The following is a 44,606-nucleotide window of genomic DNA, read 5'->3' on the forward strand; positions in this document are numbered from 1 at the left end:
TTACTCGAAAGGATCACGCGATGGCCGTCGTCTTTTCACGACGCCGCGCTTGTGACCAGGTCAAACTCGTACACCACTTCCGTGGACGCAACCCACGGAAGATCGACCGTCGCCTGCCCGGACACTCCCCAGGGTCGGCATGACGAGCGCGAGGCGAAAGGCACGCGTGAGGGCGAACGTGCGCGCCAGAACGGGCGGGGACCGGGGCCAGGACGCGGGCGCGTGCCCGAAGTGGGCATGTGGCCGGAGAGTGCCAGTGGTCGGAGAGGGGGCCGTGGCCGGAGAGGGGGGATCAGGGGCAGCACCCTTGGCAGACGGGGAGTGCCAACCGGGTGCAGTTAGCGACCGGGATACGGCACGGGCGGGGACACAGCACGGGCCCGGTACGGATAACAGGGCTCGCACGCAGCCTCGGGCACAGACGCTGGGCGGCAGCGGCGCGAGAGAGCATCAGGCGGAGCGCGGCACAGGCCGGGCGCAGGCCCCGGGCCGGAGCGCACGCGCACGCGCACGCCCCAAGCGCAGCACCACACGAGCGGCACGCCCCAGGTGCGGCATGGGCGAGGCGCGACACGACCAGGCGCGGCGCACAGCGGGGCGCGGACACCAGGGGGCCACAAGCCAAGGCCGGGACCCGCGCCAAGCCGGGCGTTTCGGAGGCGGGCACGACACAGGCCGGAGGCACGCACACAGGCGGGGTGCGGCACGCGAACACGCCCAGGGCACCGAGGCCCCAGGCGGGCGCACGCATACGTCCCTGGCCGCAAAGCACGATCCGGGCACGGCCTGCACGGTGCGATTCGGCACGATCCAGGCTCGGGGCTCGGCACGACGTGGTCTGGTCACCAGCCGGCACGGCACGACCCGGGCTTGGCATGCCGGCGCTGGTTGGGAGTCACGCACGGCTCCCTCACGTTGCGCCGACTCCAAGGTCCGCGACCTTCGCGGCGCGCATCGTCGCCGACATCACCGGCACCGGGCAGGTCGCGATTGCCCCCCGGATCGTCTCTGGGCCGGGCGGGCAGTGGCCGGGAGGCAGGGCCCGGGGGTCAGGTCTGGGGGCCGGTGGGCGGGGGTTCGTCCTTGGGTTCCGGGGCGTCCTTGGGTTCTGGGGCGTCCTGGGGTTCGGGGGTGTGGGTGGAGGCGCCGTTGGCGGTTGCCGTGGCCGGGGGGGCGGGGTCGCCGAGGACGCGGGCTATCCAGCGGTCGGGGGAGGCGATCTCGGCGGCGGTGGGCAGGGTCTCGGGGGAGGTCCAGACCTTGTTGAAGCCGTCCATGCCGACCTTGCCGACCACGGTGGTGACGAAGGAGGAGCCCTCGGCGTACTGCTTCATCTTCAGGTCGAGGCCGAGGAGGCGGCGCATGGTGCGGTCCACGCGGGAGCCGCCCTGGCGGCGCTGCTGGAACTTGGCGCGGATGTCGGCCACCGAGGGGACCACGGACGGGCCCACGGCGTCCATGACGTAGTCGCCGTGGCCCTCGACCAGGGTCATCACGGAGGTCAGGCGCTCCAGGATCTGCTTCTGCTCGGGGGTCTGGATGGCGTCGATCAGGCTGCCCTCGCCGCCGCGCACCGCGTCGGCCACGGCGTCGGCGGCCTGGCGGAGGCGGTCGAGGAGGGTGGGCAGGTCGAGGTCGGCGGCGAGCAGGAACTCGGTCATCTGCGAGCGGACGTACTCGCGCAGCCACGGCACCCCGGTGAACTGCACGCGGTGGGTCTCCTCGTGGAGGCAGACCCACAGCCGGAAGTCGCGCGGGTGGACCCCCAGCTCGCGCTCGGCGTTGACGATGTTGGGGGCCACCAGGGTGAGCCTGCCGGTCGGGGCCTGGCCGGTGGGGTCGGGCGGCAGGAACAGCTCGTACTGCCCCAGCACGCGGGTGGCGAGGAAGGCGAGCACCGCGCCCACCTCGACCCCGGTGATGCGCGAGCCCACCGCCGCGACGATGGCGGGGGCCTGGCCGCGGCCCGCGGTCATGCGCTCGGTCAGCGGCTCCAGCACGACGCGGAAGCCCTCGACGTTGGCCCTGATCCACCCCGGCCGGTCGACGATCGTCGCCGGCTGCGGCGAGGCGTCGGCGGCGATCCTGGTGAACTCGCGCACGTGGCCTTCGGCCTCGCGGGAGAGCCGGCGGAGGTCGTTGACGGCCTGGCGTGCCTCTTCGCGGCTCACCTGGGGCCCGGGGCGCACCAGGCGCGTTCCTGTGGAGACTGCGAGATCCCAGTCGATCACCTGCATACCGTCCACCGTACGTGGTCGTCGCCGCGCCCGCGCGACCCGGTCGGAATTACTCTGCGCGACCTGTCAGCAACCGCACCCGGAGACGATCGTGGCCAGGCGGTCCAGCGCCGCCTCCGCCTTGCCCCACGCGGGCGGCACCTTGTCGGCCATGAACGCGAACGTCACGAGCCTCCCGTCGGAGGTGGTCACGACCCCGGCCAGGGTGTTCACGCCGTTGAGCGTGCCGGTCTTGGCCCGTACCAGCCCGACGCCGGGCTCGGCGGCCTTGCTCTCGAACCGGTGACCGAGCGTGCCGGAGAACCCGGCGACCGGCATGCCGCTGATCACGGGGTGCAACTGCGGGTTGTCCGGCGACACCGCGACCGCGAGCAGCTTGGCCAGCCCGGACGCGGTGATCCGGTTGCGCGTGGACAGCCCGCTGCCGTCGTACGTACGGATGCCGTCGGCCGCCTTGAGCCGTTGCAGCACCCGCCGCACGCCGGCCGAGCCGCCCTCGAAGCTGCCGGGCAGGCCCTCCTTCAGCGCGACGTGCCTGGCCAGGGCCTCGGCGAGGTCGTTGTCGCTGAGGGTCAGAGTGCGCTCCACCAGGGCGTAGACCGGCGCGGACTCCACCCTGGCCAGCTCCTTGGCCCCGGCGGCGGCCCTGGCCGGCTTGATCGTCTTGTTGACGACGCGTACGCCGGCCTTGGAGAGCTGGGCGGCGAAGGCGGCGGCGGCCGTACGGGCGGGGTCGGCCACGCGCTGCCGCGAGTCGGGGCTCACCCGGCCCTCGTCGATCATCAGCGCGGACACCGGCGCGACGCTGCCCTCGGGGACGTACCCCGGCTTCCAGCCCGGCCCGAGGGGGGAGCCGGTGAACAGCGACGTGTCGTAGGAGAGGGTGACCTTGGTGACGCCCGCGGCCTTCAGCGCCTTGGCGGTGCGGGAGGCGAGCGTGGCGATCGTGGCCGGCCTCGGGTACGGGGCCTCCTTCGGCGCCCGCGGCCCCTGCAGGGTCGGGTCGCCGCCGCCGACCAGCACGATCGAGGTCTTCGAGCCGCCCTGCACCACGGTGGTGGCCAGCCGCGCGTCGGCGCCCAGCGACGCCAGCGCGGCCACGCTGGTCACGACCTTCGTGGTGGAGGCGGGCGTGATGCCGACGGTCTGGCCGGAGCCGAAGAGCGCGGCCCCGGTGCGGGCGTCGAGGACCGCCGCGCCCACCCGGTCGCCGAGCGCGGGGTCACCCAGCGCCTTACCGAGCCTGGCGGCCAAAGTACCCTTACTCGGAAGAGGACCGTTCCCGCCCGCGGCCAGCACTGGTCCCGCGGTCACCACGGGTACGGACGGCGGCTCCGCCGACGCGGTCGGACGTGGTGCGCGCCCGGTCATCGCGTCCAGGCTGACGTCGTTGGCGATCACGTAGACACCCGTGACGACCACGAACACGTGCAGCAGGGCGAGGGTGACCAGGGCCACCCACCGCTCGCGCCGTTCCATGTCGTCTGACCTCTTCCGATACGGGTAGCACAACCTACGAGACATTAACGCCCGGCCGGGGTGCCCGGAGGGCTTGAGCGGAGGAACCTCGGTGCAGTTCGACGTTGTCGTTGAGATTCCCAAGGGACAACGCAACAAGTATGAGGTGGACCACAAGACCGGCCGCATCCGCCTGGACCGGCTGCTGTTCACCTCCACGCAGTACCCCGCCGACTACGGGTTCATCGAGAACACCCTCGGCGAGGACGGCGACCCCCTCGACGCTCTCGTGCTGCTGCAGGAGCCGACGTTCCCGGGCTGCCTCATCAGTTGCCGCGCCGTCGGCATGTTCCGCATGACCGACGAGAAGGGCGGCGACGACAAGGTCCTGTGCGTGCCGGCCACCGACCCGCGCATGGAGCACATCCGCGACATCCACCACGTGCCCGAGTTCGACCGGCTGGAGATCCAGCACTTCTTCGAGGTGTACAAGGACCTGGAGCCCGGCAAGTCGGTCGAGGGCGCCAACTGGGTCGGCCGGGTCGAGGCCGAGGCCGAGATCCAGGCGTCGGTCAAGCGCGCCCAGGAGGCCGGCGCCCAGCACTGACGACGTTCCCCCGTCTCCCCCCGGCCGGCCGGACGGCGTGCCGGCGCGTGTGCCACAGGTGCCACTGCCGGCGCCCACGCGTGTGCCGTCGCGCGTGCCGTCATGTCACGTCCCCGGCCGGGTGGCGCCGACGAGGTCGGCGCGCTGGATCGGGGCGATGCGCACCACGTCGCCCGTCTGCGGCGCGTGCACCATCATCCCCCTGCCGATGTACATCCCGACGTGGTGGATGTCCCCGGGATCGTCGGTGATCCTGCCGAAGAACACCAGGTCGCCGCGGCGGAGCTGGTTCAGCGGCACGTGCGGGCCCGAGGTCCACTGGGTGCCGGTCCAGTGGTCGAGCCGGATGCCGGCGCGCTCCCAGGCCCGCATGGTGAGCCCGGAGCAGTCGTAGCTGTCGGGCCCGTCGGCGGCCCACACGTACGGCTTGCCGAGCTGCGACAGCGCCCAGTCGGCGGCGATGTCGCCCAGGTGGGCCGGCGCCCCCGCCTTGGCCCAGGCGGGCGCGCGCCCGGTGCCGTGGCTCGCGGCCTCCAGCGCCTCGGCCCGCCGGTCGGCCAGCCGTTCGGCCCGCGACTTGGCCTGGGCCAGCCGGGCCTCCAGCTCGTGCTTGCGCCGCACCAGGGCCCCGGTCTCGCGCCGCTGCCGCTCCACCGCCTCGGCCGCGGCCCGCTTGGCCTGCTCGGCGCGTACGGCGGCGGCCTGGCGGGCGTCGTACGCCTCCTGCGCCTGGGTGTGCAGGATGGCCGAGACGGTCTGCGCGTCGCGCATCTGCCGCAGCAGCTCGGTCCTGGCGCCGCTGAGGTGCTCCAGCACGCTGGCCTGGTGCATGTAGCCCGGCAGCCCGCCCCCGCCCATGGACATCATGGTGACCATCGGCCGGCTCAGGTCCACGCCCCCGTAGCTCTGCGCCGCCAGCGCGGCCACCGCGGCCCGCGCCTCGGCCAGCCGCGCCTCGGCCGCGCCCAGGCGGGCCACCGCCTCCTGGTGGGCCCGCTCGGCGGCGGCGAGGCGGACCATCTCGCCGTTGTACGCCTCCACCGCCCGGCCCGCGGACGCGTTCAGCTCATCCAGCCTGGCCCGTGCCTGGGCCAGCCGGGCGGCCACGGCGCCGAACTCGGCGCTGCGCTCGCGCACCGCCCGCCGGGCCCGCGCCACCTTCTCGGCCGAGGGCCCCGGCTCGTACGCCACCGGCCGCGCGGCGTTGCCGAAGGCGCCCGCCTGGCTTCCGGGGCAGGCGATGGACGCGAGCGCGACCACCGCGCACGCCACCCCCACCCGCATCGTGATCTCGGCGCGCACGTTCCCCCCGTTCCGGCTCGCCATCCCCCGCCGATGCGGCGGCTCCCCCGAGCACCGCATCGCCGTCGGGCCGGATCACACCGGCCCCATCATTCCCGTATGTAACTCCACGAACACATTTCTGTCACGGAGGGTGAGCCCGGTGTGGCGTTCAGGCGGTCGCGGAGGGCGGCGGCGTGGAGGGGGACGGCGGGGCCGAGGTGGGCGTGGGGCGCGGGGAGGAGGTGGGCGAGGACGGCGTGGTGGTCGGGGACGCGGAGGGGCTGGGCTTCGGGTTGGGGTGGCCGTGGTGGTGGTCGGGACGCGGACGGGGCCGGTCGCGGTCGTGCCCCCAGCCGTGATCCCGGCCCCGGCCCCGGTCACGCCCCCGATCCCGCTCCCGATCCCGATCCCGGTCACGGTCGGGGACGGGGGCGAGGGTGCTCGGCGGCGGGCTGGGCCGGGCGGACGGAGCCGTCGCGGGCGTATCGGAGGGGCCGGACGGCCTGGACGACGGCGACGGCGGGGACGGCGGTGGGGACGGGTAGGGGGTGCGGGTGCCGGCCGAGAGGGCGGGCTCGGGAACCGGGACGGTGGCCCGGAGACCGGGATCGACCGGGCTCCGGGCGGCGGAGGAGTGCATGTCGGCCGGGACCTCGCGCGGGCCGGGCGCCCAGGGCGGCGGCTTGGCGGCAGGCCCCCCGGTGGGCGGGAGCGCCCGGGACGCGACGCCGAGCACGCCCTCGGGCGGCGGGCCGCCCGAGCCCCAGTGGGCCGCCGTCACGGTCGCGGTCGCCGCGATCAGCGTCGCGACCGCAGCCACCAGCGCCAGGGCGACGACACGATGGCGGCGGCGATCCCCTTTGATCCCCGCGGCGGGAAACCCGGCGGCGTCGAGCAGGCCCACGCGGCGGGCGACGTAGCGGCGGTAGGCGACCAGCTCGGGATCGGTGAAGCAGCTCATCACGCGTACCCGCAGCGACTCCGGCAGCGGGACCGCGGGCAGCAGGTCGAAGACCTTGGCGGCGGAGACCTGGCGGGCGCGGTGGGGGGCGCAGGTGTCGCACCGGGCGAGATGGCGCACGACCTGCTCGCGCATGGCCGGGGTGAGCTCGCCGGCGAAGCCGGTGAGGATGTCGGCGCGGCGGGGGCAGTCGTAGGGGCCCTTGCGGGCCAGCACCTCGGCCGTGACCGCGTCGCGCAGGCGGTCGCGGGCGACGCCGAGCCCGGCCTCGATCTCGCGCGCGGACGAGGCGGTCACGACGGCGATCTCGGCGGGGGTCAGGTGGTGCCGGACGGTGAGGTAGAGGATCTCGCGGTCGGCGGCGGTCAGGCTCCAGGCGGCGTTCCAGGCCATGAAGCGCAGGTCGGCGGAGGCGGCGCCCTCCAGGTCGGGCACCGCGGGCGCCTGCGCGGCGATCGGGGGCGTGCCGGAGAGGGCCGCGGGCATGCGGCGCCGGCCGCATTCGGCGCGGGCCAGGGTGAACAGCCACACGCGCAGCCGCGCCGGATCGGCCAGGGCCGCGATGTGCGCCTCGGCCGCGATCAGGGTGTCGCGCAGCGCGACCTGAGCGCCGTCGAGGTTGCCCAGCGACAGCAGGCAGAATTCGTGGATGCTCTCGGCGTAGGTGTCGTAAAGCGCGGCGAGGGCACCTGGATCTCGCCTGCGCAGGGCCTCGACCAGGACGCGATCAGTCATGTGACGGATGGTAAACGGTTGGTAACTACTAGTTCCACCGATTCCGCGACGATGACATGGGTTGTCCGTGAGAAGTCAATGAACCGGCAAGGGCATTACGTCCAGCTTTTTGGGAATATCAGGTAAATACGGTGATTCCTATTCTGGGCGGGTATCGACGCCGGGAATCAGGGTGCGCCCGCGGTCCTTCGCGAACGGCGGCGTCTTCGGCTTCACGGTGTGCACCGGGACGGTCCCGCCCATGGCCAACTCCTCGTACGGCCTGCTGGTCGAGCCCCACGTACGCGCGATGACGTCCGCCTTGGCGACGCCCTTCGGCACCGAGTCCAGCGCCACGATGAAGCGCTGCTTGGCGTCCGAGCGCACGTCGTCCACGAACGTGCTCGCCCCGCCCAGCAGCTTGCCCGCCGCGTCGCGCAGCAGCGCGGTGACCGCCAGGGTGCCCGCCACCCGCTCGTACGGGGTGCCGACCCGGCCGCTGATCAGATAGCCGCCGTTCTTCTGCCGCTTGGTCACGACGTCGGTGACCGGGAAGGGCTGGAACGCCGACGGGATGCGCCCGGCCTGGTTCCACTTGGCCTGGGAGTAGGTGATGGACACCGTCTCCGGCTTGACCTTGGCCACCGCCTTGCCGCTGAAGGCGAGGGTGCCGTGCGGCGGCACGGCGTCCAGCGGCTGGTCCATGCGGACGACCTCGGCGCCCTTGGCGTCCTTGGCCACGATCGTGGCGACCACGTGCTCGCCGAAGTGCCACGGGTTGGCGTTGCCGAGCACGCCCGCCCAGTTCACGACGTACCCGCCCTCGCCCTTGAGCACCGACGACGCCTGCTCCTTGACCTGGAGCGGGCGCAGCGGCGAGACCTTCTCCCGCTCCTCCTCGGAGCATCCGGCCAGGGCGACGGCCATCAGGCCGGCGACCAGGACGAACACGGGCATGCTTACAGTTCGACTACGCTGCGTCACATTGCCGTCATAACCCGGCATCGCCCCCGGCGCCGCCGCGCCACGCGGCACCCGGCGAAGCCTTTATGCTCTCACCTGGGGCGCGCGACGCGGCCCTCGTCCCAGACCGGCTCCGGCGACTCGTACACCCGGCCGTCCTCGCCGAACACGAGATACCTGTCGAAGTCGGCCGCGAACCAGCGGTCGTGCGTGACCGCGATCACGGTGCCCTCGAAGGCGTCCAGGCCCTCCTGCAGCGCCTCGGCGCTGGCCAGGTCGAGGTTGTCGGTGGGCTCGTCGAGCAGCAGCAGCGTGGCCCCGGACAGCTCCAGCAGCAGGATCTGCAGCCGGGCCTGCTGGCCGCCCGACAGCGTCTCGAACCGCTGCTCGGCGACCCCGCCGGCCAGCTCGTAACGCGCGAGCGCCTTCATCGCCTCGCTCTTCAGCCTGGCGTGCTCGGTCATCACGATCTCGCACGGCGTGCGCCCGAGCAGCTCGGGGTGGGCGTGGGTCTGCGCGAAATGCCCGGGTACGACCCGCGCGCCGAGCTTGGCGACCCCGGTGTGCGGGATCGCCTCCCCGGCGAGCAGGCGCAGGAAGTGCGACTTGCCGGAGCCGTTGGAGCCGAGCACGGCCACGCGCTCGCCGTACCAGATCTCGACGTCGAACGGCCGCATCAGGCCGGTCAGCTCCAGGTTCTCGCACACCACCGCGCGTTTGCCGGTACGCCCGCCGCGCAGCCGCATGCTGATCATCTGGTCGCGCGGCGGCACCTCGGGCGGGCCCGCCTCCTCGAACCGGCGCAACCGGGTCTGGGCGGCGTGGTAGGCCGGGGCCATGCCGTCGTTGTAGCCGGCCTTCTGCTTGAGCATGTTGACCAGGCGCTTGAGCTTGGCGTGCTCCTCGTCCCAGCGGCGGCGCAGCTCGTCCAGGCGCTCGTTGCGCTCCTTGCGGGCCTCGGCGTACGTGGCGAACCCGCCCCCATGAATCCAGACATTTCCGGCTTCGACGGTGACGATCCGATCCGCGACGTTGGCCAGGAGCTGCCGGTCGTGGCTCACCAGCAGCACCGTCTTCGGCGTCTCGCGCAGCACCTGCTCCAGCCAGACCTTGCCCGGCACGTCCAGGTAGTTGTCGGGCTCGTCCAGCAGCAGGGTCTGGTCGGGCCCGCGCAGCAGCGCCTCCAGTACCAGCCGCTTCTGCTCGCCGCCCGACAGCGTGTTGACCTCGCGGTACTTCACCGCGTCGTACGGCATGCCGAGCGCGGCGACCGTACAGGTGTCCCACAGGACCTCGATGTCGTAGCCGCCCGCGTCGCCGTAGTCGGCGATGGCCTGCGCGTAGCGCATCTGCGTCTTCTCGTCGTCGCGCTCCATCATCGCCAGCTCGACCGCCGCCAGCCGCTCCGCCGCCTCCCGCACCCGTGCGGGCGCCACGCTGAGCAGCAGGTCATGCACGGTACGCCCGTCACGGATGCCGCCGATGAACTGCCGCATCACCCCGAGTCCGCCCGAGCTGGCGACACTGCCGTCCACCGGCTCCAGATCGCCCGCGATGAGCCGCATCAGCGTGGTCTTCCCGGCCCCGTTGGGCCCGACCAGCGCCGCCTTGACCCCGTCGCCCACGCGGAAGGACACGTCCTCCAGCAACGCCCGCCCATCGGGCAGGACATACGTCAGATGCCCGACCTCAACGTGTCCCACAGCCGATCCCTCTCCACCAAACCCCCGGCGCAGGCTACCCAGCCGCCCCGGCGCCCCGCACCTGGTTTTCCACCCGGCCCACTGCGGGGCGATGTCCTGATTTGCGGCGGTTTGGGGATGTTTTCATGACTTTGGCGTGACACAACCGGGGGGACCTGCGTGGGAGAGGAAAACCAGCAGCGAGGAGATCGCGATGCCTCCAGACAACTCATCGGCCGGAAGGCCCGGCAGGTCGTCGGCGAGCAGCACCCGGGCGCACGCGTCGGCCAGAGGGCGTACGGACGGCAGCCAGCCGTGGCTGCACACCGACGCGCAGGAGATCCAGACGTTCGGGTCGGTGCGGATGTTCCCGCTCGGCCTGTCGTACGAGACCCGGATGTACTCCTGCCAGCGGCTGAACCAGATCCTGGCCGACACCCAGATCCTGTACAGCTGGTACAAGAAGTACCACTGGCTGATGCGCGGGCCGACGTTCTACCAGCTCCACCTGCTGCTGGACAAGCACGCGGGCGAGCAACTCGAACTGGTGGACAACCTGGCCGAGCGGGTGCAGACACTGGGCGGGGTCGCGGTCGGCGACCCGCGGCACGTCGCGGAGATCACGGTGATCCCGCGTCCGCCCGACGGCGTCGAGGAGGTGCCGTCGATGTTGTCCCGCCTGGTCGAGGCGCACGAGACGATCCTGGTCGCCGCGCACGACGCCGCCGCGCGGGCGGCGGAGATGGGGGACGACGGCACCAACGACCTGCTCGCCTCGGAGGTCATCCGGACCAACGAGATGCAGACGTGGTTCCTGATCGAGCACCTGGTGGACACGCCGCTGGTGGCGAGCCCGAGAGCGGACTGACACGGGGCCGCCCACGCGTGTGATGATGGCCGTACGGCCGTCCCCTCCGGCCGGCACGCGTGAAAGGCCGCCCCCCGCATGTTCACCACCCGTCCCGAGCTCACCGGCGACTTCGGCATGGTGGCCGGCACCCACTGGCTCGCCGCCGCCACCGGCATGAGCGTGCTCGAACGCGGCGGCAACGCCTTCGACGCCGCCGTGGCCGCCGGGTTCGTGCTCCAGGTCGCCGAGCCGCACCTCAACGGCCCCGGCGGCGAGGTGCCGATCCTGCTGTGGAGCGAGGCCGAGCGAAAGGTCTCGGTCGTGTGCGGCCAGGGCGTGGCCCCGGCCGCGGCCACGATCGACCGCTTCACCTCCGGCCTGGGCCTGGACCTCGTCCCCGGCACGGGCCTGCTGGCCGCCACCGTGCCCGGCGCGTTCGGCGGGTGGCTGCTGCTCCTGGAGCGCTGGGGCACCTGGCCGCTCGCCGACGTGCTCGAACCCGCCATCTCGTACGCCGAGCGCGGCGTGCCCGTCGTCACCGGCATGGCCGCCACGATCGGCACGGTGGAGCGGCTGTTCGCCGAGCACTGGCCCACCTCGGCCGCCACCTGGCTGCCCGGCGGCGCCGTGCCCGCGCCCGGCTCCCGCCTGGCCAACCCGGTGCTCGCCGCGACGTACCGGCGGGTGGTGGCCGAGGCGCGGGCGGCGTCGCCCACCCGCGAAGGCCAGATCGCGGCGGCCCGCGCGGCCTGGTACTCCGGCTTCGTCGCCGAGTCGATCGCGAAGTTCTGCGCCGAGACCGCCTGGCGCGACACCTCCGGCGAGGTCCATGGCGGCCTGCTGACCGGCGACGACATGGCCGCGTGGCGGGCCGGCGTGGAGGAGCCGGTCACCTTCGGCTACCACGGCCACACGGTGTGCAAGACCGGGCCGTGGGGCCAGGGACCGGTGTTCCTGCAACAGCTCGCCCTGCTCGCCGGGCACGACCTGACCGCCATGGGCCACCTCTCGCCCGACTACATCCACACCGTCACCGAGGCCGCCAAGCTCGCCTTCGCCGACCGCGAGGCGTGGTACGGCGACTCGGCCGAGGTCCCCGTCTCCGACCTGCTCGCCGAGGCGTACGCGGGCGAGCGCCGCGCCCTGATCGGCGCGACGGCCTCCCTGCTCCAGCGCCCCGGCTCACCGGGCGGCCGGTCGCCCCGCCTCCCGGCGGCGCGCGGCGTCGGCGCCGGCCCCCAGGCGGGCGCGGGCGAGCCCACCGTACGCGCCGACGGGGCGGTGAGCGGCGACACCTGCCACATCGACGTCGTGGACCGCCACGGCAACATGGTCTCGGCGACGCCCAGCGGCGGCTGGCTGCAGAGTTCGCCCACGATCCCCGACCTGGGGTTCTGCCTGGGCACGCGGGCGCAGATGTTCTGGCTGGAGGAGGGACTGCCCAACTCGCTGCGGCCGGGGGCGCGCCCCCGTACGACGCTGTCGCCGTCGTTCGCGCTGCGCGACGGCAGGCCGTGGCTCGCCTTCGGCACGCCGGGGGGCGACCAGCAGGACCAGTGGAGCCTGAACTTCTTCCTGTCGGTGGTGCACTTCGGGCTGAACCTACAGGAGGCGATCGACGCGCCGATGTTCCACTCCGAGCACTTCCCCAGCTCGTTCTACCCGCGCGAGTCGCGGCCGGGCGTGCTGGCGGTGGAGGACCGGGTGCCCGGGGCCGTGCTCGCCGAGCTGCGCCGCCGGGGCCACATCGTCGAGCCCCGCGACCCGTGGTCGCTGGGCCGCCTGAGCGCGGTCGCCCGCGAGGACTTCCTGAAGGCCGCCGCCAATCCCAGGGGCGCCCAGGGTTACGCGGTCGGCCGCTGACCGGCGATCCCCTCCCGCGACGGGGACCGTCCGAGTACGGTGAAGGCGTCGGCGATCTGCCCCGCCGCCTCCTCGATCGTCATGCGGCTGGTGGTGAGACGCAGGTGGAACAGCCCGTCGCACTCGTGCTCGGCGATGTCGGCGGCGGCCTCCTCCCACGCCTTGAGCGTCTCGGCGACGTCCGGATCACCCCGCCGCCGCGCCCGCTGCTCGCACACCTCCCGCGGCACCCACAGCAGCACGGATAACCAGTCGGCCCAGGAGGTGAGCGACCGCAGGTCGGCACAGTTGGCGACGTGCACGACGGGGATGAGCTCGGCGGTGGTCATGTGGTCGATGGGATGGGCGTCGATGGCGTAGCCGCGGTCACCGTTCCGCGTCTCCAGGATGATCCTCCCGGCCGCCCGCAGGACCTGAAGCTGGTCCTCAGTGATCACGTGGTACTCCTCGCCCCGCTCCACGCCCACGCGGAGCACCCGCAACAGGACGAACCGGGGATCGAGGTCATGCAGCGCCTGAGTGATGGTGCTCTTGCCTCCAGCGGGCGGCCCGAGGAGCAGCACCCCCCGAAGGCCCCCGCGTTTCACCATTCTTTGGACATAGCCGGGCGAAATCCAAGAATCCCATTCGGACAATTGTTCGCGCTGGTGATCTTCATCGCATACCTTCGCGGGTCAGAGAGGTGGCCGGCAGCAAAAACGCGAGGTCTCCACCGCACCGCAGAGCCGATGGCAGTGAAGAATCCTAGCCCCACGACCCGCCCCGGGAAACCCAATCCCCAGGATCGCCCCCACCTACCAATCACCCACCCGAAAACACCCCCCACAAAACCCACCAGGCACTCAGCAAATTCAATAATCCCCCATATCCCGTGATCCACAACCAAATCCGATATCAAGCCCCATAGGGCTCCAGGGGCCAGGGGGAGCACCCAGACAACGGTGGATCTCCCACAAGGCGGGATGGGACGGGGTACCGGAACCCACACGCCCTCCCGCCGCCTCCTCCCGAATTCGGACGCATCCGGCCAGAGGCGACAAGCCAGCGCCCGCAGCGGGCCATGAGCCGGGGCAGGACCTATGGCCGGACACGGCGCGGCAGGGGCCGGCGCGGCAGGGCACGGCACGGCAGGGCACGGCACGGCAGGGCACGGCACGGCAGGGCACGGCACGGCAGGGCACGGCACGGCAGGGCACGGCGCGGCAGGGCACGGCGCGGCAGGGCACGGCGCGGTGCCGGCATGGTCGAGCGCGGGCCTGACCGGCGCGGCATGGTGGCGCGACACAGCGCCGCGCGGCCGGATGGCCGGAGCGGTGCCTGTGGGCCTGAGCGAGGGCTGTGTGGGGCGACGTGCCAGGCCCCGGCAGCCCGCAGGGCTGGAGCGGACGCCGGGTCGGGCGGAGTCCACGAGGGCCAGGGCGGGTGTATGGACGAGTGGCAATGCCCCCTGGGCGACCCAGGCCCCGGGGCGGTCGGCGGTCGGCGGTCGGCGGTCGGCGGTCGGCGAAGCCTACGGGCCGGGCACGGGTTGCGGGTCGGAGCGGGCCGCGCACGGGTTGCGGGTCGGAGCGGGCCGGCCTCGGGCCGCCAGGGGGCCGGGACTGGGCCCATGGACCCGGGTGGGGCTGAGGCCATGTGCCCAGCCCAGGGCAGCCCGGCCTAAGGCGGCCCGACCCAGGGCAGCCCGACCCAAGACGGCCCAACCCAAGACGGCCCAACCCAAGACGGCCCAACCCAAGACGGCCCAACCCAAGGCAGCCCGACCCAAAGCGGCCCGACCCAAAGCGGCCCGACCCAAGGCAGCCCGACCCAAGGCGGTCGGCCGGTTGGGCGGAGCCGGCGCGGTCGGCGGTGTGTCCGTCGTTCTGCGTCGGGCCATCGTCAGGGCCATCGTTGGGGCCGTGCGGCGCTGGGCGCATGGAGAGGAGGCCAGGCCCGAGGGGTCGCTTACATGGATGTGCCTTTTGTAGAGGGCTCTCGGGTGCTCCATCATCGGGATACCAACAAAAGGTAACCGTCCACGTCAGCGCGGTATTGGAGGGGCTTGGGATGATCGTTGTCACCGGGGCCACGGGGCATCTCGGCACGCTGGTGGTGCGAGGGCTGGCGGCGCGGGTGCCGGCCGGGGAGGTTGTCGCCGCGGTGCGGGACCCCAAGAAGGCCGAGGGGCTGGCGGCGCTGGGGGTGCAGGTGCGGGAGGCCGACTACGACCGGCCCGAGACGCTGGGGCCGGCGTTGGAGGGGGCGGAGAAGGTGCTGCTGATCTCGGGCTCGGAGCCCGGACGGCGGGTGCCGCAGCATCGGGCGGTGGTCGAGGCGGCGAAGGCGGCGGGGGTGCGGCATCTGGCGTACACCGGGATCCTGGGCGGGCCGGAGACCGACTTCCCCCTCGCCGACGACCACAAGGGCACCGAGGAGGTCATCCTCGCCTCCGGGCTGGCCTACACGTTCCTGCGGAACGGCTGGTACACCGAGAACTACACCGGCGACCTGAGCCAGGTGTTCGCGCAGGGGGCCGTCACCGCGAGCGCGGGCGACGGGCGGGTGGCCTCGGCGGCGCGGCAGGACTACGCGGACGCGGCCGTGGCCGTGCTCACCGGCGAGGGGCACGAGAACACCGCGTACGAGCTGAGCGGCGACGAAGCGTGGAGCTTCGCCGAGTTCGCGGCCGAGCTGTCGCGGCAGACCGGCAGGGAGATCCGCTACAACGCGCTGTCGGCCGAGGCGCACCGGGAGCTGCTGGCCGAGGCGGGGCTGCCGGCCCACGTCATCGAGATCATCGTGACCATCGACGACGGGATCCGGCGCGGCCTGCTGGCCAGGCGGACCGGCGACCTGAGCCGGCTCATCGGGCGGCCGACGACGCCGCTGGCCGACTCCATCGCCGCCGCGCTCAAGCAGGGGTGAGCGGGCGGGCTGATCTCCGCTCGGTCGCGGGCGCCTGATCCGATGATCTTTGGTCGGTCGCGGGCGCCTGCTGCGGCTGGTCTCCTGTCAGTCGGGTGCGCCTGTTGGGGCCGGCCTTTGATCAGCCCGCGGCCCGTACGGCGGTGACGGCGAAGCGCTCGACCTCCGCCACGTGGCCGCCGGTGGAGACGACCAGGGTCATGAGGGTGCCGGGGGCGGCGCGGAAGGACAGGCGCACCCGCCACGACGCGTTCTCGCCGCCCGCGGGCTCGCAGCAGGTCGAGCCCGCCGGGCGGTCGGCCCCGCGTACCAGGGCGCGTACCCGCAGGCTCTCGTCCACGCCGGTGATGCGGCCCGAGACCGTGAGCGGTGAGCGCACCGACGCGCCGTACGCGGGCCTGGTGATGGTCAGGGTGTCGTCGTCGGTGCCGACGACGGCCCACGGCGCGCCCGGACCGGTCCCCAGGCGGACCAGGCGGATCGTCGCGGCCACGCCGGGCTTGTCGCTTTCGGCGTGCCGGTAACCCACCTTGACCAGGGCGGTGCGGCCCTTCACGCTCCGCCCCACCTCCACATCGACCCCGGTGAACCCGAGGTGCCTGCGGGTGAAGGCGAGCGCGGTGCGTCCGGGGTCGAGGTGCCAGGAGCCGTCCCCGGTCACCTCGCGGAGCCGTTGCCACGCGCGTGCCTGCTCCAGGCTGGTGAACGGCCACAGCGGCCGGTCCCCCGACACCCACTCCGCCTGCGCCGTGACGCCGGCCGCCTGCGCGGGGCCGCCGCCCGCCAGGCCGGTTCCGAGCACGAGTAGGGCCGCCGCCATCGCCCGCCCGAAGCCGTTCATGATCACTCCTTGAGCCGTTAGGGGATCATCTCCTCCACGATCCCCGAAGATCGGCGTCCCGCACAGAGGGTGTGCGGAAGCGGTCTCGTCAGGCCAGGTGGTCCGGCTGGAGGGGGTGGGCGGCGGCGAGCCAGGCGCGGGGGTCGGCGGTGTGCACCGGATAGACGAAGAAGAGGTCGGCGTGGCCGGAGGTGATGGAGTCCTCGGCCCAGTGCCGGCCGCAGCGGACGCAGCGGTGGACGCCCAGCCAGCGGGACGGGTCCAGGGCGACGGGCGTGAGCAGGTGCTCGATCGCCGTGCGGTGCCCGGCCAGGGCGAGGGCGTCCCGCATCGTGCGCGGCACCTCGTGCTCGGCGTGCCCGCACGGGCAGGGCTCGGCCGGCCCCGGAGCGGGGGGACCTTCCGCGGAGTTCGGCATGTCACCACGATCGCGGGGATGCGGACCCGCGGTCCAGGGTGACCCGGCAGGCCAGGTGGAGGGCGAGCCGGTCATCGGGGTTGGCCAGATCGACCGTGAGCAGTTCCTCGATGCGGCGCAGGCGGGCCGCGACCGTGTTGCGGTGGACGCCCAGCACGACGGCGGTCTCGGCGGCGGAGCCCCCGGCGTCGAGGTACGCCGCGAGCGTGGCGACGAGGTCGCCGGGCTGCGACTCCAGGGGTTCCAGCAGCCGGGTCGCGGCGGGCGCGAAGGTCTCGCTGCCGGCCCAGGCGGCCAGGAGCTGGGCCAGGCCGAGGCGGTCGATGTGGACCAGGCGGCCGGTCTGGGGGCGGCCGCGGGCGAGCCGGGCGGCGTCCCACGCCTCGGTGAGGCTGCGGGTCAGGCCGGAGGCGTCGCGGTGGGCGCGGCCGACGCCGACCGCGCAGTCGAAGCGGCCCGCGAGGCGGCGGCGTACCTGGCGCAGGGCGGCGAGGAGGTCGCGGTTGGCGTCCTCGCCGGGCTCGGCGCGGCCGGTCGTCCAGCCGGACCAGCCGTCGCCGCGCTCCACCAGCGTGGCGTCGATGTGCTCGGCGGCGAGTGCGGCGGCCACGGCGTCGGTGTGCCGCAACAGGTCCACCTGGCCGAGCACGGCGAGGTGGAAGGCGACGTGCCAGCCGTCCAGCCGCCAGCCGATCTCCGAGGCGCGCTGCTGGAACCGGTGGCCCGCGCCCAGCCTGCCTTCGAGCAGGTCGCCGAACAGGCTGGCGCGCAGCCGGGCGTCGCGTTCCAGCTCGACCCGGCGCGTGGCCTGCCAGCGCTGCACGGCCAGGGTCCCGGCCTGGAGGACGTCGCGTACGCCGCGGGCCCACGCGGTGGCGGCGTGCCCGAGCGCGGCGGCCAGCCACAGATCGACGGTACGGCCCGAGGCGTCCAGCACCGGCACGGCGACGGTGGTCCTGCCGTGCTCGGTGAGGATCTGCGCCACCGCCGCGTACGGGTCGAAGTCGGGGGGCGGCTGGACGGCCCCGCCCATCGGGTCGCCGCCGGGCCCGAGGACCCCGACCGGGCGGTCCAGGATGCGGGCCAGGGCGCGGGCGACGTCTTGCGGGCCGAGCAGGCCGCGGGTGAGCGCGCGGTGCGCGCGGCGCAGGTGCTCGGCCGCGTCCACGGCGGGGGCGTGCAGGAACGCGGCGGCGGTGCCCGCCCAGCGCAGCGGCGGCGCGGTGATGCCCAGGATCGGCAGCCGCAGGTGCCGGGCGAGGCGGCGGCTGCCGTCGAGCAGCGTCTCGCCGCCGGTCACGGGCAGGGCCAGCGCGGCGGCGCCCTGGTCGCGCAGGCGGCGCATCGCGGCGTCCAGGCGCCAGTCGGCGAGGTAGCCGGGCGGGATGGCCGCGCACAGCGCGATCTCGCCGGGCTCGACGGAGCCGGCCTGGGACGGGTCGATCAGGGCGATGCCGGTGACCGGCCGGTCGAGGTCGGCGTCGCCGGTCAGGGACGTGGCGGCGGCGAGCGGGGGATGACCCAGCAGCTCGCGCAGGGTGGGGGCGGCCTCGGGGGTCATGGCCGCGCCACCGGGTCCAGGTCCAGGCCGAAGGCGCGGGGGGCGACCGCGGCCACGACCTCGGGCCGCCACCAGAACGGGGGGCCGGGCAGGTGCAGGGCGACCACCTCCGCGCCGGCGCGTACGGTGTCGCAGAAGATCGGCTCGCCGGTGACCCGGTCGAGCACGCACAGGATGTCCGGGGTGGACGCGACGGGCTCGCCGTCGCTGAGGGCGAGCAGGTACTCGTTCTCCATCTCCAGCCGGAGCAGGGTGCCGCCGCGGTCGGCCCGGATGATCACCGAGCCGCGGCCGAAGCCCGCGGTGGCGTGGTCGCGCACGACCTCCAGCACCCGGCCGGTGGCCAGCACCCGGCCGCCGAGCGAGCCGGCCATCTCGTACGGCGCGGCGCCGCGGGCGCAGGCCGCGTGCCGGGCCCCGAGGCGCAGGGCGTAGGTGAGGGAGCCGGGGATGGCCACCCGGTCCAGCGCCGTCACCGGCACCGGGCGCAGCGCGATGGCCGCCCATCCGCCGAACTCGCTGAGCGCGGCGCGGACGATCCGCTCGGCGGCGGAGGGCGGCAGGCCGTCGAGCACGAGCAGCCGGCCGTCGGCGGTGCCGATGGCCAGCGGGGTGAGGGGCTCGCCGAGCGCGGCCATGGAGGTCTGGTCCAGCCGGGGCAGCCCCCGGCCGGTCAGGTCGGCGTCGAGCACCGGCAGGCCCAGCTCGGCGGCGGCGACGAACACGATGATGCCGTTGCCGCCGCCGGCCTCGACCGAGATCAGCCCGTCGCAGCGGACCCGGGTGCGCTCCACGATGGCGGTGAGCACGCGCGTCCACTCCCCTCCCGACGGCAACCTCTCGGTGAACACCGACACCGCCCCGACGAGCCCGATGGGGACGACGTGTCCCCCAGGCAGGTCCTCGCGGTCGAGCAGCGCGACCCGGCGCCCGGCCAGGCCGCGCCGCAGCAGCAGCGCCGGCAGGCCGGTCTGCCCGCCGCCGCCGGAGCCGAGCAGGGCCGTGCCGCGTTCCAGGTGGTCGACGTCCTGCTCGCCCAGGTAGCGGATAGGCATGCACTCAGGGTGACACGGGTTCCTCCGCGGGCGAGGCCGGCCCGTGCCCGTTCGTGTCGCTCACGCCATCGCCCCCGCGGCGACGCGCACCGGGTCGTGGTCGTAGCCGAAGTACCGGGGCCCGACCAGGTCGATCCCCTCCGGCCGGTGCCAGCGCGGGTCGCACGGGGCCGCGATGACCCGCACCCGCTGGCCGTACCGCAGGGTCTCGGTGGTGATCGCGGTGCCGGCCTCGACGTCCAGCACGCAGATCAGGTCGGGGACGCTGGCCACGACGGCGCCGTCGCGCACGGCGACCAGGTGCTCGTTCTGGAAGCGCAGCAGGAACCGCTCCCCCGTGTGGCCGTCGAACCCGTCCAGCGTGGCCTCGCCGCGGGCGAACCCGCCCTCGGTGCGCCGGCCGACGTCCACGACCTTGCCGCGGAACAGCTCGGCGCCGCCCAGCCGGTCCACCACCGCCGCGACCGGGTCGCGGTGCGCGGCGCGCGCCTGGCGTACCAGGCGGCCCAGCTCGGCGCACAGGGAGAGCGTGCCCGGCACCAGCGACTCGCGCGCCTGCGCCCCGCTCATCGAGAACAGGCTGATCATCGCGGAGCAGCCCATGTCGATGGTGGCCGAGCGGGCCAGGCGTTCGGCCCACTTGTTGTCCGTGGTGTCGAAGATGCCGCGGTTGCCCTTCTCGTCGGCGATCGACATCGGAGTGGCGGTGATGCCGTACATGGTGGGCAGGACCATCTGCAGCTCGGGGAAGGCGCGGCCCATCGCGTCGGCGTCCACGAGCGGCAGCCCCAGCTCGGCGGCGGCGACCACCGGGACCAGCGCGTTCACCCCGCCGGCCTCGGCGCACACCAGGTGCGTGACGGTCTTGCCCAGGTAGGAGGCCAGCGCCCGTACGGCGTGCGCCGCCTGCTCGGCGGAGGGCAGCTTCTCCAGCATCACGGTCGGCGCGCCCATCATGGCGACCATCGCCGTCACCGCGTCGTCGGGCAGGGTGTCCAGGCCGACCATCCGTACCGGGCCGTGGGCGCGTACGGCGGCGTGCGCGAGCAACCGCCCGATGTGCGGGTCGCCGCCCCCGCCGGTGCCCAGGATCGCCGCGCCGACGGCGACATCGTCCAGATCGCGCTCCTCGATGAACCCCTCAGTCACGCCCTGCCTCCATCTGCAGATCCCCGACCGCCTTGACCCTGATGCGGGTGGCGTTGCCCGGCAGGTACGCCAGCGGCACCTCGTCCACCTCGACCACCTGTACGCTGCCCGGCTTGGCCCCCGCGGCGACGGCCTTGTCCACGGCCTCCTGCTTGGCCTCGTCCAGCACGGCCCGCCGCTGCCCCGGCTCCACCGGGAAGATCCGGTCCACCACGCCGCCGATCTGCGCGATGGCCGCACCGATGGCGTTGGCCACCGCGAAGTGCCGCGGCCGGTGCACCGCGCCCGAGTCGCCGAGCTCGTCCGGCAGCAGCACCGACCCGCCGCCCACCGCCACCACGGGCAGCGGGTCCGGAGAGGTGCGGACGCGCTCGATGGCCTCGGCGATGTCGCCCGCGATCCGGCGCAGCGCCGCCTCCACCAGTGACCGGTCCAGCCCGCGCACCAGCCCGGGGTCGCCGATCTCGGCCCGGCCCGCGGCCACCGCCACGTCGGTGGCGGTCAGCGTGGACCCGCCGAACACCAGCGCCTCCTCGGCCAGCCGGTACCCGACCGAGTCGGGCCCGACCGTGACCTCGGCGCCCTCGCGTACCCTGCTGCCGCCGCCGATGCCCAGGCTGAGCACGTCCGGCATCCGGAAGTTGGTGCGGATGCCCGCCACGCTCACCTCCGTCGTGGCCTCGCGCGGGAAGCCGTTCCGCAGGACGCCGATGTCGCTGGTCGTGCCGCCGACGTCCACCACCGCGCAGGTCTCCAGCCCCGACAGGAAGGCCGCGCCGCGCATCGAGTTGGTCGGCCCGGAGGCGAAGGTGGCGACCGGGTAGCGCCGGGCGAAGTCCACGTCCATCAGCGTGCCGTCGTTCTGGCTCAGGTAGAGCGGCGCGCGGATGCCCGCGCCCTCCAGCGAGCCGGCCAGGCCGTCCACGATCCGGCCGGCCAGCTCGCGCAGCGAGGCGTTGACGATGGTCGCGTTCTCCCGCTCCAGCAGCCCCATCCGGCCCACCTCGGCCGACAGCGACACGGCCAGGCCGGGAAGCCGGGCGGTGAGGATCTCGGCCGCGCGCTGCTCGAACTCCGCGTTGACCGGGGAGAACACGCTGGAGATCGCGACGCTGCGGATGCCGTGCCGGTCCAGGTCCTCGGCCACCCGCAGGATCTCGTCCTCGCGCAGCTCGGCGATGTGCCGCCCGTCGAACTCGTGGCCCCCGTGGCACAGGTACGCCCGCCCGGAGATGGCCCGGACCAGCCGCTCCGGCCAGTCCACCATCGGCGGCAGGGACGCGGTGGCGGGCAGGCCGAGGCGCACCGCGGCGGTCGGCGCCAGCCGGTCGGCCTCCACCAGGGCGTTGATGAAGTGGGTGGTGCCGATCATCACCGCCTGCACCGCCACCGGGTCGAACGCCCGCTGCCGCTTCAGCTCGGCGAGCGCGGTGGTGATCCCGCTGGTCACATCGCGCGTGGTCGCGGTCTTGACCGCGGCCAGCACGCTGCGCCCCTCCATGAGCACCGCGTCGGTGTTGGTGCCGCCGACGTCGATTCCGATCCGCATAGATGAACAGGTCCTTCCAGGAACTTCAGGAGGTCGTCGCGGACGCGGCTGCCGCCCGCTCGCCGTCGGCGCTCTCGGCGACGCCATACCCCCGGATCAGGCCGGCCTTGCCCGCCACGACGTACAGGAGGAAGGCGAGGACCAGGGAGTTGATGCTGGGCAGGCCCCAGGTCACGTACTGGCCGACGACGCTGGCGACCAGCCAGATCACCAGGGTCGCCGGGACCCAGCGCGGCGCCCGCGCCGGCACCGAGCCGTCCGCCCTGCTCGCGTCCAGGTCGCGGCGCCAGGTGCGGACCACGAAGTACTCCGCGATCATGATGCCGGCGATCGGTGGGAAGGTGACCCCGAGCAGGGTGAGGAAGCCGGTGAAGCTGTTCAGGATGCCCGCCGCGGCCAGCACGCTGCCCGCCACGCCGATGAGCAGGGTGACCAGGCCGCGGTTGACCTGCCGCCCGAAGACGGTGCCGACGAAGTTCACCAGGCCCAGCCCGGAGGAGTACAGGTTCCAGTCGTTGATCTTCAGGGTGCCCACGATGATGACCAGCACCCCCACCCAGCCGACGGTGGAGGTGACGATCGTGATGATGTCGGCCGACTGCACCGCGTGCGCGAGGAGCACGCCGACCAGGCCGATCACGTACTCGCCGAGCGTGATGCCCAGCACGGTCTGCTTGACCACGTCGGCCACCGACCGGTTGTACCTGGTCATGTCCGGAGTGATCACGGCGCCCACGATGAACCCGCCGGCGACCAGGGTCGTCCCCTCCAGCAGCGAGAGCTGCGGCCCGGCCGGGGCGGAGGCGACGAGTTCGCCCAGCGAGTGGTTCGCCAGCTCGCTCCCCACCGACCAGGCGACGAGCAGCACGAAGGCCGGGACGGTGAGGTACGCCGTCCACGCCATCGAGTGGAAGCCCCCGACGACGATCGCGGTCACCGCGAGGCCGAACAGCAGCGCCCACGCCCACACCGGCAGCGCCGGGAGCAGTGCGTGCAGGCCCTCGGCCGACACCGCCGACTGGATGCCGAACCAGCCGACCAGGCTGATCCCGATCGCCAGCCCGATCACCGCCGACCCGGCCTGCCCGAACCCGCACCAGCGGGCGAGCGTCGAGGTCGTCAGCCCTTCCCGCATGCCGATCACGCCGAGCACGATCGCCACCACTTCGAGGATGACCGCGCCGAACGTGAGCGCCCAGAAGGCGCCCCAGAAGCTCATGCCGAACCCGAGGGTGGCGCCGAGCAGGAACTGGGTGAGCGCCGAGACCTGCCCGAACCGCTGCACGGCGACGGAGACCCAGGAGTAACGGGCCTGGGCGGGAACCCGGGATATCGCGTAGTCGTCGGTGCCGAGGGAGGAAGATGCCATGGATGCCTCCGAGGACCAAGAGCGCCCAGAGGTTCCGGCGCTCAGGTAGTGCTCCGAGGCTAGGAACCGGCCTGCGTCACGTCACGATGCGATCGGCACAGCACGGTCTCACCATCAGTGCATGGTGCACAGCTCAGGGGATGCGGTGGACGTGGTGCAGGCTGAGCGGAGGAGCGGGCGGCAGCGAGGCGGCGCCCTCGGCCCGGAAGGAGTGCAGGAAGTACGCCACGAGCCGCTGCGAGGCGACCGGGGCCGCCTCGCCCGCCTCGGCCACGACGGCGTTGTTGGCCAGAAGCATCAGCACGAGGTCGGCGTGCTCGAAGTCGGGCCGCAGCCGCCCGGCCTCCTTGGCCCGGCGCGTCAGCTCGGCCAGGGCCCGCTCGGCCTCCACGCGCCGCCGCTCGTAGTCGATCGCCCCGGGGAAGGCGGTCAGGAACGCGGCGGTGAACCCCCGGTCGGCGACCTGCATCGCGCACACCTTCTCCACGGCGGTGCGGAAGCCGCGCCAGGGGTCGGGGTCGGTCAGCGCGTCGTCCAGGACCGAGAAGCACTCCGCGAACTGGTCCGCGAACACCTCCATGACCAGCGACTCACGCGTCGGGAACCGCCGGTAGAGCGTGGCGACGCCCAGGCCGGCCCGGCGCGCGATGGCCGCCATCGGCACGTCGAGCCCGCGCGCGGCGAACGCCTCGCGCGCCGCGCGCAGAATGAGCTCCCGGTTGTGCCGCGCGTCGGCGCGCAGCTCGATCCGAGAGGAACCTTCGCCCATGACTCTCACATTAACCTAAGCGGACGACGCCCTCCACTTATCCGGCTAGCGTGACGTCCATGAGCAACGAGATGCGCGCAGCCCTGTACGACCGGTACGGCCCCCCGGAGGTCCTGTACGAGGGCAGGCTGCCCAAGCCGGTCCCCGGCCCCGGCGAGGTCCTGGTCCGCGTGCACGCCACCAGCGTGAACGGCGGCGAACTGCTCGCCCGCAGGGGAGGCGCCCGGTACGCGACGGCGGGCGGCTTCCCCAAGCGCACCGGCCTCGACTTCGCCGGCGAGGTCGAGGCCCTGGGCTCCCCCATGACCGCCCTCGCGCCGGGCACCCGGGTGTGGGGGATGCTGGGGTACGCCTTCGGCAGCGCCGCCGAGTACGTCGTCGTACGCCCCCGCCGTCTGGCCCTCGCCCCGGCCGGCCTCGACCTGGTCCAGGCCGCGGCCCTCCCCGGCGTCGGCACCACCGCGATCACCGCCCTGCGTGACAAGGCCCGCCTGCGCCCCGGCGAGCGCCTGCTCGTACGCGGCGCGAGCGGCGGCGTCGGCAGCGTGGCCGTCCAGCTCGGCCGGGCGTACGGCGCCCGCGTCACCGGCCTGGCCGGGGCCGCGAACCTGGACTTCGTCCGCGAACTGGGCGCCGAGGAGGTCTACGACCACAGGGTGACCACCCCCGCCGACCTGGGCCGCTTCGACGTCATCCTGAACACCGCCCCCGGCCCCGGCCTGGGCGCGTACCGAAGGCTCCTCGCCCCCGGCGGGCGCATGGTGTCGGTCAGCTTCGACCCCGAGCGCCAGTTGGCGTCGCTGGCGTACATCGCCGCCTCGGCGGTGTTCGGCTCCCGCCGCGTCCGCTTCTTCAGCGGCAATCCCACCCACCCGCTCCTCGCCGACCTCACGGCGTACGTGGAGAGCGGCGCCGTACGGCCCGTCGTGGACACCGTCTTCCCGCTCGCCGACATCGCCAAGGCCCACCGCGCGCTGGAGGAGGGCGGCGTCCGCGGCAAGCACGTCGTCCGGATCGGGTAGCCCCTCCATGAGGTCCGGAGGGAGGAACCGATGCCGCACCGAGTCCGGGTGGAAGGAGACCGATACCACGGCCACGTCCCAGAGGGGGCGATCTACGTCGGCCGGGCCGCCCCCGGCCTGAAACGCTCGCCGTACGCCAACCCGCACGCCGTGGACAAGGCGTGCCGCGCCTGCGGCGGCAAGGTGCACGACCGCGCCGAGATGATGGAGCTGTACCGCCTGCACCTGCGCGACCACCCCGACCTCGTGGCCGCCGCCCGCCGCGAACTCGCCGGCCACGACCTGGCCTGCTGGTGCAGACCGGACCAGCCGTGCCACGCCGACGTCCTCCTCGACGTCGCCGCCGGAAAGGGGCCATGACCCGTGCCTCACTCGGGCGGCGGCTCGCAGGCGGCCGCTTTGGTGGTGGGCCGGCAGACCCGTATCGCCTGGATCGGCTTGCCCGACTCGACGGTCATGAGCCACACCTCGCGACCCTGGGCGTCGTGGTCGGTGGCGTCCGCGGAGAAGTACACCTTGCCGGTCGCGCCGTCGAACTCCTGGCCGCGCAGGTTGTAGTGGACGCCGCTGCGAATGCCGCCGGTGCCGCTCTGCGTGACGTAGTCCTTCGAGGCGATGCCGACGGCCTGGGCCGCGTCGTAGCCGAACGCGGCGTGCGCGAAGGAGATGGGGGACGACATGCCGGCCGCCCACTGCTGCAAGGTCTTCTGACCCTGGTTGAGAGAAGTGTCGCGGACATCGGTCAGCGATACGAAGGACATGCTCACATCGTGTTTGTCCGGTTTGGCGCGCACGTCGTTGGCGATCGCCCCGGTGACGTCGTCCGACGCGAGCAGCTTGACCCCCCGCGATTCACATTCGGCACCCCATGCGCTCTTGAGGCTGCCGAGGAAGTCGGCCCTGCCCGTGTAGTAGATCACCTTCGCGCCCGACACGCAGGCGTCCTCAACCGCCGCATGGAGCGAGGCGTCGTCGGTGAAACCGTGCTCCGTCTTCTCCCCTTCGTACTCCTTCCAGAACAGATCCTTCAGGTCGCGGCTGTACAGCTCGCCTTGCTGCTTCTGCCAGACGACGGCCACCTTGGGCCTTTTGCTCACGCCCTGCGCGAGCCCGAGGGTGTCGAGCCAGTGGACCGTGGCCTTCATCTGCAGGCTGTCCACGACGGCGAGCCGGAACAGGTAGGCCGACCGCGGGCCCTCCTGCCCCTTCTCCTTCCCCTTCAGGTGCGCGATCTTGTCCACGGTGGTGACCGTGCTGACCATCGGCACGTTCGCCCTCGTCAGCACCCCCACCGCCCGTCTGACCTCTTCGCGGCTCCAGGCGAACCCCACGGCAGCCGCCAGCGACGAGTCCTCCCCCGCACGTTCCGCGATGCTGGTGGCCGCGAGCTCGGCGCTCACGAAGTCCTGGCCGGTGTTGGCGAAGATGACCTTCATCTTCCATTCGGATTTGCTCTTGTTGTAGCTGTCCTGATAGGCGCCGATCCCGACCAGCTCGCCCGCCACCGCCGTCATCTGGCCGTCCTTGAATCGTGAGCCGGGCTGCGTCGTCAGCGGGCCGAGGTAGGCGATCGTGTACACCTTGGAGCCGAACGGGATCTGGGCGTTCTGCTCTTCTATCCGCTTCACCACCGGATCGACGTACGCGTGCAGTTCCATCTTGTCCAGCGATCCCAGGCCCACGCACTGCTCGGCCACTCTGTGCAGTCCGGAACCGCACCCCACACTGACCAACAAGGTCCCCGTTATCGGCGCGGCCACGAGCGTCAGCACCACCGCCCAGTAGATCAGGGGGCGAGCGGGAAACAACCGTGCCATCCCGTCGGCCCCCGGTTGCAGGTCGCCCTCGTGAATCTTGATCACGAGGTACGGGCTCGGCTCGACCCGGCACACCATCTTCTGCCATGCCTCGTAGATCTTGACCAGTGTCGCCGCGCCTTGGGTGTCGAGTTCGGCGCGATGCCCGATGGGCGGCTCCGTCGTGGAGACGACCAGCAGCAGTGGGCCCCGCTGTCCCGTGCTGACCCTGACCTCGTCCACCAGTTCCACGAACCGGCGGCCCGCGGTACCGGGCTCGGCGTTCTTGAGCCTCACCACGGGATAGGTGTGGCGGCCCCAGCCGGGCCAGGGCATCAGGCGCCGCCGGTACGCCTGGCGGAGGTCCTCCAGCAGCGCGGTGACCATCAGTCGCTCGACCTGCTCCTGCCGCTCGGCCTCGGTCTCCTTAGGCCCCCTGAAGCGCATCGCATAAGTGATGAGGTCTTCGCCTTTCTCACGCTTCAAAAAGGGCGCCTTGCGGAACCACCGGTAGAAGATCCAGCCTCGGACCAACATCGTCGCGTGCAGCAAAGCGCAGATGACGGCCACGACCGGGCTGACCAGCCAGAGCACCAGGTTGACGCCGTCCATCAGAGTCTGCAGCCCGAACGCGGCCACCCCGGTGGCCGGCAGCCAGGCGGTCATGGTCCTGCCGACGTAGTCGGCCCAGCGCCGCAGGGCCGCCCCGGTGCGCGCCTCCGTCCTTCGCCATTCGGACAGGGACTGCCGGTAGGCGTTGCGGTCCGGTACATGGCCCGGAATGGTGCGTGCGTGCCAAGCCCAAAGGACGAATCGGGTCAGCGGGAAGCGGGGAGGCGGGAGCAGCGTGCCCCTGGCCCAGGTCCCCAGGTTTTCCGCCAGCGACTTCACGATCGCCGTGACGTCCGAGAAGCACGCGGCTTGGGTATCGATCTCCGCATGCGGCGCCCGCCTCTGGAACCTGCTCGCCGTCTCCACCGCCTGCCCGGCCAGTTGGGGTTCGCCGGTGAAGATCAGGATCGGCCGGCCGCTTTCTGCGGCGAAGGGCGAGGGACGGCGTATCGCCTTATCCAGCACCTCGTACACGCGGCTGTGTGGCATGCGCGATCAGACCTCCGCAATCGATGTCCCGCGCCCCCGCACGATTCGCTTGAGGGGAGATTACGTCGATCAGCGCGTTAACTGCGCGGCTTCACCTGATTTCACCGTCCGGAGTCGGACGGGAGCCTGGGGCAGCAGGCGGGCGCCGGTTCCACGTGGTGATGCCGGTACGGGTACAGGTCGCCGCCGTGATCGACGACGGTGCTGCACCGATGCCGGACCAGCTCGATCATCGACGCCGGATCGAGGTCCTCCTCTTCCCGGTCATCCGGGCGCAGCGCCGCCTCCACGTTGTAGTGCAGCCGGCCGTCGGCCAGGTGGTCGCGGCGGAAGTCGGTGCTCCACTGCGAGTTGTGCCCCCAGCCGTGGGAGCGGTCGTCGGTGGCCCGCGAGGAGGACCGCGGCGCAGGTCTTGCTCCGTCCGGCCGGGGTCTGCCGTAATGGTGTGTGGTCGCTCCACGGAGAGAGGTAAATGTGGACAATATCGGCATTGATGACGCTATTCGCGCATTACGTCGGCAGTTGTCCGCGGCCGTCGCCGAGGGACGCGACCAGGATCTCCGGTTTCTCCTCGGGCCGGTCGAACTCGAATTCCAGGTCGTGGTCCAGCGCGACCTGGAGGCGGGCGGCGGCGTACGTTTCTGGATCGCCTCGATCGACGGCAAGGCGACGACGTCCCGCTCCCTGACACACACCGTGCGCCTGCGCCTCGACCCGAAGACCGCGGCCGACGAGCCGGTGCTCACCGGAGACGACGTAGACGGCCATCCGGGGTAGCCGATGAGCGCGCAGCCCGACCGCGTGGTGGAGATCCTCCTCGACCTCACCGAGCCGGACGGCCGCACCCGCAAAGGGTATGGGACCGGTTATCGCATCACCACCGGCCTCGTGCTGACCAGTGCCCACCTGTTCGGGCGGGCCGGCCGCGCGGCCGGTTGTGCCGTACGCGGCTTCGGCGGCGCCCGCACCGCCTCCGCGGCCCTCGTCCTCGACCTGCGCGACGAGGCCGACCTGGCGGTGCTGCGCCTGGCCGACACCCACGGCTGGCCGCGGGTCGCCCCCGTCCGCTTCGGCGTCCTGCCGCCCGAGGGCGGGGTGCGGTTCGCGTTGATCGGCTGGCCACGGGCGGCCGAGTCGGCGTCGGTACGCGACTCCGTCGAGCTCACCGGCACCATCGCGGCGGGCGCCAACATCAAGAGCGGCCGTCTGAAGCTCTACATCCAGGGGCCCACACCGCGGTTCACCGGCACGCACGCCTCCCCGTGGTCCGGCATCTCGGGCGCGGCCGTCTTCGCCCATACGGCCCTGGTCGGCGTGGTCCGCGAACACCTGGTCTCACTCGGCGTGGACCAGCTCGACGCCGAGCCGCTCGAAGCGCTCACCGACAGCCCCGCGTTCCGCGACCTGCTCACGGCGGAGAACGCCACCCGCCCTCTCGTCCGGCTCCTCCCGGACCGGCCCCCAGAGGAACGCGGCCCGCCCCTGGAAGCCAAACTCACCCGTCCCACCCCGGCGGTCGTCCTGAACTTCCGCGCCCGAGCCACGGCCCTCGTGGGCCGCGAACCGGAACTACGGCGGTTACGCGACTTCCTCTCCTCGGATTCACCGTTCCGCTGGCAACTGCTCTCCGGCGCCGGCGGCATGGGCAAGAGCAGGCTCGCCCTTGAACTGTGCCTGGAAGCCGCCGCCGACGGCTGGCACGCCGGTTTCCTCATCCCGGACGTCCCGTTCGCCTGGTCGTCCTGGCTCCCGGCCCGCCCGACCCTGATCGTCGTGGACGAGATCGAGTACCGCAAGGACACGGTGCGGGAGATCGTCCGCGTGCTCTCCGCCCGCTCGGACGAACTGACCGACCGCGTACGCGTCCTTCTCCTCGCCCGGGAGAAGGCCGCCAGGATAGAGTCCCTGCTGAAGATCGAACCGACCGACTGGGACGTCTTCTTCGCCGACACCGCCGCCGGGCCGGCCATCGAGCTGGGCGAGCTCGACGCCGGCGATGCCGCCCGGCTGGCGCGGGACGTGCCCGGCGGCACCGCGGCGCCCGCCTCCGCCGGATCGCCCCTCCACACGATGCTGGCCGCCCTGGCCGGGCCCGGTCAGCGCGCCTGGGACGCTGCGCTGATCGGCCGCTATGTGCTGCGGCGCAACCGGATGTCGTACTGGCAGGACATGACCGACCTGGACGAGGCCGCACTGGCGTACGCGTGCATCACCAGGGACACCTCCGACGCGCTCCCGCACAGTGGCCTGCTGCCCGAGCTCGAACCGGCCGGGTGGCGCGAGCTCGTCGCCCGCAACCACGCCTTCACCGGAACCGACGCGCCCGGCCTGGCCCCGCTCGAACCCGGCCCGATCGGCGAGCTGTTCACCCTGGACCTGATCGCGCGAGCACCGGATGCGGAGTCCACCGAGGATCTGGGGCATCGCGTCGTGGCCGCGGCGTTCCGCCTCAATCCGCTCGCGAACGAGTTCGCGCTGCGCTGCATGCTGCACTACCCGGAGCACCAGGGGCTGCCCCGCCTCATCGCCGCGATGGTCGAGGAATTCGACCTGTCGTCGCCATCGCCGTTCTTCACGGGGCTGCCCATTCTCATCGAGTCCGCCGGCCAATACGCCGAGTCCGGCGACGTCGCGCTGGCCTTCGCGGAGGCGGAGGCGGCCCGCCTGCTCACCGTCCGGGAATCGCTCTCCCTCCTCACCGCCGGAAGCTACTCCGAACTTCTCTTCAACCTGGTCACGAAGTTCTGCCAGGCAGGCGACTGGCCCGCGGCCGACCGCGCTCTCGCCCTGACCCGCGAATCCGCGGAGCTGACCGGATTCGCCGCCATCGCCGGCTTGGAGAACCAGGGGAAGGCGTACACCAACTACCTGGTGTTCGCCCAGCAGCAGAACGAGGTCGTACGCGGCCGTGCCGCGATCCGTGAGCTCGTCGAGCTGAGCCGTGGGCACCACGGCGACGCCGGCGGCCACGTCCACGAGGCCCTCATCAGCGCCATGCCCCTGGAGCCCGACTGCCGCAGCGCCCTGAACCTGCTGACGTCCGCCCTCGATCCGGCCTACCCGCAGCAGATCGCCCGCGCCGCCTTCAACGTCGCCAACCGCGCCGTCCGCGAGTCGGCCCCCGGTTGCGCACTCGCCGCCTGCGACCTGTCCTTGGACGTCTGGCACCGGAACCGCGACCCGGCCGCCTTCCGGTGGCTCACGTACATCGCCGTCCCCCTCGGCCTCACCGCCGCCCACGGCCACGACGCCGAGATCCTGGCCTGCCTCTCGGAACTGGACACCCTGGCCAGGCCGATGTCCGGCGCCGACCGCAGGCACGTCTTCCTCGGCCTCAGCAATTTCCTCACCCAGACGACCGTCCTCGAAGCGGCCCTGACCGCCCTCGCCCTCCTGTGCGACGGAGTGGGCACCTTCCCCAGCGACTGGCCCGCCGAGGACGTCCCCCTGATCCGCTCGTCCCGCGTGGTCCACACCCTCTCCGCCGACCCCGCCGACGTCAGGCGCATTCTCAGGGATCACCTCGGGCCTCTCCCCTCAGCCCCCCGCGTCCAGCGGCTGAGCGCCCAGTACGACTGCGACCTGACCTTCCTGGCACCGGGGTGAACGACGCGCGCGAGCACGGGAGGCCGGCGGGACAGCAAAACGCCCCGGATCTTGATCCGGGGCGTTCTCGCTGGTGGAGCCGCCTAAGGGAATCGAACCCTTGACCTACGCATTACGAGTGCGTCGCTCTGGCCGACTGAGCTAAGGCGGCAGGCCACATGCGGCGCACGTGGCAGGACGATTCTACAGGTAGTCCGGCGGTTCTCGCGCCTGGGATTCAGTTCACCTTCGGGCAGCGGGTGCCGTCGGCCGGGGGCTTGAGGTTGATGAGGTAGTCGTCCACGGCCTTGTCCACGCAGGTGGAGCCGGTCATGTAGGCCGTGTGGCCGTCGCCGTCGAAGCCGAGCAGGACGCCGGAGGAGAGTTCCTCGGCCAGCGCCTCGGCCCAGCGGTAGGGGGTGGCGGGGTCGCGTTCGGTGCCGACGACGACGATGGGCGGGGCGCCCTGGGCGTCCAGCGGGGTTTTCACGTCGCGGGTGGACGGGACCGGCCAGAACGCGCACGGGAGGCTGCCCCACATGACCGGGGCGCCGAACAGCGGGGCCTCCTTCTCGGCCTGCTCGGCGGCCTTCTCGTACGTGTCGGGCGTGCGCGGGTAGACGTTGTCCACGCAGTTGATGGCCATGTTGGCCTCGGTCTGGTTGGAGTAGGTGCCGTCCTGGCGGCGGTCGATGAGGAGGTCGGCCAGGCGGAGCAGGGTGGTGCCGTCGCCGTTGAACGCATGGCTCAGGGCCTGCCGGAGCACCGGCCAGGAGCGGCGGTCGTACAGGGGGGCGATGATGCCGAGCGTCACCCACGCCTCGGTGATGCGGCGGCCGTCGCCCAGGCCGTTGCGCAGGGGCTCGCGGTCGGCGCGCTGGAGGAGCGACCGGAGCTCCTCGATGGCGCCGTCCACGTCACGGCTGCTGAAGGGACAGGCGGCGTCGTTGAAGCAGTCCTGCAAGAACGAGCGCAGCGCCACCTCGAAGCCCTCGGCCTGGGTCTCGTTCAGCTCGACCGGCGAGAGCGAGGGGTCCACGGCGCCGTCGAGGACCAGCGCGCGCACCCTGGTGGGGAACAGGTCGGCGTACATCGCGCCCAGGAAGGTCCCGTACGACTTGCCCAGGTACGTCAGGCCCTTGTCGCCCAGCGCGGCGCGCAGGATGTCCATGTCGCGGGCGGCATCGACGGTGCCGACGTGCGGGAGCAGCTTGCCCGAGTCGGCGTCGCAGCCGGAGGCGAAGCGGCGCGACCCCTCCTCCAGCGCGGTGCGCTCGCCGGGGGTGTCGGGCGTGTTGTCCAGCCCCACGTACGCGTCCAGCTTGCTCGTCGTCAGACAGCGGATCGCCGGCGTGGACTCCCCCACCCCGCGCGGATCGAAGCCCACCGTGTCGAACCGCGCCCGTACGCCCGCCGTCAGCACCGAGGTGGCGGCACGGGCGTAACCGACCCCCGAACCCCCCGGCCCGCCCGGGTTGAGGACGATGGAGCCGATCCGATCACCGGTCGCGGGCAGGCGGATGACGCTCAGCTTCATCCGCTCGCCCTCGGGCTCGTCATAGTCGAGCGGCACCTCCAGCCGCGCGCACTCGAACCCGTCGCCACAGCCGGACCAGGCGAGCTTCTGGGTGTAGTACGCCTCCAGCCCAGGCGGCGCGGTCTCCCCTCCGGCCGCCGTCGTCGTCGCCGGCGCCGACGGCGACAGGGCGCCCGGCTGCGCCCCGGTGCAAGCGGTGGCGGTCAGGGTCGTGGCCAGGGCCGCGGCGAGCGCGAGCCGGGCGGCCGTCCTCGTACGGGTCATCGAACGCATCCTCGTGGGCCGCCTCGTACGCCCGGCGTGGTCCGCACACGCTCCCCCCGGAGCACGCACAGCGCCGGACCCGGCCGCAGCGCCGGAGCGCGGCGGCACGTTCTCGGATTGACTGTCCGGTCGCATACCTGTTGCATCCTATGCCCGCACCTCGGACCTGTGACGGGCACGGGTGGACAAGCCGCTCGTGGTGCACGTCTACCGCGGAGACAAGGAAGGATGCCGATGCAGCCCAAGGACAACCCGCTGATCAGGAAGCTCCTGTCACTGGACCTTCCCGCAGAGGACTATGTCATCGCAGGCAGCGGCCCGCTTTTCGCGCACGGGATCAAGAACGGACTGGGCGACCTGGACGTGGTGGCCCGCGGACGAGCCTGGCAGAAGGCCACGACGTTCGCCCCGCCCGAACCCGCGCCCTTCTGGACCGGCGTTGACAGGGTCCTGCTGTTCGACGGCGAGATCGAGATCTTCAACGGATGGTTCCCCGAACTGGGGACGGTGGACGAGCTCATCTCGCGTTCCGATCTCATCGACGGCCTCCGATACGAGTCGCTCCACGACGTCGTCCGCTGGAAGCGCACACTCGATCGCCAGAAGGACCGCGACGACATCAAGCTGATCGATCAGCACAGGACCAACGGCTCGCCCGGCTGACCCCGACGCCGCCGAGGCCGCCGCTCACGCCGGGTCTTCGCTCCCAGCGCCGTACATCGCGTCGTGCTGCTTGCGGGGCGAGCACACGCTCGCCTTGGAGCACGCACAGCGGCGTCCGCCGTCGTTGAGCCGGACCACCACCGAGTCGGACGGCACGTTGTGCCCGATCACCGTCCCCGGGCCCTCCGGGGTGTCCACGGACAGGCCGATCCTGGGCGCGCCGGCCCGGAATTCCTGGTACAGCGGGTGCTCGTATTTGAGGCAGCACATCAGGCGGCCGCAGGCGCCCGCGATGCGGAGGGGGTTGACCGGGAGGTCCTGGTCCTTGGCCATGCGGACCGAGACCGGTTCGAAGTCCTTCAGGAAGGTGGCGCAGCACAGGTCGCGGCCGCAGGGGCCGATGCCGCCCTGGAGGCGGGCCTCGTCGCGGGGGCCGATCTGGCGGAGTTCCACGCGGGCGCGGAGGTTGCGGGCGAGGTCGCGGACCAGGGCGCGGAAGTCTACGCGGTGGGGGGCGGAGAAGTAGACGGTGTAGACGTTGTCGGCGTCGAGGTAGTCGACGCCGACGACCTTCATGGGCAGGTCGTGCCGTTTGATCAGGCGCTTGGAGACGCTGCGGGCCTCGGCGCGGCGGCGGCGGTTGGACTCGTCGCGGGTGAGGTGTTCCTCGGTGGCGATGCCGGCGCAGACGGGCAGGCCGTCGATGTCCTCGCTGACCCATTGGGGGGCCCAGACGCACTCGGCGACCTCGGGGCCCGAGTCGGTGGGCACCAGGACCTTGTCGCCGACCTTGGGGCTGTGGCCGCCTGGGTCGAGGTAGTACAGCCGCCCGTACCGGGTGAAGCTCACGGCCATGATCATGCCCATGGGGTGGCGCCCGCCTCCTCACTCGCGTGTACGTCACCCACCCTACGTGGCCGCGGGCGGCGCGTCAGGACGGGCTGCGCAGGGCCATGGTCATCGCCTCGACCGCGATCTGCGGGTTGACGTTGGCCGCCAGGCGTTCGCGGCACTGCATGATGGCGTCGACGCGGCGCAGGGTCTGCTCGGGGGTGGAGGCGCGGGCGATACGGTCGAGGTCGGCGCGGCGGTCCTGGTTGGCCAGCTCGATGTCGTACGCCCCGAGCTGCACGGCCAGCACGTCGCGGTAGAAGACGACCAGGTCGAGCAGGGCGACGTCGAGAGAGTCGCGTTTGATCCTGGTCGCCCGGCTCTTCTGCTTGTCCTCCAGCTCCTTGAGGGCGCCGGCGCCGCCGCGTACCAGGCCCTTGTTCAGGCCCTTGCCGGAGGAGCCCTCGCCGTAGACCTTGCGCAGCTCGGCGGTCTCGGTCTCGTTCAGCTCGGCGGTGGCGGACGCGGCCTCCTCCTCGGCGGTCTTGACCAGGCGCTCGGCGGCGGTGACGCACTCGCCGACGCCGGTGAGGGAGGCGGGGATGGACAGCACGGCCTCGCGGCGGCGGCGGGCCTCCTCGTCCAGGGCGAGCCTGCGGGCGCGGCCGATGTGGCCCTGGGCGGCCCTGGCGGCGAACTCGGCGAGGTCGGGCGGCACGCCGTCGCGGGTGGCCAGCACGTGGGCGACCGCGGCGGTGGACGGGGTGGCCAGGGTGACCACCCGGCACCGGGAGCGGATGGTGATGACGAGGTCGTCGGGGGACGGCGTGCACAGCAGCCACACCGTACGCGGCGGCGGCTCCTCGATCGCCTTGAGCAGCGCGTTGGCGGCGGCCTCGGTGGCGCGGTCGGCGTCTTCGAACAGCACGATCCGCCAGCGGCCGAGGGTGGGCGCCCCCGCCGCGCGCAGGATCAGCTCGCGGGTCTGCTTGACGCTGTAGGACAGGCCCTCGGGGCGTACGGACTCCAGGTCGGGGTGGGACCCGATGGCGACCTGGTGGCACAGGTCGCAGTGGCCGCAGCCCTGGTCGGGGCAGAGCAGCGCGGCGGCGAACGCCTTGGCCGCGGCCGAGCGACCCGAGCCGGGCGGGCCGGTGAACAGCCAGGCGTGCGTCATGCCCGCGCCCCGGCCGCCCGCCACCGCCTCGGCCGCGGCGGACGCGGCCCGGCTCAGCAGCGCCGCCGCCCGTTCCTGGCCCACCAGGTCGTCGAAGACTCCCACGCGGCTAAGGGTAGCCCCGCGGCGGCGGTCCTCAGTCGCGGATGGCGGGGATGGTGCCGGTGGCGGTCTCGGAGTCGTGCGGGATCGGGTCGGGCAGGATCTCGCGTACGCGGTCCTGGATGATCCGGGAGACCTCCTCCTGGGCCTGGGTGCCGTCCACGACGAGGTAGCGGTCGGGGTCGGCGGCGGCGAGGGCGCGGAACTCGCGGCGTACGCGCTCGTGGAACTCGATCGGCTCCGACTCGATGCGGTCGGCGGGGGACGCGAACCGGGCCAGGCCCACCGACGGCGGCACGTCGATGAGCACGGTGAGGTCGGGGGTGAGGCCGCCGGTGGCCCAGGCGTTGACCTTGGCGATGTCGGACTGGTCGAGCGCCCGTCCAGCGCCCTGGTAGGCCAGGGAGGAGTCGACGTAGCGGTCGCTGACCACGGTCGCGCCGCGGTGGAGGGCGGGGCGGATCACCTTCTCGACGTGCTCGGCGCGGTCGGCGGCGTACAGCAGGGCCTCCGAGCGCGCGGACAGGCCCTGGTGGGCCGCGTCGAGCAGGATGGCGCGCAGCCGCATGCCGACCTTGGTGGAGCCGGGCTCGCGGGTCTGGACCACGTCGTAGCCCTGGTCGCGCAGCCAGATCGCCAGCAGCCGCGACTGGGTGGTCTTGCCCGAGCCCTCGCCGCCCTCGAAAGCGATGAACAGGCCACGGGACTGCTCGCCGGTGTCGGGGACGTAGCGCTCGCCGCGTACGGCGGCGAGCAGGTCGGCCGCGAGCGAGATGCCCTTCCGGTCGTCCATGTGGCGCAGCGCGAGCCCGCCCACGACCACCGCGAGCACCGCGCCGACCAGCATGACCAGGTTGGAGCCGTCGAAGCGGTACTCCATCTCGGGGCCCAGCCGGATCGGGTGCTCGCCGAAGAGGCCGGCCAGGGTCGGGGCCACCGCGACGACCAGGAGCAGCACCACGCGGGCCATCGACTGCAGGAAGGAGAAGGTACGCCCGCGCAGGCCGTCCTCGACCTCCAGCCCGATCAGGGTGTAGCCGATGATCCAGGCGATGCCGGCGCAGGAGCCCAGCAGGACGGTGAGCAGCACGACGATGACGAGGTTGTGGATCAGCGCGATGGCCGCCAGCACCAGTCCGGCGGCGAGCAGCGCCAGCCCGAACAGCCGCCGCCGCGACAGCTCGCGCAGCAGCCTGGGGCCGAAGAACATGCCGAACGCCATGCCGACGAAGACCGCGCCGAACACGGTGCCGTACGCCGCGTCGCCGCCCTGCAGCGCCTCGACGTAGATCTTGGCGACGCCCACCACGGCCCCGCCCGCCGCGAACGCGCCCAGCATCCCGATGACCAGCCCGCGGACCACCCGGTTGCCGCCGACGAACCGCCAGCCCTCGACGATCTGCTTCAGCACCGAGGGGGTGGAGATGCCGGTGTGGTTGCGCGGGATGCCGCGCAGGGTGAAGATCAGGAACGCGGAGACCAGGTAGACCAGCGCGTTGATGACCAGGGCCAGCCGGGTGGGCTCGCCGTCGAGGAACGGCAGCATGCCGCCCAGCATGTCGGCGGGCAGCGCCAGCACCGCGAACAGCACCGCGGCGATGGGCGCGGTGCCGTAGGTGACCAGCAGGTTGAGCTGGTTGGCCTCCTCCAGCCGCTCCTTGGGCACCAGGTTGGGGACGGTGGCGTCCTTGGCCGGCACCCAGAACAGGTTGACGCACTCGACCAGGAAGGTCGCTATGATCACCCACTGGTAGTTGTAGACCAGGGGGATCGACAACACCAGCGAGAAGCGGCAGATGTCGGCGACGACCATGGTCAGGCGGCGGTCGAAGCGGTCGGCCACCGCGCCGGCGAGCGGCCCGAGCAGGATCGCGGGCAGCATCTTGGCGACGAAGACGCCGCCGATGGCCAGGCTCTGCGCCTGGTAGCCCTGGCCGGCGGTGATGTTGCCGGCCAGCGAGGTGAGGGCGACGATGTTCAGCCAGTCGCCGAGGCTGCACACCGACATGGCCGTCCACAGCCGGCGAAACGGGGCGTTTGCCAGCACGTGGGGGGCTTTGCGGCGAGTTGGGGCCCGGCCAGGGGTCGTCATAGTGTCAGCGTATCCAGGTGCTCACTGGGCTGGGGGTTTGATGTCGAGCGGGCCGGATCTGCCGCTCGTCGCCTGAGATTAGTACGCCGATGGTCTACGGCGCAGGAATCGGACGGCGATTTGGGCCCCCGGCTACCGAACCGGTATGCGCGGCCTCACGTCGCCCGCAGCCGGAGCAGGGTGATCTCGGGGGGCGCGCCGACGCGTACCGGCGGGCCCCAGTAGCCCGCGCCGCGCGATACGTACACCTTCGTGCCGTCCACGGTGCCCAGGCCCGACACGATCGGCTGCTGCACCGGCACGATGAAGTTGACCGGGAACATCTGGCCGCCGTGGGTGTGCCCGGAGAGCTGGAGGTCCACGCCGTGCCGCGCCGCCTCGGCCGCCTGCACGGGCTGGTGGGCCAGCAGCACCACCGGGCGCGCGGCGTCACGGCCCCCGAGCGCCCTGGCGAAGTCGGGGCCCCCGTTCTCCGGGCGGCCGTCGCGCTCGGCCGTCGCGCCGTTGAGGTCGTTGACTCCGGCCAGGTCGAGCACGGCCCCACCGTGGGCGATCTCGACGCGCTCGTTGAGCAGGGGGCGTACGCCCAGCTCGCGCAGCTCCTCGATCCACTCGCTGGGGCCGCCGGGGGTGAAGTACTCGTGGTTGCCCGTCACGAAATACGCCCCATATCGGGATTCGAGGTCGCGAAGCGGGCGGGCCAGCCCGCCCAGCTCGGCCACGGTCCCGTCCATCAGGTCGCCCACGATCGCGACCACGTCCGCCTGCATGTTGTTGATCATGCGTACGATGCGCCGCGTGTGGTTCAGGCCGGTGGTCGGGCCGAGGTGGATGTCGCTCACCACCGCGAACCGCAGGCCGTCCATCCGGGCGTCCAGCTTGGGCAGCGGCACCTCGACCAGCTCCACCACCGGGTCGCCGAGCGCCGTGCGCACACCGTAGCCGACGGTGGCCAGCGCCCCGACGCCCGCGACGGCGGCGGCCGTACGGGCGATGAACAGCCGCCTGCCGATGGGTGCGGGGCCGGGGTCGCTCGGCATGTCCGCCTCCGGGGCGGGGCCGGGGGCGGGCTCACCCCCGGCCGGCGCGTCCGCCTCCGGGGCGGGGCCGGGCGAGACGGCGCCCGTGGCCCTCACGGGCGCGTCGGGGGGCGTGGCGGGGACTGTGACGGCCGCCTCGACCTCCGCGGACACCGGCGCCTCCACCGGTGCTTCCACCGGCGCCTCCACCGGTACGGCGGGGGCGGGACGGCGGCGCGGCACCAGGTTCGCGACCCCGCGGGGGATCTCCAGGGCGGCCGTCCACAGGGTGAGGTAGAGCAGCGTCGCCATCCACAGGTACCCCGGCCAGGCCAGCCAGTAGCCCCAGCCTGCCCGCGCGCCCACCAGCGTCAGCGGCACCAGCAGGCCCAGCCCGACCACGGCCGAGGTGAGCCACCGGCGCGCGCGGCTCCCCCGCGCCGTGGTGGCGCGGACGAGCCGGCGCCACACGTAGTAGTGCGCGCCGACGACCGCGAGCACGAGAACCGCGACGAACCCCACGATCACTCCAGGCATCTCTCATCCGGGCTGCGCCGTCATGCTACGAGCGCCGCCGGACGAGTGCGCCGGAGGACCTGAGACCGTTCTCAGCGACCCTCGGCCCGGGTCACCCCTTGGCGGCGCCGGCCCTGGCGCCCGCCTTGCTCGCCTTCGTGGCCCCGGCGCTCTTGGCGGCGCCGCCCTTGGCCGTGGCCGACTTGGCGGCACCGGACGTGGCCGCGCCCGACTTGGCCGTGGTGGACTTCGCGGCGCCGGTCGTGGCCGCCTTCGTCGTCCGCGTGGTGGTGCGCTTGGCGGCCGGGCCCCGGGCCCGCCGCTCGGCCAGCAGCTCGGCGGCCCGCTCGATCGTGATGCCCTCGACCGTGTCGCCCTTGCGCAGCGAGGCGTTGGTCTCGCCGTCGGTGACGTACGGCCCGAAGCGGCCCTCCTTCACCACCACCGGCTTCTTGGAGTTGGGGTCGTCGCCCAGCTCACGCAGCGGCGGCGCGGCGGCGGCCCGCCCCCTGCCCCGCTGCTTGGGCCGCGCGAACAGCTCCTTGGCCTGCTCCAGGGTGACCGTGAACAGGTCCTCCTCCGACGCCAGCGACCGCGAGTCGGTGCCCTTCTTCACGTACGGCCCGAAGCGCCCGTTCTGTGCCGTCACGACCTCGCCGTCCAGCTCGCCGAGCGTACGCGGCAGCGAGAGCAGGCGCAGCGCGTCCTCCAGCGTGATGGTGTCCAGCGACATCGACTTGAACAGCGACTCGGTACGCGGCTTGGCCGTGTCCTTCTTCCTGGTCCGCTTCGCGCCCTCGGCCGGGGGCTCCTCGGGCAGGATCTCGGTGACGTACGGGCCGAACCGCCCCGACTTGGCGACGATGATCCGCCCGGTCTCGGGGTCGCGGCCGAGCTCGCGGTCGCCGCTGGGCTGCGCGAACAGCTCCTCGGCCTTCTCGGCGGTCAGCTCGTCGGGGGCCAGGTCCTCCGGGACGTTGACCCGCATGCCGTCGCGGTCGAGGTACGGCCCGTAGCGGCCCACCCGGATCACGATGTCGGTGCCCTTGATCGGGAAGGAGCTGATCTCCTTGGCGTCGATCTCGCCGAGGTCGGTGACCATCTCCTTCAGGCCCTCGTCGCCGTCGCCGTTGCCGAAGTAGAACCGGCGCAGCTCGGGCACCCGCTCCGCCCGGTCGTTGGCGATGTCGTCGAGGACCTTCTCCATCTCGGCGGTGAAGTCGTAGTCGACCAGGTTGCCGAAGTGCTGCTCCAGCAGGTTCACCACGGCGAACGCCAGGAAGGACGGCACCAGCGCGGTGCCCTTCTTGAACACGTAGCCCCGGTCGAGGATCGTGCCGATGATGCTGGAGTAGGTGGAGGGCCGGCCGATCTCGCGGTCCTCCAGCTCCTTGATCAGCGACGCCTCGGTGTAGCGCGCCGGCGGCTTGGTCGCGTGGGCCAGCACGTTCAACTCGCCGACCGTCAGCGGGTCGCCCTCGGCCAGGTTGGGCAGGCGCTTCTCGGAGTCGTCGCGGTCGGTCGCCGGGTCGTCGGCGCCCTCGACGTACGCCTTCAGGAAGCCGTAGAACGTGATCGTGCGCCCGGACGCGCTGAACTCGGCCCGCTCGCCGCTGCTGGATACGCCCTCGACCTTGACGCTGACCGACTCGCCGGTCGCGTCCTTCATCTGCGAGGCCACCGTGCGCTGCCAGATCAGCTCGTACAGGCGGAACATGTCACCGCTCAGCCCGGTCTCGCCGGGCGTGCGGAACTCCTCCCCGGAAGGGCGGATCGCCTCGTGCGCCTCCTGGGCGTTCTTCACCTTGCTGGTGTAGACGCGCGGCTTGTCCGGCACGTACGCGGCGCCGTACAGCTTGATCGCCTGGCTGCGGGCGGCGGCCACGGCGGTCTCGGACAGCGTGATGCTGTCGGTACGCATGTAGGTGATGTAGCCGTTCTCGTACAGCCGCTGCGCGATCTGCATCGTGTACTTGGAGGAGAAGCCCAGCTTGCGGCTGGCCTCCTGCTGCAGCGTCGTCGTACGGAACGGGGCGTACGGCTTGCGCGTGTAGGGCTTGCGCTCCACCGACTTGACCTGGAACGACGACTCGCGCAGCCGCCCGGCCAGGGCGCCCGCCGCGGCCTCGTCCAGGTGCAGCACATCGGCCGACTTCAGCCGGCCGGTCGCGGCGAAGTCGCGGCCCTGCGCCACCCGCTTGCCATCGACCGCGGTGAGCGCCGCGGTGAACGCGCGCGGGTCCTCATCGCGCTTGCCGGTGTCGAACAGCGCGGACAGGTCCCAGTAGTGGGCGACCGTGAACGCCATGCGCTCGCGCTCGCGCTCCACCACCAGCCGGGTAGCCACCGACTGCACGCGGCCCGCCGACAGGCGCGGCTTGACCTTGCGCCACAGCACCGGGCTGACCTCGTAGCCGTAGAGCCGGTCCAGGATGCGCCGGGTCTCCTGGGCGTCCACCAGCCGCAGGTTCAGCTCGCGGGGGTTGGACACGGCGTCCCGGATCGCCTGCGGGGTGATCTCGTGGAACACCATGCGGTGCACCGGCACCTTGGGCTTGAGCACCTCGCGCAGGTGCCAGGCGATGGCCTCGCCCTCGCGGTCCTCGTCGGTCGCGAGGTAGAGCTCGTCGGCGTCCTTCAGGAGCTGCTTGAGCTTGGAGACCTGGGCCTTCTTGTCGGCGTTGACCACGTAGAGCGGCTCGAACTCGTGGTCGACGTTGACGCCCAGGCGCGCCCACGGCTGGGCCTTGTAGCGCTCCGGGATGTCATCGGCCCGCTCCGGGAGGTCCCGGATGTGGCCGATGCTGGACTCGACGATATAGCCGCGCCCCAGGTACCCGGCGATGGTCTTCGCCTTCGCGGGCGACTCGACGATCACCAGGCGGGTCCCGCCGGCGTTGCCGTTATTGGCTGGCACGCTGCTTCCTACCTCGCTGTTCTCTACGATCCCCCTGACGGTAACCCGTCGCACAGGTCTCCCATCCCCACGGGCTACCCGATCCCTTCCCGGTCCACCCACCAGGACGCAGAATAGGGGTGAGTCAGTGCCACCGTCGCCTAGCCCACCCTCGGAGACTAATCGCTGTGCCCGACTACTCCTACTTGAATGTGTACATCCCGCGCGACACCACCCGAGAGGCCGCACGGCAACTCCTGACCGAGCACGCCGAGTACGGCGACTGGGAGCTCGACCGCCTGCGACTGTATCCCGACGGCACCCGTCATGTGCGCCTGCGCCGCAAGATCATACGTGTGCAACGCACGATGTGACCGATGGGTATGAGTTACATCGCCTCGCTGGAGGGCTAGTACTACTGCTGGGTCGGTTCCCACTGGTGTGACGTCAAGTGACCCCGCGTGATATCGCGAGCAATTGCGCGCATGTCCGCATAGGTGCCGCTTTCCACGCGTGTCTCATTGATCACACCTGTCAGTACGCCGCCCACATACCGTTGTTTCCGACAACCCGGCTCGCCACGATATTCCCGGGCCCCGCCGAGGCGTGCCCCCCGAAGCCCCGCTCAGTCGGCCGCCGACATGGGAACGGGGAGGCCGAGATAGGTGACCGGGCCGGGGTCCGCCACATCGAGCGGCCGGAATCCCAGCCGGTCGTAGAAGATCCGCGCCCGACGGTTGGCGGTCGCCATGCCGACGTGCAGCCCCACAGCCCCGCGCGCGCTCACGGCGTCCACGAACGTACGGATGAGCGCCCGTCCGTGCCCGGCCCGCCGGTATCCCGGCAGCAGGTCGATATGCAGGTGAGCGGGGTAGCCAGCGAGCTCCGGCAGCACCATGCGTTCGGGAGTGTGCAGCAGGTACGCCATCGCCTCGTCCGGAGTCACCGGCCGACCCGACGGCGGCGGGTAACGATCGCCGACCAGCGGCAGCCACTCGTCCCGGAACCTGGCCGCGAACACGGCGGTGTCCGCGGCGCCCAGCACGTACCCGACCGCCCGGCCACCGTCGTCCAGCACGAACGCCAGCCCCGGTTCGAGGTGGCAGTAGGGGTGGGCGAAGATCTCGGGCAGGATGCCGGGATCGGCATAGGAGCCCGAGGCGTCCTCGCCGGCGTCCGCGGTGCGGATGCAGATGTCATGAACGGCATCCCGATCAGCGGCCCGGTAGGGACGGATGATCAACTCTGGTCTCCCTGGTCGATATCGGCACAACTGCTCATGCGAGCCATGACCCGGTCACGCGCCCGCTCGCGGTGGTACGCCCGCTGAACCAGCACCGGGCCCGGTCGAGATCGTCCAGGAACCCAACGCCCCAGATCAAGTGACACCATTCCGCACCCCCTCAAACCTCCACAACACACCCTCTCCAGCCCTCCCGGCCTCCCCCCATCCCACCTCCCGCATCCCCACGACCTCCCGCATCCCCATGGCCGCCCCTATCCCCACAGCCTCCCAATCTCTGGGCCTCGCCCCGGCCTCCCAACCTTCCCGGCCCCGCCCCGACCTCTCCGGTCCTCCCTGCCCTCCCGGAGTTACCGAAGTTCCCGGAGTTCCCGGGCTCCCCAAGCTCCCCGGCGTCCCCAGCCCTATGCGTCCGTAGCACGACGTCCCCGGTTGCGTCCACGGAAGTGGTGTACGAGTTTGACCTGGTCACAAGCGCGGCGTCGTGAAAAGACGACGGCCATCGCGTGATCCTTTCGAGTAACG

34 protein-coding genes and 1 tRNA gene are annotated in these 44,606 nt (G+C 72.4%); 10 read left to right on the plus strand and 25 right to left on the minus strand.

The window, feature by feature from the left end:
- Nucleotides 1-1,049: 1,049 nt before the first annotated feature.
- Both HNP84_RS49935 and dacB read right to left on the minus strand, forming a co-directional pair.
- Entirely contained in the window at nt 1,050-2,237 is a 1,188-nt protein-coding gene (locus HNP84_RS49935) for an Rv3626c family coenzyme F420 biosynthesis-associated protein (RefSeq protein WP_185057209.1), read from the minus strand.
- A gap of 66 nt (nt 2,238-2,303) precedes the next feature.
- Complete coding sequence (dacB, locus tag HNP84_RS49940; protein WP_185057210.1) at nt 2,304-3,716, minus strand: D-alanyl-D-alanine carboxypeptidase/D-alanyl-D-alanine endopeptidase; 1,413 nt, start codon at nt 3,714-3,716, stop codon at nt 2,304-2,306.
- A 91-nt stretch (nt 3,717-3,807) separates the two neighbouring features.
- On the opposite strand from dacB, the gene HNP84_RS49945 reads away from it, so the two are divergent.
- Nucleotides 3,808-4,302, plus strand: coding sequence for an inorganic diphosphatase (locus HNP84_RS49945; protein WP_185057211.1), 495 nt, complete (start codon nt 3,808-3,810; stop codon nt 4,300-4,302).
- 105 nt (nt 4,303-4,407) lie between these two features.
- Here the strand turns inward: HNP84_RS49945 and HNP84_RS56625 are convergent, their stop codons facing one another.
- The 4 genes from HNP84_RS56625 to HNP84_RS49965 form a co-directional block, all read right to left on the minus strand.
- Entirely contained in the window at nt 4,408-5,604 is a 1,197-nt protein-coding gene (locus tag HNP84_RS56625; RefSeq protein WP_185057212.1) for a C40 family peptidase, read from the minus strand.
- 151 nt (nt 5,605-5,755) lie between these two features.
- Nucleotides 5,756-7,282, minus strand: coding sequence for a hypothetical protein (locus HNP84_RS49955; RefSeq protein ID WP_185057213.1), 1,527 nt, complete (start codon nt 7,280-7,282; stop codon nt 5,756-5,758).
- A gap of 138 nt (nt 7,283-7,420) precedes the next feature.
- Nucleotides 7,421-8,218 (minus strand): hypothetical protein, encoded by a 798-nt coding sequence (locus tag HNP84_RS49960; RefSeq protein WP_185057214.1) that lies wholly within the window; start codon nt 8,216-8,218, stop codon nt 7,421-7,423.
- Between the two features lie 98 nt (nt 8,219-8,316).
- A complete protein-coding gene (locus HNP84_RS49965; protein WP_185057215.1) occupies nt 8,317-9,927 on the minus strand; it encodes an ABC-F family ATP-binding cassette domain-containing protein in 1,611 nt (536 codons plus the stop codon).
- A gap of 193 nt (nt 9,928-10,120) precedes the next feature.
- Between HNP84_RS49965 and HNP84_RS49970 the strand changes: the two genes are divergently transcribed.
- Nucleotides 10,121-10,774, plus strand: a complete 654-nt coding sequence (locus tag HNP84_RS49970) for a Dps family protein (protein WP_185057216.1) — start codon at nt 10,121-10,123, stop codon at nt 10,772-10,774.
- A gap of 78 nt (nt 10,775-10,852) precedes the next feature.
- The gene (locus tag HNP84_RS49975) at nt 10,853-12,619 is read left to right on the plus strand and encodes a gamma-glutamyltransferase family protein (protein WP_185057217.1); all 1,767 of its coding nucleotides are present in this window, start codon (nt 10,853-10,855) and stop codon (nt 12,617-12,619) included.
- On the opposite strand, the gene HNP84_RS49980 is transcribed toward HNP84_RS49975, so the two are convergent.
- Entirely contained in the window at nt 12,601-13,209 is a 609-nt protein-coding gene (locus HNP84_RS49980; protein WP_185057218.1) for a guanylate kinase, read from the minus strand. The genes HNP84_RS49975 and HNP84_RS49980 overlap by 19 nt on opposite strands.
- Nucleotides 13,210-14,668: 1,459 nt before the next feature.
- Here HNP84_RS49980 and HNP84_RS49985 point away from each other — a divergent pair.
- The gene (locus HNP84_RS49985; protein ID WP_185057219.1) at nt 14,669-15,526 is read left to right on the plus strand and encodes an SDR family oxidoreductase; all 858 of its coding nucleotides are present in this window, start codon (nt 14,669-14,671) and stop codon (nt 15,524-15,526) included.
- A gap of 121 nt (nt 15,527-15,647) precedes the next feature.
- On the opposite strand, the gene HNP84_RS49990 is transcribed toward HNP84_RS49985, so the two are convergent.
- The 8 genes from HNP84_RS49990 to HNP84_RS50025 form a co-directional block, all read right to left on the minus strand.
- Nucleotides 15,648-16,367 (minus strand): hypothetical protein, encoded by a 720-nt coding sequence (locus HNP84_RS49990; RefSeq protein WP_221337752.1) that lies wholly within the window; start codon nt 16,365-16,367, stop codon nt 15,648-15,650.
- 88 nt (nt 16,368-16,455) lie between these two features.
- Nucleotides 16,456-16,785, minus strand: coding sequence for a hypothetical protein (locus HNP84_RS49995; RefSeq protein ID WP_185057220.1), 330 nt, complete (start codon nt 16,783-16,785; stop codon nt 16,456-16,458).
- Between the two features lies 1 nt (nt 16,786).
- Entirely contained in the window at nt 16,787-18,346 is a 1,560-nt protein-coding gene (locus HNP84_RS50000) for a helix-turn-helix domain-containing protein (RefSeq protein WP_185057221.1), read from the minus strand.
- A complete protein-coding gene (locus tag HNP84_RS50005; protein WP_185057222.1) occupies nt 18,343-19,401 on the minus strand; it encodes a DUF917 domain-containing protein in 1,059 nt (352 codons plus the stop codon). The genes HNP84_RS50000 and HNP84_RS50005 overlap by 4 nt, the downstream gene beginning before the upstream one ends.
- Before the next feature lie 60 nt (nt 19,402-19,461).
- Nucleotides 19,462-20,550, minus strand: a complete 1,089-nt coding sequence (locus tag HNP84_RS50010) for an S-methyl thiohydantoin desulfurase family protein (RefSeq protein WP_185057223.1) — start codon at nt 20,548-20,550, stop codon at nt 19,462-19,464.
- Entirely contained in the window at nt 20,543-22,099 is a 1,557-nt protein-coding gene (locus HNP84_RS50015) for a hydantoinase/oxoprolinase N-terminal domain-containing protein (RefSeq protein WP_185057224.1), read from the minus strand. The genes HNP84_RS50010 and HNP84_RS50015 overlap by 8 nt, the downstream gene beginning before the upstream one ends.
- A gap of 25 nt (nt 22,100-22,124) precedes the next feature.
- Nucleotides 22,125-23,468, minus strand: coding sequence for a purine-cytosine permease family protein (locus HNP84_RS50020; RefSeq protein ID WP_185057225.1), 1,344 nt, complete (start codon nt 23,466-23,468; stop codon nt 22,125-22,127).
- Between the two features lie 133 nt (nt 23,469-23,601).
- Complete coding sequence (locus HNP84_RS50025) at nt 23,602-24,237, minus strand: TetR/AcrR family transcriptional regulator (RefSeq protein ID WP_185057226.1); 636 nt, start codon at nt 24,235-24,237, stop codon at nt 23,602-23,604.
- A 59-nt stretch (nt 24,238-24,296) separates the two neighbouring features.
- On the opposite strand from HNP84_RS50025, the gene HNP84_RS50030 reads away from it, so the two are divergent.
- Nucleotides 24,297-25,259 (plus strand): NAD(P)-dependent alcohol dehydrogenase, encoded by a 963-nt coding sequence (locus HNP84_RS50030; protein WP_246519635.1) that lies wholly within the window; start codon nt 24,297-24,299, stop codon nt 25,257-25,259.
- Nucleotides 25,260-25,289: 30 nt separating this feature from the next.
- Nucleotides 25,290-25,619: a DUF4326 domain-containing protein gene (locus HNP84_RS50035; protein ID WP_185057227.1), complete on the plus strand. Its 330-nt coding sequence runs from the start codon at nt 25,290-25,292 to the stop codon at nt 25,617-25,619.
- 8 nt (nt 25,620-25,627) lie between these two features.
- Here the strand turns inward: HNP84_RS50035 and HNP84_RS50040 are convergent, their stop codons facing one another.
- Nucleotides 25,628-28,141 carry an ABC transporter substrate-binding protein gene (locus tag HNP84_RS50040; RefSeq protein WP_185057228.1) on the minus strand — a complete coding sequence of 838 codons (2,514 nt, stop codon included), beginning with the start codon at nt 28,139-28,141 and terminating at the stop codon, nt 25,628-25,630.
- A 116-nt stretch (nt 28,142-28,257) separates the two neighbouring features.
- Nucleotides 28,258-28,638 (minus strand): hypothetical protein, encoded by a 381-nt coding sequence (locus HNP84_RS50045; RefSeq protein ID WP_185057229.1) that lies wholly within the window; start codon nt 28,636-28,638, stop codon nt 28,258-28,260.
- On the opposite strand from HNP84_RS50045, the gene HNP84_RS50050 reads away from it, so the two are divergent.
- Both HNP84_RS50050 and HNP84_RS50055 read left to right on the plus strand, forming a co-directional pair.
- A complete protein-coding gene (locus tag HNP84_RS50050) occupies nt 28,631-28,933 on the plus strand; it encodes a trypco2 family protein (RefSeq protein ID WP_185057230.1) in 303 nt (100 codons plus the stop codon). The two genes, HNP84_RS50045 and HNP84_RS50050, sit on opposite strands and share 8 nt — an antisense overlap.
- 3 nt (nt 28,934-28,936) lie before the next feature.
- Nucleotides 28,937-31,762 carry a serine protease gene (locus HNP84_RS50055; RefSeq protein ID WP_185057231.1) on the plus strand — a complete coding sequence of 942 codons (2,826 nt, stop codon included), beginning with the start codon at nt 28,937-28,939 and terminating at the stop codon, nt 31,760-31,762.
- Nucleotides 31,763-31,836: 74 nt separating this feature from the next.
- Here the strand turns inward: HNP84_RS50055 and HNP84_RS50060 are convergent.
- Both HNP84_RS50060 and HNP84_RS50065 read right to left on the minus strand, forming a co-directional pair.
- Nucleotides 31,837-31,913, minus strand: a tRNA-Thr gene (locus HNP84_RS50060).
- A gap of 66 nt (nt 31,914-31,979) precedes the next feature.
- Nucleotides 31,980-33,542 carry an alpha/beta hydrolase gene (locus tag HNP84_RS50065; RefSeq protein ID WP_185057232.1) on the minus strand — a complete coding sequence of 521 codons (1,563 nt, stop codon included), beginning with the start codon at nt 33,540-33,542 and terminating at the stop codon, nt 31,980-31,982.
- A 234-nt stretch (nt 33,543-33,776) separates the two neighbouring features.
- Here HNP84_RS50065 and HNP84_RS50070 point away from each other — a divergent pair, with 234 nt between their 5' ends.
- Nucleotides 33,777-34,205, plus strand: a complete 429-nt coding sequence (locus HNP84_RS50070; RefSeq protein ID WP_185057233.1) for a hypothetical protein — start codon at nt 33,777-33,779, stop codon at nt 34,203-34,205.
- A gap of 24 nt (nt 34,206-34,229) precedes the next feature.
- On the opposite strand, the gene HNP84_RS50075 is transcribed toward HNP84_RS50070, so the two are convergent.
- The 5 genes from HNP84_RS50075 to topA all read right to left on the minus strand — a co-directional run bounded on the left by HNP84_RS50075 (nt 34,230) and on the right by topA (nt 42,859).
- On the minus strand, nt 34,230-35,066 hold the full coding sequence (locus HNP84_RS50075; RefSeq protein ID WP_185057241.1) for a PSP1 domain-containing protein: 837 nt from the start codon (nt 35,064-35,066) through the stop codon (nt 34,230-34,232).
- Nucleotides 35,067-35,136: 70 nt separating this feature from the next.
- Nucleotides 35,137-36,318: a DNA polymerase III subunit delta' gene (locus HNP84_RS50080; RefSeq protein ID WP_185057234.1), complete on the minus strand. Its 1,182-nt coding sequence runs from the start codon at nt 36,316-36,318 to the stop codon at nt 35,137-35,139.
- A gap of 31 nt (nt 36,319-36,349) precedes the next feature.
- Nucleotides 36,350-38,407 carry a dTMP kinase gene (tmk, locus tag HNP84_RS50085; protein ID WP_185057235.1) on the minus strand — a complete coding sequence of 686 codons (2,058 nt, stop codon included), beginning with the start codon at nt 38,405-38,407 and terminating at the stop codon, nt 36,350-36,352.
- 155 nt (nt 38,408-38,562) lie between these two features.
- The gene (locus HNP84_RS50090; protein WP_185057236.1) at nt 38,563-39,963 is read right to left on the minus strand and encodes a metallophosphoesterase; all 1,401 of its coding nucleotides are present in this window, start codon (nt 39,961-39,963) and stop codon (nt 38,563-38,565) included.
- A 91-nt stretch (nt 39,964-40,054) separates the two neighbouring features.
- Nucleotides 40,055-42,859: a type I DNA topoisomerase gene (gene topA / locus HNP84_RS50095; RefSeq protein ID WP_185057237.1), complete on the minus strand. Its 2,805-nt coding sequence runs from the start codon at nt 42,857-42,859 to the stop codon at nt 40,055-40,057.
- A 167-nt stretch (nt 42,860-43,026) separates the two neighbouring features.
- On the opposite strand from topA, the gene HNP84_RS50100 reads away from it, so the two are divergent.
- Complete coding sequence (locus HNP84_RS50100; protein ID WP_185057238.1) at nt 43,027-43,212, plus strand: DUF5703 family protein; 186 nt, start codon at nt 43,027-43,029, stop codon at nt 43,210-43,212.
- A gap of 251 nt (nt 43,213-43,463) precedes the next feature.
- Here HNP84_RS50100 and HNP84_RS50105 read toward each other — a convergent pair whose 3' ends face one another.
- Nucleotides 43,464-44,081: a GNAT family N-acetyltransferase gene (locus HNP84_RS50105; RefSeq protein ID WP_246519636.1), complete on the minus strand. Its 618-nt coding sequence runs from the start codon at nt 44,079-44,081 to the stop codon at nt 43,464-43,466.
- Between the last annotated feature and the right edge of the window lie 525 nt (nt 44,082-44,606).

Origin of the sequence: Thermocatellispora tengchongensis, from assembly GCF_014202315.1 — a bacterium.
Lineage (GTDB): Bacteria > Actinomycetota > Actinomycetes > Streptosporangiales > Streptosporangiaceae > Thermocatellispora > Thermocatellispora tengchongensis.

What these genes read in the sequence shown, in the direction of transcription:
- tmk (WP_185057235.1), bottom strand. Translation starts at nt 38,407, where the DNA reads ATGACGACCCCTGGCCGGGCCCCAACTCGCCGCAAAGCCCCCCACGTG.
- HNP84_RS49935 (WP_185057209.1), bottom strand. Translation starts at nt 2,237, where the DNA reads ATGCAGGTGATCGACTGGGATCTCGCAGTCTCCACAGGAACGCGCCTG.
- HNP84_RS49990 (WP_221337752.1), bottom strand. Translation starts at nt 16,367, where the DNA reads ATGAACGGCTTCGGGCGGGCGATGGCGGCGGCCCTACTCGTGCTCGGA.
- dacB (WP_185057210.1), bottom strand. Translation starts at nt 3,716, where the DNA reads ATGGAACGGCGCGAGCGGTGGGTGGCCCTGGTCACCCTCGCCCTGCTG.
- HNP84_RS50025 (WP_185057226.1), bottom strand. Translation starts at nt 24,237, where the DNA reads ATGGGCGAAGGTTCCTCTCGGATCGAGCTGCGCGCCGACGCGCGGCAC.
- HNP84_RS49980 (WP_185057218.1), bottom strand. Translation starts at nt 13,209, where the DNA reads ATGGTGAAACGCGGGGGCCTTCGGGGGGTGCTGCTCCTCGGGCCGCCC.
- HNP84_RS49985 (WP_185057219.1), top strand. Translation starts at nt 14,669, where the DNA reads ATGATCGTTGTCACCGGGGCCACGGGGCATCTCGGCACGCTGGTGGTG.
- HNP84_RS50000 (WP_185057221.1), bottom strand. Translation starts at nt 18,346, where the DNA reads ATGACCCCCGAGGCCGCCCCCACCCTGCGCGAGCTGCTGGGTCATCCC.
- HNP84_RS50070 (WP_185057233.1), top strand. Translation starts at nt 33,777, where the DNA reads ATGCAGCCCAAGGACAACCCGCTGATCAGGAAGCTCCTGTCACTGGAC.
- HNP84_RS50090 (WP_185057236.1), bottom strand. Translation starts at nt 39,963, where the DNA reads ATGCCTGGAGTGATCGTGGGGTTCGTCGCGGTTCTCGTGCTCGCGGTC.
- HNP84_RS49975 (WP_185057217.1), top strand. Translation starts at nt 10,853, where the DNA reads ATGTTCACCACCCGTCCCGAGCTCACCGGCGACTTCGGCATGGTGGCC.
- HNP84_RS49955 (WP_185057213.1), bottom strand. Translation starts at nt 7,282, where the DNA reads ATGACTGATCGCGTCCTGGTCGAGGCCCTGCGCAGGCGAGATCCAGGT.
- HNP84_RS49995 (WP_185057220.1), bottom strand. Translation starts at nt 16,785, where the DNA reads ATGCCGAACTCCGCGGAAGGTCCCCCCGCTCCGGGGCCGGCCGAGCCC.
- HNP84_RS50075 (WP_185057241.1), bottom strand. Translation starts at nt 35,066, where the DNA reads ATGATCATGGCCGTGAGCTTCACCCGGTACGGGCGGCTGTACTACCTC.
- HNP84_RS50055 (WP_185057231.1), top strand. Translation starts at nt 28,937, where the DNA reads ATGAGCGCGCAGCCCGACCGCGTGGTGGAGATCCTCCTCGACCTCACC.
- HNP84_RS50065 (WP_185057232.1), bottom strand. Translation starts at nt 33,542, where the DNA reads ATGACCCGTACGAGGACGGCCGCCCGGCTCGCGCTCGCCGCGGCCCTG.
- HNP84_RS50020 (WP_185057225.1), bottom strand. Translation starts at nt 23,468, where the DNA reads ATGGCATCTTCCTCCCTCGGCACCGACGACTACGCGATATCCCGGGTT.
- HNP84_RS50015 (WP_185057224.1), bottom strand. Translation starts at nt 22,099, where the DNA reads ATGCGGATCGGAATCGACGTCGGCGGCACCAACACCGACGCGGTGCTC.
- HNP84_RS49970 (WP_185057216.1), top strand. Translation starts at nt 10,121, where the DNA reads ATGCCTCCAGACAACTCATCGGCCGGAAGGCCCGGCAGGTCGTCGGCG.
- HNP84_RS50035 (WP_185057227.1), top strand. Translation starts at nt 25,290, where the DNA reads ATGCCGCACCGAGTCCGGGTGGAAGGAGACCGATACCACGGCCACGTC.
- HNP84_RS49960 (WP_185057214.1), bottom strand. Translation starts at nt 8,218, where the DNA reads ATGCCCGTGTTCGTCCTGGTCGCCGGCCTGATGGCCGTCGCCCTGGCC.
- HNP84_RS50005 (WP_185057222.1), bottom strand. Translation starts at nt 19,401, where the DNA reads ATGCCTATCCGCTACCTGGGCGAGCAGGACGTCGACCACCTGGAACGC.
- HNP84_RS50030 (WP_246519635.1), top strand. Translation starts at nt 24,297, where the DNA reads ATGAGCAACGAGATGCGCGCAGCCCTGTACGACCGGTACGGCCCCCCG.